This is a genomic window from Streptomyces sp. NBC_00009 (assembly GCF_045040855.1).
GTDB classification, from domain to species: domain Bacteria; phylum Actinomycetota; class Actinomycetes; order Streptomycetales; family Streptomycetaceae; genus Streptomyces; species Streptomyces aureus.
This window is the reverse complement of sequence record NZ_CP108312.1, coordinates 2866998-2923907: the sequence shown is the minus strand read 5'-3', so window position 1 is coordinate 2923907 and position 56910 is coordinate 2866998. Positions and strand designations below refer to the sequence as shown.

General features: G+C 70.6%; 49 protein-coding genes (2 of these 49 running past the window's edge). 30 read left to right on the top strand and 19 right to left on the bottom strand.

Translation table 11 applies throughout. From position 1 onward, the window contains the following. Positions 1–13, bottom strand: partial view of an acyl-CoA carboxylase epsilon subunit gene (locus OHA58_RS12940; RefSeq protein WP_116510641.1) — the 5' portion only. 197 nt of this gene lie to the left of the window's left edge; only the first 13 of its 210 coding nucleotides appear in the window; it begins with the start codon at positions 11–13; the stop codon falls past the left edge of the window. Between the two features lie 47 nt (positions 14–60). Beyond that, a complete protein-coding gene (locus OHA58_RS12935) occupies positions 61–1668 on the bottom strand; it encodes an acyl-CoA carboxylase subunit beta (RefSeq protein WP_405478837.1) in 1608 nt (535 codons plus the stop codon). Positions 1669–1885: 217 nt separating this feature from the next. On the opposite strand from OHA58_RS12935, the gene OHA58_RS12930 reads away from it, so the two are divergent. The 5 genes from OHA58_RS12930 to hutH all read left to right on the top strand — a co-directional run bounded on the left by OHA58_RS12930 (position 1886) and on the right by hutH (position 8101). Beyond that, complete coding sequence (locus tag OHA58_RS12930) at positions 1886–2767, top strand: biotin--[acetyl-CoA-carboxylase] ligase (RefSeq protein ID WP_405478836.1); 882 nt, start codon at positions 1886–1888, stop codon at positions 2765–2767. 570 nt (positions 2768–3337) lie between these two features. Then, positions 3338–4450, top strand: a complete 1113-nt coding sequence (locus tag OHA58_RS12925; RefSeq protein WP_405478835.1) for an adenylate/guanylate cyclase domain-containing protein — start codon at positions 3338–3340, stop codon at positions 4448–4450. 39 nt (positions 4451–4489) lie between these two features. Next, positions 4490–5281 carry an enoyl-CoA hydratase/isomerase family protein gene (locus tag OHA58_RS12920; protein ID WP_405478834.1) on the top strand — a complete coding sequence of 264 codons (792 nt, stop codon included), beginning with the start codon at positions 4490–4492 and terminating at the stop codon, positions 5279–5281. A gap of 65 nt (positions 5282–5346) precedes the next feature. After that, positions 5347–6498: a diguanylate cyclase domain-containing protein gene (locus OHA58_RS12915; protein ID WP_405478833.1), complete on the top strand. Its 1152-nt coding sequence runs from the start codon at positions 5347–5349 to the stop codon at positions 6496–6498. A 64-nt stretch (positions 6499–6562) separates the two neighbouring features. Further along, positions 6563–8101, top strand: a complete 1539-nt coding sequence (hutH, locus tag OHA58_RS12910) for a histidine ammonia-lyase (protein WP_405484937.1) — start codon at positions 6563–6565, stop codon at positions 8099–8101. 56 nt (positions 8102–8157) lie between these two features. On the opposite strand, the gene OHA58_RS12905 is transcribed toward hutH, so the two are convergent. Beyond that, positions 8158–8442: a hypothetical protein gene (locus OHA58_RS12905; protein ID WP_405478832.1), complete on the bottom strand. Its 285-nt coding sequence runs from the start codon at positions 8440–8442 to the stop codon at positions 8158–8160. A gap of 109 nt (positions 8443–8551) precedes the next feature. On the opposite strand from OHA58_RS12905, the gene OHA58_RS12900 reads away from it, so the two are divergent. The 6 genes from OHA58_RS12900 (at position 8552) to OHA58_RS12875 (ending at position 17171) form a co-directional block, all read left to right on the top strand. Next, complete coding sequence (locus OHA58_RS12900; RefSeq protein WP_405478831.1) at positions 8552–8896, top strand: hypothetical protein; 345 nt, start codon at positions 8552–8554, stop codon at positions 8894–8896. A 313-nt stretch (positions 8897–9209) separates the two neighbouring features. Beyond that, positions 9210–10466 (top strand): Ig-like domain-containing protein, encoded by a 1257-nt coding sequence (locus OHA58_RS12895; protein WP_405478830.1) that lies wholly within the window; start codon positions 9210–9212, stop codon positions 10464–10466. A gap of 140 nt (positions 10467–10606) precedes the next feature. After that, a complete protein-coding gene (locus tag OHA58_RS12890) occupies positions 10607–12064 on the top strand; it encodes an ABC transporter permease (protein ID WP_405478829.1) in 1458 nt (485 codons plus the stop codon). 50 nt (positions 12065–12114) lie between these two features. Continuing rightward, positions 12115–12801, top strand: coding sequence for an ABC transporter ATP-binding protein (locus OHA58_RS12885; protein ID WP_356289540.1), 687 nt, complete (start codon positions 12115–12117; stop codon positions 12799–12801). Positions 12802–12952: 151 nt separating this feature from the next. Beyond that, positions 12953–16255, top strand: a complete 3303-nt coding sequence (locus OHA58_RS12880; RefSeq protein WP_405478828.1) for a S8 family peptidase — start codon at positions 12953–12955, stop codon at positions 16253–16255. Between the two features lie 145 nt (positions 16256–16400). Next, on the top strand, positions 16401–17171 hold the full coding sequence (locus tag OHA58_RS12875) for a group II truncated hemoglobin (RefSeq protein WP_405478827.1): 771 nt from the start codon (positions 16401–16403) through the stop codon (positions 17169–17171). Positions 17172–17373: 202 nt separating this feature from the next. On the opposite strand, the gene OHA58_RS12870 is transcribed toward OHA58_RS12875, so the two are convergent. Continuing rightward, positions 17374–18297: a helix-turn-helix domain-containing protein gene (locus OHA58_RS12870; protein ID WP_405478826.1), complete on the bottom strand. Its 924-nt coding sequence runs from the start codon at positions 18295–18297 to the stop codon at positions 17374–17376. 148 nt (positions 18298–18445) lie between these two features. On the opposite strand from OHA58_RS12870, the gene OHA58_RS12865 reads away from it, so the two are divergent. The 4 genes from OHA58_RS12865 (at position 18446) to OHA58_RS12850 (ending at position 21557) form a co-directional block, all read left to right on the top strand. After that, positions 18446–19486: an NAD(P)-dependent alcohol dehydrogenase gene (locus OHA58_RS12865; protein WP_405484936.1), complete on the top strand. Its 1041-nt coding sequence runs from the start codon at positions 18446–18448 to the stop codon at positions 19484–19486. Positions 19487–19610: 124 nt separating this feature from the next. Beyond that, positions 19611–19967, top strand: coding sequence for a DUF1330 domain-containing protein (locus OHA58_RS12860; RefSeq protein ID WP_405478825.1), 357 nt, complete (start codon positions 19611–19613; stop codon positions 19965–19967). Positions 19968–20049: 82 nt separating this feature from the next. Beyond that, positions 20050–20457: a helix-turn-helix domain-containing protein gene (locus OHA58_RS12855; protein ID WP_405478824.1), complete on the top strand. Its 408-nt coding sequence runs from the start codon at positions 20050–20052 to the stop codon at positions 20455–20457. Positions 20458–20618: 161 nt separating this feature from the next. Beyond that, positions 20619–21557, top strand: coding sequence for a hypothetical protein (locus tag OHA58_RS12850; RefSeq protein ID WP_405478823.1), 939 nt, complete (start codon positions 20619–20621; stop codon positions 21555–21557). A 37-nt stretch (positions 21558–21594) separates the two neighbouring features. Here OHA58_RS12850 and OHA58_RS12845 read toward each other — a convergent pair whose 3' ends face one another. Then, positions 21595–22032, bottom strand: a complete 438-nt coding sequence (locus tag OHA58_RS12845; protein WP_405478822.1) for a hypothetical protein — start codon at positions 22030–22032, stop codon at positions 21595–21597. A 273-nt stretch (positions 22033–22305) separates the two neighbouring features. On the opposite strand from OHA58_RS12845, the gene msrA reads away from it, so the two are divergent. Continuing rightward, entirely contained in the window at positions 22306–22818 is a 513-nt protein-coding gene (gene msrA, locus OHA58_RS12840) for a peptide-methionine (S)-S-oxide reductase MsrA (RefSeq protein ID WP_405478821.1), read from the top strand. 62 nt (positions 22819–22880) lie between these two features. Here the strand turns inward: msrA and OHA58_RS12835 are convergent, their stop codons facing one another. Further along, positions 22881–23990: a hypothetical protein gene (locus OHA58_RS12835; protein ID WP_405478820.1), complete on the bottom strand. Its 1110-nt coding sequence runs from the start codon at positions 23988–23990 to the stop codon at positions 22881–22883. Positions 23991–24081: 91 nt separating this feature from the next. On the opposite strand from OHA58_RS12835, the gene OHA58_RS12830 reads away from it, so the two are divergent. Further along, entirely contained in the window at positions 24082–25254 is a 1173-nt protein-coding gene (locus OHA58_RS12830; RefSeq protein ID WP_405478819.1) for a cystathionine gamma-synthase, read from the top strand. 33 nt (positions 25255–25287) lie between these two features. Here OHA58_RS12830 and OHA58_RS12825 read toward each other — a convergent pair whose 3' ends face one another. The 3 genes from OHA58_RS12825 to OHA58_RS12815 all read right to left on the bottom strand — a co-directional run bounded on the left by OHA58_RS12825 (position 25288) and on the right by OHA58_RS12815 (position 26657). Further along, positions 25288–25539 carry a hypothetical protein gene (locus OHA58_RS12825; protein WP_405478818.1) on the bottom strand — a complete coding sequence of 84 codons (252 nt, stop codon included), beginning with the start codon at positions 25537–25539 and terminating at the stop codon, positions 25288–25290. Then, positions 25536–26030 (bottom strand): sigma factor-like helix-turn-helix DNA-binding protein, encoded by a 495-nt coding sequence (locus tag OHA58_RS12820; RefSeq protein ID WP_405478817.1) that lies wholly within the window; start codon positions 26028–26030, stop codon positions 25536–25538. Before OHA58_RS12820 ends, OHA58_RS12825 begins: the two co-directional genes overlap by 4 nt. Before the next feature lie 105 nt (positions 26031–26135). Next, positions 26136–26657, bottom strand: a complete 522-nt coding sequence (locus tag OHA58_RS12815; RefSeq protein WP_227296965.1) for a MarR family winged helix-turn-helix transcriptional regulator — start codon at positions 26655–26657, stop codon at positions 26136–26138. Positions 26658–26803: 146 nt separating this feature from the next. On the opposite strand from OHA58_RS12815, the gene ilvA reads away from it, so the two are divergent. The 3 genes from ilvA (at position 26804) to OHA58_RS12800 (ending at position 30069) form a co-directional block, all read left to right on the top strand. Beyond that, positions 26804–28033 carry a threonine ammonia-lyase gene (ilvA, locus tag OHA58_RS12810; RefSeq protein WP_405478816.1) on the top strand — a complete coding sequence of 410 codons (1230 nt, stop codon included), beginning with the start codon at positions 26804–26806 and terminating at the stop codon, positions 28031–28033. 183 nt (positions 28034–28216) lie between these two features. Continuing rightward, positions 28217–29230, top strand: a complete 1014-nt coding sequence (locus OHA58_RS12805; protein ID WP_405478815.1) for an ATP-binding cassette domain-containing protein — start codon at positions 28217–28219, stop codon at positions 29228–29230. Continuing rightward, positions 29227–30069 (top strand): ABC transporter permease, encoded by an 843-nt coding sequence (locus tag OHA58_RS12800; protein WP_405478814.1) that lies wholly within the window; start codon positions 29227–29229, stop codon positions 30067–30069. The genes OHA58_RS12805 and OHA58_RS12800 overlap by 4 nt, the downstream gene beginning before the upstream one ends. A 103-nt stretch (positions 30070–30172) precedes the next feature. Here the strand turns inward: OHA58_RS12800 and greA are convergent, their stop codons facing one another. After that, positions 30173–30670 carry a transcription elongation factor GreA gene (greA, locus tag OHA58_RS12795; RefSeq protein ID WP_405478813.1) on the bottom strand — a complete coding sequence of 166 codons (498 nt, stop codon included), beginning with the start codon at positions 30668–30670 and terminating at the stop codon, positions 30173–30175. Positions 30671–30879: 209 nt separating this feature from the next. Further along, positions 30880–31284 (bottom strand): DUF4307 domain-containing protein, encoded by a 405-nt coding sequence (locus tag OHA58_RS12790; protein WP_405478812.1) that lies wholly within the window; start codon positions 31282–31284, stop codon positions 30880–30882. A 151-nt stretch (positions 31285–31435) separates the two neighbouring features. Between OHA58_RS12790 and mca the strand changes: the two genes are divergently transcribed. Both mca and OHA58_RS12780 read left to right on the top strand, forming a co-directional pair. Further along, positions 31436–32317 carry a mycothiol conjugate amidase Mca gene (mca, locus tag OHA58_RS12785; protein ID WP_405478811.1) on the top strand — a complete coding sequence of 294 codons (882 nt, stop codon included), beginning with the start codon at positions 31436–31438 and terminating at the stop codon, positions 32315–32317. Next, entirely contained in the window at positions 32310–32564 is a 255-nt protein-coding gene (locus OHA58_RS12780; protein WP_405478810.1) for a hypothetical protein, read from the top strand. Before mca ends, OHA58_RS12780 begins: the two co-directional genes overlap by 8 nt. A 116-nt stretch (positions 32565–32680) precedes the next feature. On the opposite strand, the gene OHA58_RS12775 is transcribed toward OHA58_RS12780, so the two are convergent. Further along, on the bottom strand, positions 32681–35884 hold the full coding sequence (locus tag OHA58_RS12775; RefSeq protein WP_405478809.1) for a tetratricopeptide repeat protein: 3204 nt from the start codon (positions 35882–35884) through the stop codon (positions 32681–32683). A 119-nt stretch (positions 35885–36003) separates the two neighbouring features. Here OHA58_RS12775 and OHA58_RS12770 point away from each other — a divergent pair, with 119 nt between their 5' ends. Then, the gene (locus tag OHA58_RS12770; RefSeq protein WP_405478808.1) at positions 36004–38022 is read left to right on the top strand and encodes a thioredoxin domain-containing protein; all 2019 of its coding nucleotides are present in this window, start codon (positions 36004–36006) and stop codon (positions 38020–38022) included. Between the two features lie 55 nt (positions 38023–38077). On the opposite strand, the gene OHA58_RS12765 is transcribed toward OHA58_RS12770, so the two are convergent. The 3 genes from OHA58_RS12765 to OHA58_RS12755 all read right to left on the bottom strand — a co-directional run bounded on the left by OHA58_RS12765 (position 38078) and on the right by OHA58_RS12755 (position 41079). Beyond that, positions 38078–38704, bottom strand: a complete 627-nt coding sequence (locus OHA58_RS12765; protein WP_405478807.1) for a TetR/AcrR family transcriptional regulator — start codon at positions 38702–38704, stop codon at positions 38078–38080. Further along, positions 38701–40257: a DHA2 family efflux MFS transporter permease subunit gene (locus OHA58_RS12760; protein ID WP_405478806.1), complete on the bottom strand. Its 1557-nt coding sequence runs from the start codon at positions 40255–40257 to the stop codon at positions 38701–38703. Before OHA58_RS12760 ends, OHA58_RS12765 begins: the two co-directional genes overlap by 4 nt. Positions 40258–40398: 141 nt before the next feature. Further along, positions 40399–41079 carry a hemolysin III family protein gene (locus OHA58_RS12755; protein ID WP_405478805.1) on the bottom strand — a complete coding sequence of 227 codons (681 nt, stop codon included), beginning with the start codon at positions 41077–41079 and terminating at the stop codon, positions 40399–40401. Between the two features lie 240 nt (positions 41080–41319). Between OHA58_RS12755 and OHA58_RS12750 the strand changes: the two genes are divergently transcribed. The 3 genes from OHA58_RS12750 (at position 41320) to OHA58_RS12740 (ending at position 45880) form a co-directional block, all read left to right on the top strand. After that, positions 41320–43191 (top strand): phosphoenolpyruvate carboxykinase (GTP), encoded by a 1872-nt coding sequence (locus OHA58_RS12750; protein WP_405478804.1) that lies wholly within the window; start codon positions 41320–41322, stop codon positions 43189–43191. Between the two features lie 43 nt (positions 43192–43234). After that, positions 43235–43396, top strand: a complete 162-nt coding sequence (locus tag OHA58_RS12745; RefSeq protein ID WP_405478803.1) for a hypothetical protein — start codon at positions 43235–43237, stop codon at positions 43394–43396. Positions 43397–43903: 507 nt separating this feature from the next. Beyond that, positions 43904–45880 carry a calcium-binding protein gene (locus OHA58_RS12740; RefSeq protein WP_405478802.1) on the top strand — a complete coding sequence of 659 codons (1977 nt, stop codon included), beginning with the start codon at positions 43904–43906 and terminating at the stop codon, positions 45878–45880. A 172-nt stretch (positions 45881–46052) separates the two neighbouring features. Here OHA58_RS12740 and OHA58_RS12735 read toward each other — a convergent pair whose 3' ends face one another. Continuing rightward, positions 46053–46466, bottom strand: coding sequence for a hypothetical protein (locus tag OHA58_RS12735; RefSeq protein WP_405478801.1), 414 nt, complete (start codon positions 46464–46466; stop codon positions 46053–46055). 93 nt (positions 46467–46559) lie between these two features. Beyond that, positions 46560–47771: a pyridoxal phosphate-dependent aminotransferase gene (locus tag OHA58_RS12730; RefSeq protein ID WP_405478800.1), complete on the bottom strand. Its 1212-nt coding sequence runs from the start codon at positions 47769–47771 to the stop codon at positions 46560–46562. A gap of 135 nt (positions 47772–47906) precedes the next feature. On the opposite strand from OHA58_RS12730, the gene OHA58_RS12725 reads away from it, so the two are divergent. From OHA58_RS12725 to OHA58_RS12715, 3 genes are all read left to right on the top strand, one after another. Then, positions 47907–48596, top strand: a complete 690-nt coding sequence (locus tag OHA58_RS12725; protein WP_405478799.1) for a hypothetical protein — start codon at positions 47907–47909, stop codon at positions 48594–48596. Next, positions 48593–50719, top strand: a complete 2127-nt coding sequence (locus OHA58_RS12720) for a bifunctional polysaccharide deacetylase/glycosyltransferase family 2 protein (RefSeq protein WP_405478798.1) — start codon at positions 48593–48595, stop codon at positions 50717–50719. Before OHA58_RS12725 ends, OHA58_RS12720 begins: the two co-directional genes overlap by 4 nt. 137 nt (positions 50720–50856) lie before the next feature. Beyond that, complete coding sequence (locus OHA58_RS12715) at positions 50857–53496, top strand: WD40/YVTN/BNR-like repeat-containing protein (RefSeq protein ID WP_405478797.1); 2640 nt, start codon at positions 50857–50859, stop codon at positions 53494–53496. Positions 53497–53526: 30 nt separating this feature from the next. Here the strand turns inward: OHA58_RS12715 and OHA58_RS12710 are convergent, their stop codons facing one another. Both OHA58_RS12710 and OHA58_RS12705 read right to left on the bottom strand, forming a co-directional pair. Next, a complete protein-coding gene (locus tag OHA58_RS12710; protein WP_405478796.1) occupies positions 53527–55122 on the bottom strand; it encodes an amidohydrolase family protein in 1596 nt (531 codons plus the stop codon). 205 nt (positions 55123–55327) lie between these two features. Beyond that, complete coding sequence (locus OHA58_RS12705; RefSeq protein WP_405478795.1) at positions 55328–56626, bottom strand: amino acid deaminase; 1299 nt, start codon at positions 56624–56626, stop codon at positions 55328–55330. A 150-nt stretch (positions 56627–56776) separates the two neighbouring features. Between OHA58_RS12705 and OHA58_RS12700 the strand changes: the two genes are divergently transcribed. Next, positions 56777–56910 carry the 5' end (the start) of a sugar kinase gene (locus OHA58_RS12700; RefSeq protein WP_405478794.1) on the top strand. It continues 925 nt past the right edge of the window, so the window shows 134 of its 1059 coding nt (coding positions 1–134); its start codon is at positions 56777–56779; the stop codon falls past the right edge of the window.

The following is a 56910-nucleotide window of genomic DNA, read 5'->3' as shown; positions in this document are numbered from 1 at the left end:
CCTTGATCATCATTGGTCGGGTCCTTTCGGCGGCTCGTTCTCGGCGGCTCGGTCCTGTGGCTAGAGCGGGATGTTGCCGTGCTTCTTGGGCGGGAGGTTTTCGCGTTTGGTGCGGAGCTGGCGCAGGCCTCGGACGATGTGGGCGCGGGTGTCGGAGGGCATGATCACGGCGTCGATGTAGCCGCGTTCGGCTGCGGTGTAGGGGTTGAGGAGGGTGTCCTCGTACTCCTGGATGAGGCGGGTGCGGGTGGCTTCCTGCTCGGTTGCGGGGGCGGCGGCGATGGTGCGGCGGTGCAGGATGTTGACCGCTCCCTGGGCGCCCATGACTGCGATCTGTGAGGTGGGCCAGGCCAGGTTGAGGTCGGCGCCCAGGTGTTTGGAGCCCATCACGTCGTAGGCGCCGCCGAAGGCCTTGCGGGTGATGACCGTGATCAGGGGGACGGTCGCTTCTGCGTAGGCGTAGATGAGTTTGGCGCCGCGGCGGATGATGCCGGTGTGTTCCTGGTCCACGCCCGGCAGGAAGCCGGGGACGTCGACGAAGGTGAGGACGGGGACGTTGAACGCGTCGCAGGTCCGCACGAAGCGGGCGGCTTTCTCGGAGGCGTCGATGTCGAGGCAGCCGGCGAACTGCATGGGCTGGTTGGCGACGATGCCGACCGGGCGGCCCTCGACGCGGCCGAAGCCGGTGAGGATGTTCGGCGCGAACAGCGACTGCGTCTCGAAGAATTCCGCGTCGTCCAGGACGTGCTCGATCACGGTGTGCATGTCGTAGGGCTGGTTCGCGCTGTCGGGGACGAGGGTGTCGAGTTCGTCGTCCTGCGGGGTGCGGGCCAGGTCCGCTTCCTCGGGGAAGTCCGGGGGCTCGGACAGGTTGTTCGAGGGGAGGTAGGACAGGAGGGTTTTGACGTATTCGATGGCGTCTTTTTCGTCGCCGGCCATGTGGTGCGCGACGCCGGAGTTGGTGTTGTGGGTGCGGGCGCCGCCGAGTGCTTCGAAGCCGACGTCCTCGCCGGTGACGGTCTTGATGACGTCGGGGCCGGTGATGAACATGTGGGAGGTCTGGTCGACCATGATCGTGAAGTCGGTGATGGCGGGGGAGTAGACCGCGCCGCCCGCGCAGGGGCCGACCACGAGGCTGATCTGGGGGATGACGCCGGAGGCGTGGGTGTTGCGGCGGAAGATCTCGCCGTACATGCCGAGCGCCATGACGCCTTCCTGGATGCGGGCGCCGCCGGAGTCGTTGATGCCGATGACGGGGCAGCCCGTTTTGAGGGCGAAGTCCATCACCTTGATGATTTTCTGGCCGTAGACCTCGCCGAGGGCTCCGCCGAAGACGGTGAAGTCCTGGGAGAAGACGGCTACCGGGCGTCCTTCGACGGTGCCGTAGCCGGTGACCACTCCGTCGCCGTAGGGCTTGTTCTCGTCCAGGCCGAACGCGGTGGAGCGGTGGCGGGCGAATTCGTCGAGTTCTACGAACGAGCCTTCGTCCAGGAGCAGTTCGATGCGCTCACGCGCCGTCAGTTTGCCCTTCGCGTGCTGCTTCTCCACCGCGCGTGCGGAGCCGGCGTGCGTGGCCTCGTCGATCCGGCGCTGCAGGTCCGCGAGCTTTCCCGCGGTCGTGTGGATGTCGATGGCGCTGGACACGTTGGGCTCTTCCGGAACGGACATCGGGATGCGGCTCCCTGGCTGCTCAATGGGGACGTGAGGACGGGGCGGGGCGATGGGGCGCGGCGGTGCGGTGCGGCGATGCGGCGATGCGGTGTGGCGGTGCGGTGCGGCGGGGTTCGGGGCTGGTTGAGGCCTGGCCCCGTTGCTACTGGCTCGTAGCGTAGTGGCGTGGATACCGTTCGGCAGTGCGGCGTTTACCACACCTAGGGTGGGTTGCATGACGCCCCGAAATGCTTCAGACGATCCTTCCGACGCGAACGACGGTCAGCAGTGGTCGGACCTGGACCGGCCGCCGCTGAACGCCGCCGCCCTGCGGCGCGCCCTCGTACGCGGAGGGCTTTGGTCCTCCGTCGACGTTGTTCCCGCCACCGGGTCCACCAACTCCGATCTCGTTGCCCTCGCCTTGAGCGGCAAGGCCGAGGAAGGGGCCGTCCTCGTCGCCGAGTCGCAGAGCGCCGGGCGCGGGCGGCTCGACCGGCAGTGGACCGCTCCTGCGCGGTCCGGGCTCTTCTTCTCCGTCTTCCTCAAGCCCGGCGCCGAAGTGCCCGTGGAGCGGTGGGGGTGGCTGCCCCTGCTCACCGGGGTGGCCGTCGCCACGGGCCTCGCGCGGGCCGCCGGCGTCGACACCGCCCTCAAGTGGCCCAACGACCTGCTGGTGAATGTGGGTGGCGAGGAGCGCAAGGCCGGGGGCATCCTCGCCGAGCGCGCCGGGGACGGTGTGGTCGTCGGGATCGGGCTCAACGTTTCGCTGCGCGCCGACGAGCTGCCTGTGCCGGGGGCCGGGTCGCTTGTCCTGGCCGGGGCCGCTTCCACTGACCGGGATCCGCTGCTGCGGGCCGTTCTCCGGTCGCTGGAGGAGCGGTTCGTCGAGTGGCGGGCCGCGGGTGGGGATCCTGCGGTGTCGCGGCTTCAGGAGACCTATGCGGCGGGGTGCGCGACACTCGGGCGGAATGTACGGGCCGAGCTTCCTGGGGGGCTGGAGCTTGTGGGGGAGGCGGTTGCCGTGGACGGGGACGGGCGGCTTGTCATCGCCTCTGAGGACGGTGTGCAGCAGCCTGTGGGGGCGGGGGACATCGTTCATCTGCGGGCGGGGGGCTGACGGGGTTCCGGTGCGGGCCGGGGGTAGCGCTGGGGTTCGTTTTCCGGTGCGCCGTCGTTCGTTGCGCCGGCGTGTCTTTCGGATGCGCCGCCGTTTCGCTCGGTTCGCTTTCGGGTGCGGGCTCGGTGCGGGCTGCTCGGGTTCGTTTTCGGGTGCGGGCTCGGTGCGGGCTGCTCAGGTTCGTTTTCGGGTGCGGGGCCGCGGGGGCATGTACGTGCTCGCTGTTCTATGGGCTGCCGTCAGCTAGTTAATTGCCTGTACGTGGTGCTGGTGGCTGCGCGCGCACATGCCCCCGCGTCCCCTCCTGTCTCGTACGCGGCTGATCGCCGGTGGGGCTCGCTGCCTTCCGGGCCGCGTCTCGTGCGCGGCCGGTCGTTCGGTGGGGCCGGCCCTTCCCCGTCGCCGGACGTTGTTTCGTACGTGGCTGATCGTTGGTGGGGTTTTCGTTTCGGTTTGTACTTGGCTGGGGGTTCGGGACTCGTGTGTGCTGTGGGAGTGAGCTGCGGCACACCTGCCGTAAAGTTGAGGCCGGTCGATACATGACCGTGGCAGATCGGAAGGGCAGCAGGCGTGACCGTCGACGACTCGGGCTCCGGCGCGGGCACCCCAACCGACATCGGGTCTGTCGAGGAAGGTGCCGGCGGTGAGGATCCGCTTGCCCTCCGTCTCGAGCAGCTCATTCTTGGCGCGGAGCGGCGGTACACGCCTTTCCAGGCCGCGCGCAGCGCCGGTGTTTCCATGGAGCTCGCCTCCCGGTTCTGGCGGGCCATGGGGTTTGCCGACATCGGGCAGGCCAGGGCGCTGACCGAGGCCGATGTGCTCGCCCTGCGGCGGCTTGCCGGTCTGGTCGAGGCCGGGCTGCTCAGCGAGGCCATGGCCGTGCAGGTCGCCCGGTCCACGGGGCAGACCACCGCCCGGCTTGCCGAGTGGCAGATCGATTCCTTCTTGGAGGGGCTTACTGAGCCTCCCGAGCCCGGGATGACCCGTACCGAAGTCACGTATCCCCTGATGGAGCTGCTCCTGCCCGAGCTGGAGGAGTTTCTGGTCTATGTGTGGCGGCGGCAGCTGGCCGCGGCCACCGGGCGTGTGGTGCAGGCCGCCGATGACGAGGAGATGGTCGATCGGCGGCTGGCTGTTGGGTTTGCCGATCTTGTCGGGTTCACGCGGCTCACCCGGCGTATGGAGGAAGAGGAGCTCGGCGAGCTTGTCGAGGCTTTTGAGACGACTGCTGCCGATCTTGTTGCCGCCAACGGCGGGCGGTTGATCAAGACCCTGGGTGACGAGGTGCTGTACGCCGCCGATGACTCGGGGACCGCGGCCGAGATCGCCCTGCGGCTCATCGAGACCATGGCCAATGACGAGACCATGCCCGAGGTGCGCGTCGGCATGGCCTTCGGGACCGTCACGACCCGGATGGGCGATGTCTTCGGGACGACCGTGAATCTCGCCAGCCGGCTCACGTCGATAGCTCCCCGGGATGCCGTGCTCGTCGACGGCGCGTTTGCCGAGGAGCTGCAGCGGGCCGGTGAGGCGCCCGCTTCCGAGGCCGAGGCTGCCGCCCTTGCCGAGAAGGAGGGCGAGGACGCGCCCTCGTACCGCTTTGCCCTTCAGCCCATGTGGCAGCGGCCCGTGCGTGGGCTCGGTGTCGTCGAGCCCTGGCTTCTGACACGGCGGCCGCTCTAGGATTCTGCCGTTGTTAACTGTCGTTAACCGGGAGGGTCTGTGAGCGAGCGGTTCGGAGAGTTCGTCGAGGTGCGGCGGCACGGCTTTGTCGCCGAGCTCGTTCTCGATCGGCCCAAGGCCATGAACGCCGTGTCCAGTGCCATGGCCGTGAGTGTCGGGGAGGCTTGTGCCTCGCTTGCGGGCGATGGTGGCGCGAGGGTTGTTGTTGTTTCTTCTTCCGCCTCTCGTGCTTTTTGTGTCGGGGCCGATCTGAAGGAGCGGAACTCCTTTTCCGATGCCGAGCTTCTTCGGCAGCGGCCTGTGACTCGGGGGGCCTACGGGGGCGTGCTTGAGCTTCCTATGCCTGTCATCGCCGCTGTGCACGGGTTCGCCCTCGGCGGCGGGTTCGAGCTTGCTCTCGCCTGCGATCTCATCGTGGCCGACGAGACCGCCGTCGTGGGGCTGCCCGAAGTGTCTGTGGGGGTGATTCCCGGTGGCGGCGGTACGCAGCTGCTGCCCCGGCGTGTGGGGGCTGCGAGAGCTGCTGAGCTGATCTTCTCCGCGCGGCGTGTGGAGGCCCGGGAGGCCCTGGAGATGGGGCTTGTCGATCAGGTGGTGGGGGTGGGTGATGACCGTGAGGCTGCGCTTGAGCTCGCCGGTCGCATTGCCGCCAATTCGCCTGTGGGGCTTCGGGCCGCCAAGCGTGCGCTGAGGGTGGGATACGGGCTCGATCTGCGCGCCGGGCTCGAGGTCGAGGACGCCGCCTGGCGGTCCGTCGCCTTCTCCGGCGATCGGGCCGAGGGCGTCGCCGCCTTCAATGAGAAGCGGGCGCCTCAGTGGCCCGGTGAATGACTATTCCTGGCCTCGTATGGGTCTTGAATGTATCGAATTGGGTTTTTCTTTCCTAATCTTGGCCTATGGGAGAGGAAGTCCGGTTGCGGGCCGTGGTCGCGATGGCGCAGGGGATGGCCGCGGCGCAGTCTCCGCGTGAGTCCTGGCGGGCCGCCGCCCTCGGGGCCTGTCGCGCCCTGTCCGGCACCTTCGCGGCTCTGTCCGTGTGGGAGCGGGAGCGCGGGCGGCTGCGCGTCCTGGTGAACGTGGGGGAGCGCGCCGAGGGGGAAGTCGAGTTCCCCGAGGACGAGGCCTATCCCGTTCACCAGTTCCCCGAGATCACCGAGTTCCTGCACGAGCAGTGGGTGGGCGGGGGTGCTCCGCGCGCCTGGGTCGAGACCGCCGCCGGGACCGTGGAAGGCGGCGGCTACTGCCATCAGCGCGTCGCCGCCCTGCGCCGGCGCGGACGCGGTTGCTGTGTCGTCGCGCCGATCGTGCTCCATGGGCGCGCCTGGGGCGAGTTGTACGTCGCCCGGCCCGAGGGCGACGAGGTCTTCGGCACGCAGGATGCCGCCTTCGCCACCGTGCTTGCGGCTGTTGCCGCCGCGGGCATCGCTCAGACCGAGCGGCTCGAGGAGGCGCGGCGGCTCGCCTTCACCGACGCCCTGACCGGGCTCGCGAACCGGCGTGCCGTCGACATGCGCCTTGATGAGGCCATCGAGAGGCATCACGTCGGGGGCGATGTGGTTTCTCTTGTCGTTTGTGATCTGAACGGGCTCAAGCGCGTCAACGACTCGTTGGGGCACGCGGTCGGGGACCGGTTGCTGGAGCGGTTCGGGTCCGTTCTCTCGTTGTGCGGCGCGATGTTGCCGGGGACGCTGGCCGCGCGGCTGGGGGGTGACGAGTTCTGTCTTGTGACGGTGGGGCCCGGCGCCGATGACGTGGTGCGGGCGGGCGAGGAACTGTGTTTGCGGGCCTCCGAGTTGGAGCTGGGGGACGGGGTTGCCTGTGGGATCGCTTCTACCGGTGACCCGATCGGCGAGGTGCTCAGTGCGCGGCGGCTCTTCCGGCTCGCCGATGCCGCCCAGTACCGGGCCAAGGCGCTGCGGGCCGTGAAACCCGTTGTCGCCGGGAGGGATGGGCCCGACGATCCCGTCGTGCGCCTTGCCGACTCGCCGCCGCCCGCCGCCGGCGACAGTGAGCGGCGCCGGCTCCGGGGACGGGACACGGGGGCGTAAGGGGCCCATCCCGAACTCGGTCGTGACATTGGGCTCTTCACCTCGTACGCTCCTGAATATGGATATGCACACTGTGGTGGTGGGGACGTCCGGCGTCAGCGCGGCAGATGTCGTCGCCGTGGCGCGGGCGAATGCCCGGATCGAGCTCTCCGAAGAGGCGGTGGCCGCCCTTGCCTCGGCCCGCGCGATCGTGGACGCGCTGGCCGCGAAGCCCGAGCCCGTGTACGGGGTCTCCACCGGGTTCGGCGCGCTCGCCACCCGGCACATCAGCCAGGAGCTGCGGGCTCAGCTGCAGCGGAACATCGTCCGCTCGCATGCGGCGGGAATGGGACCGCGCGTCGAGCGGGAAGTCGTGCGCGCGCTCATGTTCCTGCGGCTGAAGACCGTCTGCTCCGGGCGCACCGGTGTGCGGCCCGAGGTCGCGCAGACCATGGCCGACGTGCTCAACGCCGGGATCACGCCCGTCGTGCACGAGTACGGGTCCCTCGGGTGCTCCGGCGACCTCGCGCCGCTCAGCCACTGCGCCCTGACGCTGATGGGCGAAGGCGACGCCGAGGGGCCCGACGGTGTCGTCGCGCCCGCCGGCGAGCTGCTCGCCGCCCACGGCATCGCGCCCGTCGAGCTGCGCGAGAAGGAGGGCCTCGCCCTTCTGAACGGCACCGACGGCATGCTGGGCATGCTCGTCATGGCGCTCGCCGATCTCGAGAACCTGTACAAGTCCGCCGACATCACTGCCGCCTTGTCGCTCGAGGCGCTCCTCGGCACCGAGAAGGTCCTCGCGCCCGAGCTGCACGCCATCCGGCCGCACCCCGGCCAGGGCGCCAGCGCCGCCAACATGCTGGCCGTGCTGAAGGGTTCGGAGCTCACCGGGCACCACCAGGACGACGCGCCGCGCGTGCAGGACGCGTACTCCGTGCGCTGCGCCCCGCAGGTCGCCGGGGCCGGGCGGGACACCATGGCCCACGCGCGGCTCGTCGCCGAGCGCGAGCTGGCGTCCGCCGTGGACAACCCCGTCGTGCTGCCGGACGGGCGTGTGGAGTCGAACGGCAACTTCCATGGCGCGCCCGTGGCTTACGTGCTCGACTTCCTCGCCATCGCCGCCGCCGACCTCGGGTCCATCGCCGAGCGGCGCACCGACCGCCTGCTCGACAAGAACCGGTCCCACGGTCTGCCGCCGTTCCTCGCCGACGACGCGGGCGTCGACTCCGGCCTGATGATCGCCCAGTACACGCAGGCCGCCCTGGTCAGCGAGATGAAGCGGCTCGCCGTGCCTGCCTCCGCGGACTCCATCCCGTCCTCCGCCATGCAGGAGGACCACGTGTCCATGGGCTGGTCCGCCGCCCGCAAGCTGCGTACCGCGATCGACAACCTGACGCGGATCGTCGCCGTCGAGCTGTACGCGGCCACGCGCGGCATCGAGCTGCGGGAGGGCCTCACGCCCGGTCCCGCCTCGCGCGCCGTGATCGATGCCGTACGGGCCGCGGGAGTTCAGGGTCCCGGCCCCGACCGGTTCCTCGCACCCGACCTCGCGGCCGCCGACGCCTTCGTGCGCGGCGGGCACCTCGTCACTGCCGTGGAGCCCGTCACGGGGCCGCTGGCCTAGCGGTTACGGAAACACGGGCGGGCCGCACCCTCGGGGTGCGGCCCGCCCTTCGTTGCTCAGAAGGCCGACTCGCGGCTCTTCCTGGCCGAGTACGTCAGGAAGCCCGCGCCGATCCCGAGGAACGCCGAGCCGCCGATCACGTACGGCGTCGTGTCGACCGTTCCCGTGTCGGCCAGGCGCAGTTGGTCCTCGGACCGCGCGTGTACCGCTGTCGCGGTCTGCTGCTGATCTGCCTCCGCTGTCTTCTCGGGCGTCGCGGTGGCGGACGGAACGAACCACAGAGCAGCCAGGAGTGTCCCGGCGGCAGTGGCGGTGAGCAGCGATCGTCGTGCGACGGACACGGAATCGATCCCCCTTGTGGAGCTGGCGAATTGGCCGTGTGAGGCGATGTTAGTGAAAGGTGCGGGTCACAGGAAAGTCACGGGTGGGGTGAGGCATACGCTCCGTCGTATGAGCACCTCTGAGACATCACGATTTGTTCGGCTCCGCGTGGAATTGGTCCTGGAGATCGAGGACTCCGCCGCCATCACGGGGGCCGCGTTGCAGCGCATCGCCGAGGACGACGACATGGTGGCCGACGAGCGGGTCCATGCCGAGGCCGCCGTCAACGAGGACGAGGCGGAGGCACTCGCCTATCTCGTCGACCCGTTCGACCTGGTCAGCGAGGTGCCCGGGGCGGAGCTCGTGCAGGCCTCCTGGTCCAGCGAACAGGTCGACTACGATCCCGATTCGCCCGAATGGGACCTCGACGTGGATGATGACGACTCAGGCGACGCTCTCGACGCGGACGACTAGGGCCTTTCGTTCGGATCGGGCGGATCAGGGAGCGGGGCCAGGTCGGACCGCGCGGACTCGGGACCCCGGGTGGCAACCGCCGACCGGGGTTTCCTCGTCCCACAGGGGGTACCAGCAGGGTTCCGTTACCACTGGTGCATGCCTGGTCACGGGAGTTCCGACGTGTCATCCCCCACATCGGGGACGGAAAAGGAACGGGACGAACCGGTCATGGCGTTACATGGGCTATTGGGGATCTCCGCCTTGCGGGGATCGGGGCCTGCAGGGCCTTCCGGGTTGTTGGGGGAATTGGCGACGATGGAGGATGCGTGTGATGACGGACAGTAAGCGGCGCAAGGGCCTGATGGCCGCGTCCGCTCTGGTCGGAGGAGTGCTGGTGCTCTCCGCGTGCAGCGGAGGCGGCAGCGCGGCGAGCGGTGCCGAGGGCGGCGGCAAGAATTCGCCGCAGGCCCAGGTCGACGAGGCCGCCGCCAAGAAGACGTCGGAGGCGCTGATCAAGATCGCGCCGAAGGACGGCTCCGACAACGCCGGCATCAACAACGCCGCCGCCGTCACCGTGAGCAAGGGTTCGCTCACGAACGTGACGATGACGACCGCCGAGGGCGCGGCGGTCCAGGGGCAGATATCCGCTGACAAGAAGAGCTGGAAGCCCGCAGGCCAGCTCCAGCGCGCCACCGTCTACAAGATCGCCGCCGAGGCCAAGGACTCCAGCGGCCGCGCGGCCCACGAGAACGCCTCGTTCACCACGGTCTCGCAGGCCAACAGTTTCATCGGCAACTTCACGCCCGAGGACGGCTCCACCGTCGGCGTCGGCATGCCGGTCTCGATCAACTTCGACAAGGCGATCACGAACAAGGCCGATGTCCAGAAGGGCATCACCGTCAACTCCAGCAGCGGCCAGGAGGTCGTCGGCCACTGGTTCGGCAACCAGCGCCTCGACCTGCGCCCCCAGGACTACTGGACGGGCGGCTCCACGGTCACGCTGAAGCTGAACCTCGACGGCGTCGAGGGTGCGAACGGCGTCTACGGCGTGCAGCAGAAGACGGTCACCTTCAAGGTCGGCCGCAACCAGGTCTCCACCGTCGACGCGGAGACCAAGACCATGACGGTCACGCGGGACGGCAAGGTCGTCAAGACCATCCCGATCTCCGCGGGCTCGCCGGAGAACAAGACGTACCAGGGCCAGATGGTGATCTCCGAGAAGTTCAAGGAGACCCGCATGGACGGCTCGACGGTCGGCTTCAAGGGCACCGACGGCAAGGGCGAGTACGACATCAAGGACGTGCCGCACGCGATGCGTCTGTCGAACTCCGGCACCTTCATCCACGGCAACTACTGGGGCGCCAAGTCGATCTTCGGTGGCGCCAACACGAGCCACGGCTGCGTCGGCCTGTCCGACGCCAAGGGTGCCGACGACCCGAGCACCCCGGGCGCCTGGTTCTACGACAACTCCATGGTCGGTGACGTCGTCGTCGTGAAGAACACCGGCGACAAGACCATCCAGCCGGACAACGGCCTAAATGGCTGGAACCTGGACTGGGCGCAGTGGAAGGCCGGTTCGGCCGTCTGACGGTCCTCGGCCCGACAGTCCTCGCGGAAGGCCCGCACCCCGGCGACGGGGTGCGGGCCTTCGGGCGTTTCCGGAGAGTTCTCATCGGTCTCTTATCCCGGGCTTATCCGATCATCACGGTGTGTCCCTAGCTTCACGGCATGTTCTTCACCTACCTGAGGCGCGAACTGCGCCGCCGCAGAAAGGCGGCCCTCGTCGTCGCCTCCGGGCTCGCGCTCGGCATCGCGCTGGTCATCGTGGTCAACTCCGTGTCCTCCGGCATGAACCAGGCCCAGGACAAGGTCCTCCAGTCCCTGTACGGCCTCGGCACCGACATGACCGTCACCAAGGCCGCCGAAGCGCCCAAGAGCGGGGAGACCGGGCGGCCGCGGTTCGAGTTCGGCGCCAAGGACGACGGCGAGGAGCAGAGCAGCGACCGCGTCATGGTGCAGGGCTTCCAGACCCTCGCCTCGTCGACCGTCACCAAGGTCGCCGGCCAGAAGGGCGTCGCCGACGCCGTGGGCGGCCTCAGCCTCCAGGTGATGAAGGTCAGCGGCGAGTTCAAGCGCGGCCAGTTCAAGCAGGACCAGAGCGGCGGCACCACCCGCCAGAGCGGTCCGGGCGGCTCCGGCGGCCAGCCGCAGGGCCAGGTCGAGGGCGGCGGCGCCTCCTTCGACGTCAACTCCTACAGCGTGTACGGCACCGACGTGGCCAAGCAGGGCCTCGGTCCGCTCACCTCCTCCAAGGTCACCAAGGGCCGTACGTTCAAGGCGTCCGAGGCCGACGCCAAGGTCGCCGTCGCCGACACGTCGTACGCCAAGGAGAAGAAGCTCGCCCTCGGCGACACGGTCAAGATCAAGGGCGTCAAGTACAAGCTCATCGGCATCGCTACGCCCGACAGCGGTGACGCGGCCGCCAATCTGTACGTGCCGCTGAAGCAGGCGCAGACCCTCGCCGGCGCCAAGAACAAGATCACCACGGTCTATGTGAAGGCGACCGACTCGCAGCAGATCTCCGCGGTCAAGGCCACCATCCAGAAGAACATCTCCGGGACGACGGTGACCACTTCGGCCGACCTCGCCGACACCGTCTCCGGCTCCCTGTCCACCGCATCCGACCTCGCGGCGAACGTCGGCAAGTGGCTCTCCATCGCCGTGCTCGTCGCCGCGTTCCTCGTCGCGGGGCTGCTCACCTCCTCGGCGGTCTCCCGCCGCGTACGGGAGTTCGGCACGCTCAAGGCGCTCGGCTGGAAGTCCGGACGCGTCACCCGCCAGGTCGTCGGCGAGGCCGTCGTCAACGGGCTCGTCGGCGGCGCCCTCGGCATAGCCGTCGGCCTCGCGGGCGCCTACGCCGTCACCGCGATCAGCCCCACCCTCACCGCCGAACTCGGCTCCGGCGCGGGCGGCGGCGCCAGGGGCGGCGGCATGGCCATGACCGGCCCCGGTATGCGCCAGAGCGCCGGCAAGACCCTCGACATCGCCCTCAGCGCGCCCGTCAGCGCCACCACCATCACGCTCGCCGTCGGCCTCGCCGTCGCCGGAGGCCTGATCGCCGGCGCCTTCGGCGGCTGGCGCGCCTCCCGGCTGCGCCCGGCCGACGCCCTGCGCCGCGTCGAGTAGCCGCACCGCGCGGCCTCCCGAACACCTCTACGTACCGCAGGAGTTGCACCATGTATCAGCTGAGAGGCGTCACCAAGCAGTACCGGCGCGGCAAGGACACCGTCGACGCGCTCGCCGGGGTGGACCTGACCATCGGCGACGGCGACCGGCTCGTCATCCAGGGCCCCACCGGCGGCGGCAAGTCCACCCTCCTCCAGATGCTCGGCGGGCTCGACCGGCCGACCGCGGGCAGCATCGAGCTCGACGGCGTCGACCTGGCGAAGCTCCCGGAGGCGCGGCTCACCAAGTTCCGCGCCGAGTCCATCGGGTTCGTGTTCCAGAGCTTCAACCTGATCCCGACGCTGAACGCCCAGGAGAACGTCGAGACGGCCCTCGTGCCGCTCGGCCTCAAGGCCGCCGACCGACGCGAACGCGCCGCGCAGGCCCTGAACTCGGTCGGCCTCGGCGAACGGCTCGGCCATCTGCCCGGGGAGATGTCCGGCGGCCAGCAGCAGCGCGTCGCCATCGCCCGCGCCCTCGTCAAGAACCCCAAGGTGCTGCTCGCCGACGAGCCCACCGGCAACCTCGACGAGTCCATGCGCGACGAGATCATGGACGTGCTCGAGACCATGTGGAAGGAGCACGGGCTGACCTTCATCATGGTCACCCACGACTCGTCGATCGCCCGCAGGGCGCCGCGGCTCGCCACCATCCGCAAGGGCCGGATCACCATCACCGAAAACTCAAAAGCTGTCTGATTTCAATCACTTCAGTGCACAACCGGTGACCCCCCTGCATCATCTCTCTGCAGGGGGGCCACTCGGGTCTCCCGCCGGTGAACTACCGTCACCAGGGGGAAAGTTGCACAGACAGGCACGAATAACCTCAAAGAGACTGAGCGCCACGACTGTGGCCGCCGCGGCGGCCGTCGTCCTCACCGCGGGTCTGACCGCCCCGGCCGTGGCCGCCGCCCCTGCGGCACACCCCGGCGAGGCCGCGAAGGCCGCGCCCAAGCAGCACATCACGCTCATCACCGGCGACCGCGTCACCCTCGACGCGAAGGGGAAGCCGGTCGGCTACCAGCACGCCAAGGGCCGTGAGCACATCCCCGCGCAGACGCGCACCGTCGGCGGCCACACCCTCGTGGTGCCGGCCGACGCGCAGCGCCTGGTCGCGAGCGGCAAGCTCGACCAGCGGCTCTTCGACGTCACCGAGCTCTCCAAGTCGGCCAACCGCAAGGCCCAGAAGCACGGCCTCAAGGTGATCGTCGGCTACAAGGGCACCGCGACCGCCGCCCGTGCCGACGTGCGCGACGCGGGTGACACGACGGTCCGCAGGACCCTCAAGTCCCTGAACGCGGACGCCGTCACGACGCCCAAGCAGGACGCCACCCGCCTCTGGGACGCCGTCACGACCTCCCAGGGCTCCACCGCCTCCGGCGTCAGCCGCATCTGGCTCGACGGCGTGCGCAAAGCCAGCCTCGACAAGTCGGTCCCGCAGATCGGCGCCCCCACGGCGTGGGCGGCCGGCTACGACGGCAAGGGCGTCAAGATCGCCGTCCTGGACACGGGCGTCGACGCGACCCACCCCGACCTCAAGGGCCAGGTCGTCGGCGAGAAGAACTTCTCCACCTCCGCCGACGCGGTGGACCGTTTCGGCCACGGCACGCACGTCGCGTCCATCGCCGCCGGTACGGGAGCCAAGTCCGGCGGCAAGTTCAAGGGCGTAGCCCCTGGCGCCAAGCTGCTCAACGGCAAGGTCCTCAGCGACGACGGCTACGGCGACGACTCCGGCATCCTCGCCGGCATGGAGTGGGCGGCCGACCAGGGCGCCGACGTCGTCAACCTCAGCCTCGGCGGCGGCGACACCCCCGAGATCGACCCGCTCGAGGCCGAGGTCAACAAGCTGTCCGCCGAGAAGGGCATCCTCTTCGCCATCGCGGCGGGCAACGAAGGCGAGTTCGGCGACTCGACCGTCGGCTCCCCGGGCAGCGCGGACGCCGCCCTGACCGTCGGCGCGGTCGACGGCAACGACAAGCTGGCCGACTTCTCCAGCCGCGGCCCGCGCATCGGCGACGGCGCCGTCAAGCCGGACGTCACCGCCCCCGGCGTCGACATCACGGCCGCCGCCGCCCCGGGCAGCGTCATCGACAAGGAGGTCGGCGAGAACCCCGCCGGTTACCTCACGATCTCCGGTACGTCGATGGCGACCCCGCACGTCGCGGGCGCCGCCGCGATCCTCAAGCAGGAACATCCGGACTGGAAGTCCACCGAGCTCAAGGGCGCCCTCACCGGCTCCACCAAGGGCGGCAAGTACACGCCGTTCGAGCAGGGTTCGGGCCGCATCCAGGTCGACAAGGCCATCAAGCAGACCGTGTTCGCCGAGCCCGTCTCGGTGAGCTTCGGCGTCGCGCAGTGGCCGCACACCGACGATGCCGCGATCACCAAGAAGGTGACGTACAGGAACACCGGCGACAAGGACGTCACCCTCGACCTGACGGCCACCGGCACCAACCCGAAGGGCCAGGCCGCCCCGGCCGGCTTCTTCACGCTCGGTGCGACGAAGGTGACCGTCCCCGCGGGCGGCACCGCCTCCGTGGACCTGACCGCGAACACGAAGCTCGGCGGCACGGTCGACGGCGCGTACTCCGCGTACGTCGTGGCGACGGGCGGCGGCCAGTCCGTGCGCACCGCGGCCGCCGTGCAGCGCGAGGTCGAGTCGTACGACGTGACGCTCAAGCACATCGGGCGCGACGGCAAGGACGCCCAGGGCTACGAGACCTCCCTGGCCGGCATCGGCACGGACGCGTTCTTCGGCGCCTACGACCCGAACTCGGGCACCGTCAAGGTCCGTGTTCCCAAGGGCAGTTACATCCTGAACGAGTACCTGGTGGCCGACCCCGAGGACTTCTCCAAGGGCGCGGACTGGCTGGTGCAGCCGAAGCTGGACGTCACCCGGAACACGACGGTCACGCTCGACGCCCGTACCACCAAGCCCGTGTCCGTGACCGTCCCCGACGCCGCCGCCAAGGGCGTCCTGGCCGCGCCGGAGTTCACGGTCGACACCGCCGACTCCTCGTCCAGCTACGGCTGGCTCCTGGACTCGTACACCAACTTCCGCACCGCCGGCCTCGGCCCGGAGCCGACCGGCATCAAGCTCCAGCAGCAGTGGACCGGTGTGTGGGCGAAGGGCACCGACACCGAGTACGACACCGTCGCAGGCGGCACCGTCAAGAAGCTCGCCACCGGCTACACCAAGAACTACAAGGCGAGCGACCTGGCCACGGTGAAGGTCGGGCTCGGCGGGGCGGCCAAGGACAAGACCGGCTCCGTGGGCGCGCTCGGCATGCTGCCCGTCAGCTCCGGCGGCTGGTCCGTCGCCATCGACCAGAAGCTCCCCGGCACCCGCACCCTGCACCTGTCCACCGCCGACAAGGTGAAGTGGGGTCTGGAGTTCTCGCAGAACGGCCCCGAGGACAGCGACGGCTTCCCGACCGAGGAGGCCTCCTACACGCTGGGCACTCCCCAGTCGTTCCAGGGCGGCAAGGCGTACGAGAAGACGTTCAACACGGGCGTCTTCGGCCCCCGCATCGGCGGCGACTACGGCGTCTACCGCGACGGCAACGAGATCTACGGCAACCTGCCGATGTACGCCGACGGCAAGACCCACGCCGGCTACTCGCAGTACCTCTCCGTGAAGACCACCCTCTACAAGGGCAGCACCAAGGTCGGCGAGAACGACGACCCGCTGGTGGGCGAGAAGCCCTTCAAGGTCACCTCCGGCGACGCCGAGTACAAGCTGTCGACGTCCATCAGGCGCAGCGTCAAGATCGCCGCGGCCTCCACCCGCGTCGACGCCAGCTGGACGTTCCACTCGAAGAAGCCGGCCTCGTCGGCCGAGTCGACCAGGCTGCCGCTGTCCACGGCCCGCTTCAACGCGGCCGTCGGCCTCGACAGCACCGCCCCCGCCGACAAGACCCAGTCGGTCCCCGTCACCGTCCAGGGCGCGGCCGCGGGCAGCAACCTCAAGTCGCTGGCCGTGTACGTCTCCTACGACTACGGCCAGACGTGGAAGAGGCTGGACGTCAAGAACGGCAAGGTCAGTGTGAAGAACCCGGCCAAGGGCAAGGCCGTCTCCTTCCACGCCAAGATCGCCGACAAGAAGGGCAACAAGTCGACGATCTCGATCTACAACGCGTACTACGGCAAGTAGCCGCGGTGGGCGCGGCGCGTGGCGTAGGCGCGCTACGCGCGCAGGCGTAGTGACGGCCATGGCCCGTTACGCCCAGCGCTGACAGCCCAGGTGGCCCGTCCCGACCTCATGGCCGGGGCGGGCCACCCGTGTTGTGATGACTGCCATGACGACGCAGACAGTCGAGTACATCCGCTACCGGATCCCCGAGGCTCAGTCCGCCGAGTTCCTCGCGGCCTACACGCGCGCCGCCGACCGGCTCGCCGCGGCGCCCCAGTGCGTCGACTACGAACTGGCGCGCTGCGAGGAGGACTTCGAGCACTTCATCCTGCGCATCACCTGGACCTCGACCGAGGACCACATCGAGGGCTTCCGCAAGTCCGACCTCTTCCAGGACTTCCTCGCCGAGATCAGGCCGTACGTCGGGAACATCGACGAGATGCGCCACTACAAGCCCACATCGGTGCGCGGCACCGGCGCGTCCGTCCCGAGCCTGTACGACTGGGCCGGCGGCGCCGACGCCTTCGCGCGGCTCACCGACGTCTTCTACGCCAAGGTCCTCAAGGACGACCTCCTCGGCCCCCTGTTCGCGGACCTCCCGCCCGAGCACGCCGGGCACGTCGCCCTGTGGATCGGCGAGGTCTTCGGCGGCCCCGCCACCTACTCCGAACAGCAGGGCGGCCACAGCCACATGGTCGCCAAGCACGTCGGCAAGCACATCACGGAGCCGCAGCGCCGCCGCTGGGTCAATCTGATCCAGGACGCGGCGGACGAGGCGGGCCTGCCGTCCGACGCCGAGTTCCGCTCGGCGTTCAGCGCCTACGTCGAGTGGGGCACCCGGCTCGCCGTGTACTTCTCCGGACCCGACGCGGCCCGGCCCGCAGAACAGCCCGTACCGCTGTGGAACTGGGGGGCGGCGCCGCCCTACCAGCCCTAGGGCCTCTCGTTTGGATCAGGCCGGGCTCGCGGGGTCTGGCACGCGCATCTGCGGCGTTGTCGTCAATCACCGACGCTCCGCGTCGCCTCAATCCTCCGCCTTGCAGCTGCACGCTCCCCCAAGCTCTCGGCTTCGCTCGAGCAGGGGGGACCCCCATGACCCCGCTCCCTGATCCGGCCTGATCCAAACGAGAGGCCCTAGCTCAGTCCTGGGTGCGGCTCTGTCCCTGGCCCGCCCGGACCGCGTCCGTGCCCCAGCTCGCGAGGAGGCGCAGCGCATCGGCCGACGGGGAGCCCGGCTCCGCGTGGTACATGACCAGGAACTGCTCCTCGTCGTCCGGCAGGTGCAGCGTCTCGTATGCGAGCGAGAGATCACCGACGAGCGGATGCCGCATCCGCTTCACGCCGTGGCTCTTCTCCCGGACGTCGTGTGTCGCCCACAGCCGCCTGAACTCCTCACTCTTGACGGAGAGTTCACCGACGAGCGCCGACAGCTCCGGGTCGTCCGGGTGGCAGCCCGCGTACAGCCGCAGATAGCTGACCATGTCCGAGGCCTTGGAGTCCCACTCCACGAACAGGTCGCGGTAGGCGGGGGACAGGAAGACGAGCCGCGCCCAGTTCCGCTCGCGCGGCGGCAGCTCGCCCCAGTCACCGAACAGCGCCGCCGCCATCCGGTTCCACGCGAGGATCTCCGAGCGCGGCCCGCCGATGTACGCCGGGACGCCGTCCAGCGTGTCCAGGAGCTGACTCAGCGCGACCCGCACCTGCTGCTGCCCGCGCGAGGCCCGCTTCTTCTTGTGCTGCTTCGGCTTGGCCAGATGCGTCAGATGCGCGTGCTCCGCGTCCGTGAGGCGCAGGGCGCGCGCGATCGCGTCGAGCACCTCCGCCGACACGTTCCGCCCGTTGCCCTGCTCCAGGCGCGTGTAGTACGCCACCGACACGCCGGCCAGCTGCGCCAGCTCCTCGCGGCGCAGGCCCGGCACGCGCCGGTGCCTGCCGAAGTCCGGCAGCCCCACGTCCTGTGGCTTCAGCCGGGCCCGCCGGGTGCGCAGGAACTCGCTCAGCTCGGCACGCCGGTCCAGCGGCTCGCCGGCGGCCGGGGCGGCGCGGGTCCCGTCATCGTCCATGTCTCCAGTATCGCCGGGCAGCCACAGTCGTACGAAGGTGTTCCTGACCCCGCCAGTAGTAGGACCAGTGGGCGTACGCAAAGCGGGGCAAGGCCGTGAGCTCGGCATACGCCTCCGGCTGGGGCAGGCTGGACGCATGACCACAGAGATCACCACCGTCAGCGCCTACGCCGCACCCTCCGCCAAGGCCCCGCTGGAGCGGACCACCATTCCGCGCCGCCCGGTCGGTGAGTTCGACGTCCTGATCGACATCAAGTTCGCCGGCATCTGCCACTCCGACATTCACCAGGCCCGCGACGGCTGGGGCGAGGGCATCTTCCCGATGGTGCCCGGCCACGAGATCGCCGGCATCGTCACCGAGGTCGGCTCCGGCGTGACGAAGTTCGCCGTCGGCGACCGCGTCGGCGTCGGCTGCATGGTCGACTCCTGCCGCGAGTGCGACAACTGCAAGGCGGGCCTGGAGCAGTACTGCGCCAAGGGCAACGTCGGCACGTACAACGCCCTCGACAAGAACGGCGAGCCCACCTACGGCGGCTACTCCACCCACATCGTCGTCGACGAGAACTACACCGTCGGCATCCCCGAGGGCCTCGCCCTCGACGAGGCCGCACCGCTGCTGTGCGCGGGCATCACCACGTACTCCCCGCTCAAGCACTGGAACGCGGGCCCCGGCAAGAAGGTCGCCGTCCTCGGCATGGGCGGCCTCGGCCACATGGGCGTCAAGATCGCGCACGCGCTCGGCGCCGAGGTGACCGTCCTGTCGCAGTCCCTGCGCAAGCAGGAGGACGGCCTCAAGCTGGGCGCCGACCACTACTACGCGACCAGCGACCCGAAGACCTTCGAGGAGCTGGCCGGTACCTTCGACATCATCCTGTCGACGGTCTCCGCCCCGCTCGACTTCGGCGCGTTCCTCTCGCTCCTGAAGACGGACGGCGCCCTGGTGAACGTGGGCGCCCCCGAGGAGCCCATCTCCCTCAACCTGTTCTCCGTGATCGCGGGCCGCAAGTCCCTCTCCGGCTCCGGCATCGGCGGCATCCAGGAGACCCAGGAGATGCTCGACTTCTGCGCCGAGCACGGCCTCGGCGCCGAGATCGAGCTGATCGAGGCGAGCCAGATCAACGAGGCGTACGAGCGCGTGCTCGCGAGCGACGTGCGGTACCGCTTCGTGATCGACACGGCGACGATCTGACGCTCGCCGTTGCCCGTCGCATTACCCAGGGCATCACCCGGGGCATTACCTGAGGCGTAATCGACGGCCCGTCCGTCCCCCGGCAGGATCGAGTCATCGAACCGATCCTGCCGGGGAGGACCTCATGACCGCCTACGCCATCGCCGCTCTGCGCAACACCACCGTGCCGAACGAAGAGGTCTTCGACTACATGGAGCGCATCCAGTCGACCCTCGACCCGTTCGGCGGCCGCTTCCTCGTGCACGGCGCCCAGTTGGAGGACATCGAGGGGTCGTGGCCGGGGGGCGTCGTCGTCATCTCGTTCCCTGACAAGGCCGCGGCCCACGGCTGGTACGACTCCGACGCCTACCAGGAGCTCATCCCGCTGCGGACACGGAACCTGGACGGCGAGGTGATCTTCGTGGAGGGGGTTCCGGAGGGCTACGACCCGTCGAGTACGGCTGCGCGGATGCGGGCCGAGGTGGCGCGGGGGCGCGTGTGACGCGGGCCGGGTGTGACGCCCACCGTTATGCCGGGGGCAGAACGGTGGGCCGCACTGCGTGCGCCGCTCCTACGCTGAGCCCGTGAGCAGCCACGCGTCGAACCACGCCCGCGTCATCCCCCTGCGCCCGGACCTGCGCGCGGACCCGCGCCCCGCCCCGGCGGAGCCTGCCGGGCCCCCGTCCAAGGAGCCGCTCTGGCGCGACATCGTGGGGGACGTCCTGCGCCGTGAGCGCCTCGCCCAGGAACGCACGCTGAAGGACGTCGCCGACGCCGCCCGAATCTCCCTGCCGTACCTCTCCGAGATCGAGCGCGGCCTCAAGGAGGCGTCGTCGGAGGTCCTGGCGGCCGCCGCCCACGCCCTGGGCCTCGGCCTCGCCGACGTCCTGGCCCTCGGTCAGTCCGAACTGCTCCGCCTCGCCACTCCGGCCTCACGGCCTGCCGTCCGCCGGGTGCCCCCGCGCCAGGGCGAGGTACGCCTCGCGGCGTGAGAACACCGTTCCCGACATCGTTCCGGACATCGTTCCGGACACCGTGAGCACAGCCCGTTGTCAGTGGTCGCACCTACGCTGCGAGAGCGGCTGTGTGACGGCTGCCGGACGCAGGGGTTCATGACGTTCGGGCGGGACGGGGAGCGGGGGCGGGGAGCGCGATGCTGGTTGCGGTCATGGGGGCCGTCGGGGGAATCGTGGCGGCGGCCGTCGGCGCGGTCATCGCGGCGTGGGCGACGCTGCGGGCGCGGCGGAAGCAGGACGGGGCGATCAGCTTCGTCGACGTCACGGTGAAGGACGCCGAGGCGGTGCTCGCGGAGCCGGACGCGGACGTGCGTGTACTGGGCGAACTGGTCCCCCAGCGCCCGGTCCTGGACATCGCCGTGCGCAACGACGGCGACCTGGACGGCATCGTGCGACGCGTGCAGGTGGACGTGCAGGGCCTGCTCCACGTCCCACCGATCGAGCCGCCGGTCGTCCTCGTCCTGCCCGGGGCGACGATCACCGCACCCCTGCCGGCGCAGCAGCGAAGCATGGGTCCGAGCGCCGCGTACGCCGTCAACTTCCCGCTCAGGGAAGGGAGTTACCGCCACTCCGTCAGTCAGCTGATCCCCGCGGGCACCGTGGACAGATTCGCCGTGTCCCTGGTGGCGACGGAGGCGGAGCGGGGCAGGGACTTCTACGGGGTGAGCCTGTCCCTCGACTGCGGCAGGACGAAGAAGGGCCGGGCAAGCGCGGCATGGGAATCCGTCCGGGTGCTGGCCTACGGGCCTCCGGCCTGGGAAAGCCCCGACGAGATCAGGGAACGCCTGTCCCGGATGGCCGACCGCGTGCGCGAACTGGCCCCGTCCGGCGGCGAGAGCGTCGGCGTGCTCTTCAACTCCACGGTCCACCCCGCCCGCACGGCGATGGACGACTACATCACGGTCTACGAGAACAAGCTCAAGGTCCTGACCACGGCGCTCGGCGAGTGCCTGAAGTACGCCGCGGACGACACCCGGATACGGACCTGGCTGACGGAACTGGAGCGCGCCACCGAGGAGATCGAACCCCTGCGCCACCACGCGACGGCACTGCGCGCCTCGGGCGGCCACACCTGACCCCGCACGCCCGCCGATGCGGCGAGCGCCACCCCGCCTACCCCTGCATCGCCCGCCGCGCGCCGGCCTCGGTCGGATACTCGCGGACGGTGAGCGCGGCGACGCTCCAGCCCACGCAGAACGCGGCGAACGCCGGCATGACAGGAGCCGCGATCACCACGAGGCCACGGCCGAGGACGGCCAGACCGGTGGAGCGCCGGACGGAAGCACGCCGCGCGGCACGCGCCCGCCCGGGACCGGGCGGGTCCAGCAGGTCCCTGCGGTGCGCCCGCCGCTGCACGATCCAACCCCAGACGGCGCCCACACAGGCCGCGACGACCTGTGCCACGTCCCACACGGTGCGCACGAGCCTGATGATGACCGCCGGACCAGCGGTGGAGTTGATCCATGCTGCGATCAGAAGAGCGCCGGCCAGGACGCCCCACCACTGGTCCAGTCCGCCGAATCGCCCGCTCTTTGCCCCCGAAGTCGCCATGAGGCAAATCGTGGCAACCGGGAGGTGCTGTCATGCGGCTCAGGAGAACCTTGACCGGAAGCGATCACCTAACGGCTGACAGGTGACACCTGCTCGGCGGCGTTGTTCTGCGGCTTCGCAGCCGTCACCTCGCAGCGCGATCGCAGGGAGGGCCCGACGGGCGCGGAATCGGCTGGGACCCTCGTGCGTTGAGGGCAGTGGGCGTGGGATGCGGTGGTGTGTGAGCCGGGAGTCCGCCCGAATGACCGGAGTGACAGATATTGGAGGGCCGTAATGGCTGCGCAGACGCAGAAGGCCGTGCTGGCCGGCGGGTGTTTCTGGGGGATGGAGGAGCTGATCCGCCGGCTTCCGGGCGTGACGGCGACCCGGGTCGGATACACGGGCGGAGACGTACCGAACGCGACGTACCGAAACCACGGCACGCACGCCGAGGCCATCGAGATCCTTTTCGACCCCGAGAAGACCGACTTCCGCGCGATCCTGGAGTTCTTCTTCCAGATCCACGACCCGAGCACCAAGAACCGCCAGGGCAACGACATCGGGCTCAGCTACCGCTCGGCGATCTACTACGTGGACGACGAGCAGAAGCGGATCGCCGAGGACACCATCGCGGATGTGGACGCCTCCGGACTGTGGCCCGGCAAGGCCGTCACCGAGGTGGAGCCGGTCGGCCCCTTCTGGCAGGCCGAGCCCGAGCACCAGGACTACCTGCAGCGATACCCGGACGGCTACACCTGCCACTTCCCGCGCCCGGGATGGCGTCTGCCCGCCCGCACGGAGGGCTGACGGCGAGGCTCGGGCCCGGCCGAGATCTACGCGGCATTCCCGCCCGGTTCGACCGGCAGGCGCTAGTGGCGCAGCGTCGCCGGGCTCCCGCCGTTCGCCTCGTAGCCCGCGACCGCCAGCGCCCGGAACACCGCGTAGTCCGCCGCAGGGTCCGAGCCCGTCGTCCAGGGGAGCGCGCCGACGTGGCCGTCGACGTGGAGCAGCTGCTCCATCGCCTCGGCCCAGCGCTCGCAGCGGACCAGGAAGAACACCAGGAGGTGGCGGACGTGGGCGAGCATCGGGTCGTCCGGGCGGGCGGCCTGGACGGCGAAGAGCGCGCCGTGGATCGACTTGGTGACGACCTCGCTCCGGTAGAAGCTGCGCACCAGATTGACGTCGGGCAGGTGCTCGTAGACCGCGAAGAGGGGGAGCGCGGCGAGGAGCGAGCCGCGCGGGGCGCGCGCGGCGGCGGCCTCGGCGAAGGCGAAGGCGAGCTCGCGCGAGCCGTGCCACTTCTCGCACCAGTACCGCAGGCCCGCGAGGTGGGCGCCCATGTGGCCCGGCGCCGTGTCGAGGATCTTGAGCCAGAGCTGCTCGAAGTCGTGCTGGGAGTACCCGAGACCGCGGGCCACGGCGAGATGCGTGATGTGGGGGACCGGGTCGCCGGGGGCCAGGAGCGCCGCGTCCTCGCAGGCCGACCTGGCCTCCTCCAGGATGATCCGCCGCTCGTCGGCCTGGGCCTCACCGCCCGCGTTCCGCCAGGCCTGCTGGACCAGGAACTCCGCGAACACCTGTGCCCCGCCCGGGTCCTTGGGGTCCTGGGCACGCCACGCGTGGAGCCATCCGGCTCCGAGCCGCGGGGTCTGCGCCAGCTCCAGGGCGGCGGCGCCGGCGATCGCCTGCACGCGCTCCCAGCGCTGCTCGCTCTCCTTGCCCGTGCCGGCGAGGAGCTGCTTGGCGGCGGTGAAGTCCTGGTTGCGCTGGACCACCGACATCACGTTCAACAGGTCCTGGTCGGGGCCCGGGAGCCGCACGTCCAGGTCCTCCTGGCGCATGAAGCCGTACTCCGCCGGGTCCGCGGCGTCCGGCGAACCGGGCGCGACCTGGCGTATCCCGCCGCGCCTGCGCAGCAGGTACGGGCCGAGCACCGCCCCCAACATGACCACTGCCATCAGGACCCAGAGAATTCCCATGCGTACAAGCGAACCAGAAGGGTCGGACAATTGGCGAACCAGGCCCGGTAGGGCCGCCGCGCGGCCCGTGTGCGCACTACGCTCTGGCCGCATGAGCGACACGCACAACAGCCAGCACGCCCACGGCGGTCACGGGTTCGAGACCGTGGCCATTCACGCGGGCAACACGGCCGACCCCCTGACGGGCGCCGTGGTCCCCCCGATCTACCAGGTCTCCACGTACAAGCAGGATGGCGTGGGCGGGCTGCGCGGCGGCTACGAGTACAGCCGCAGCGCCAACCCGACCCGGACCGCCCTCGAAGAGAACCTCGCCGCCCTCGAAGGCGGCCGCCGCGGCCTCGCGTTCGCCTCCGGGCTCGCCGCCGAGGACTGCCTCCTGCGGACGCTGCTCGCGCCCGGCGATCACGTCGTCATCCCGAACGACGCGTACGGCGGCACGTTCCGTCTGTTCGCGAAGGTCGTCTCGCGGTGGGGCGTGGAGTGGTCGGTCGCCGACACCAGCGACCCGGCGTCCGTGCGCGCGGCGCTCACGCCGAAGACCAAGGTCATCTGGGTCGAGACGCCGTCCAACCCGCTGCTCGGGATCACCGACATCGCCGCCGTCGCGCAGGTCGCGCGGGAGGCGGGGGCGGGGCTCGTCGTCGACAACACCTTCGCGAGCCCGTACCTCCAGCAGCCGCTGGCGCTCGGCGCGGACGTCGTCGTGCACTCCCTGACCAAGTACATGGGCGGTCACTCGGACGTCGTCGGGGGCGCGCTGATCGTCGCCGACCCGGCGCTCGGCGACGAGCTGGCGTACCACCAGAACGCGATGGGCGCCGTCGCCGGGCCGATGGACGCCTGGCTCGTGCTGCGCGGCATCAAGACGCTGCCCGTGCGCATGGACCGGCACAGCGAGAACGCGACGAAGGTCGCCGACATGCTGTCCCGGCACGCGCGCGTGACGCGTGTTCTGTACCCGGGCCTTCCGGAGCACCCCGGTCACGAGGTCGCGGCCAAGCAGATGAAGGCGTTCGGCGGCATGGTGTCGTTCCAGGTCGAGGGCGGCGAGGAGGCCGCCGTGGCGGTCTGCGACCGGGCGAAGCTGTTCACCCTGGGCGAGTCCCTGGGCGGTGTGGAGTCCCTGATCGAGCACCCGGGACGCATGACGCACGCCTCGGTCGCGGGCTCGGCGCTCGAAGTGCCCAGCGACCTCGTACGCCTCTCCGTGGGCATCGAGTCGGCCGACGACCTGCTCGCCGACCTCCAGCAGGCGCTCGGCTGATCCCGCGCAGGGCCTCCTGAAGGAGGCGCGCGGTCACCAGCCCGTGAGTGGTGGAGTCGTCCCAGACGGCGGCTCCACCCAGGGCCTGGCCAGCAGGGCCCACACGAAGAAGGCGGTCATCGCCAGGGACAGCGCCAGCCACATCAGGCGGCGCAGCACCCTCCTGCGACGCAGGATCCGCCCGCCCCGGCGCACCGCCTCGGCGTGGATCTCGGGCGGCAGCGCTCCCTGGGCGGCCTCCAGGACCGCGCGGACCTCGCGTTCCCTGCGGGCCTGTGCGTTCATGACGGCACCTCCTCCAGGGCCGCCGCGTCCCCGAGGGGGGCCGGGGCGGGCCCGCGCGGCGGGTGCAGGACGAGCGCCATGGCGCGCGCGTGGATGGCGTGCACGCGCTCCATGGGGAGCCCGAGCAGCGCCGCCACCTGCTCCTCGCCGACCCCTTCGTACAGGCGCAGCACCAGGATCAGCCGCTCCTGCGGGCCCAGGTGACGCAGCACGCCGCCGTACCCGCGGTGCCGGTGCCAGGCCGCGCGGGCGAAGCGCAGGGCGAGCTCCTTGCGGGCACGGTCGTAGGGGTCCTCGCCGCGCAGCCGGTCCCAGGAGGCGTAGGTCTGCGCGAGCGCCGACGTGAGCAGTTTCCGCGCGCGCGGGTTGTCGTCGGCCGGTTCCGTGGTGAGCAGGGTCGCGGCATGGAGCAGCCGCCCTGCCGCGCCCGCGACGAACGCCTCGAACTCCCGGGCCCGGCGGGCGTCCTGGAACGCGCGCCGTTCTCGCACCGCACCTCCAGCCGGGCCGCTCGGCGGCCGGTCGCCGGACGGGACGGGCCCCGGCCGCATGCGACAGGGGCCCGGTCTCATATGAGGGCAGGTGCGGGCCCGGGGTCAAGAGCCGGGAGCGGCTTCCCCGGACGGGGCGGGCTGGCCCGTCTGCCGCGCGGACAGCGCGGTGTTGAAGCGCGTGAGGAGCGCACAGAACTGTTCGCGCTCCTGCGGGGTCCACTCCTGCGTCAACTCGGCCATCAGGGACCGCCTGGACGTGCGTACCTCGTCGAGCCGGGCGAGGCCGCGCGGCGAGAGCTGGAGGACGACCGCGCGCCCGTCCTCCGGGTGGGACGTCCGCTTGACGAGGCCCGTGTCGACGAGCGGCGCGACCTGACGCGTCACCGTCGACGAGTCGATGCCCATGCTCGCGGCGAGCGCCTTGACGCCCATCGGGCCTTCCTTGTCCAGGCGGTTGAGCAGCAGATACGCGGCTCGGTCCATCGAGTTGCGCACCTGCCCGACCCCGCCGAGCCGGGTCTGTTCGGCACGGCGGGCGAAGACCGCCACCTGGTGCTGCAGGGTTTCGAGGAGGCCGGTGTCGCCGGCGGTCGTCATGTCCATCGTTTCCGGTGGTGTGGGCATGGCCGGGGGCTCACTTCATGCGAGGGGTGGTGGGTTGGGGGACAGGGTACGCGGCCGGACGGCGGGCCGTACCGACGCTGCACAATCCAGTCTCGGACCGTGGTCACGCCAGGAGCCGTACGGCGTGAGCTGCGAGACTTGCCGTCATGAGCTACAGCACGGCTGACTCCTTGCCGACGGTGACCCTGGACGATGTGCGCGGCGCGCAGAAGATGCTCTCGGGGGTCGCGCGGATGACGGCGATGGAGGGCAGCCGGTACCTCTCGGGGCTGGTCGGGGCGCCGGTGCACCTCAAGTGCGAGAACCTCCAGCGGACCGGCTCCTTCAAGCTGCGCGGCGCGTATGTCAGGATCGCGGGCCTGCTTCCCGAGGAGCGCGCCGCGGGCGTGGTCGCCGCGAGTGCCGGAAACCATGCGCAGGGTGTAGCGCACGCCTCTTCTCTCCTCGGCGTACGCTCCACGGTCTTCATGCCGGTCGGCGCGCCCCTGCCGAAGGTCGCGGCGACCCGGGACTACGGCGCGGAGGTGCGGCTGCACGGGCAGGTCGTCGACGAGACGCTGGCGGCGGCGCAGGAGTACGCGCACGAGACGGGTGCCGTGTTCATCCACCCCTTCGACCACCCGGACATCATCGCCGGGCAGGGCACGGTCGGCCTCGAGATCCTGGAGCAGTGCCCCGAGGTGCGCACGATCGTCGTCGGCATGGGCGGCGGCGGGCTCGCCGCGGGCATCGCGGTGGCGGTCAAGGCGCTGCGTCCCGATGTGAAGGTGATCGGTGTGCAGGCGGCGGGCGCGGCGGCGTACCCGCCCTCGCTCGAGGCCGGGCGGCCGGTGTCGATCCCGTATCCGGCGACGATGGCCGACGGCATCAAGGTGGGGCGCCCCGGTGACGTGCCGTTCCAGCTGGTCGAGGAGCTGGTCGACGAGGTCCGTACGGTCTCGGAGGACGAGCTGTCGAGCGCGCTGCTGCTCTGCCTGGAGCGGGCCAAGCTGGTCGTCGAACCGGCTGGGGCGAGCCCTGTCGCGGCGCTGCTGAGCGACCCGCACTCCTTCGAGGGCCCGGTCGTGGCGCTCCTGTCGGGCGGCAACGTCGACCCGCTCCTGATGCAGCGGATCCTGCGCCACGGCATGGCTGCCGCCGGGCGCTATCTGTCGCTGCGGCTGCGTCTTACGGACCGTCCCGGCGCCCTGGCGACGCTTCTCGGTGTGCTGTCCGTGGTCGACGCCAACGTCCTCGACGTGAGCCACGTGCGCACGGATCCCCGGCTCGGTCTCACGGAGGCCGAGGTCGAGCTGCACCTGGAGACGAAGGGCCCGGTGCACTGTGCCGAGGTCGGCGCGGCGCTGCGGGACGCGGGTTACCTCGTCATCGACTGACCGGCCGGCCGCGGAATCACCGGCCCGCCGGCAGATTACGGAAAACCGGTTGATGAGACGCGATGTATCGCGATACCTTGTGGTCCACGTCACTACTCCGTCGGGCGTGCCCAGACGGGCATACCTAAGATTTTGCCGAGCAAGGCAACCAAAAGGTCACCCACAACCCATGGGGGAAGCCACATGCCAGGCGCCATCTATGCCGAAGGTCTGGTGAAGACCTTCGGCGACGTCAGGGCTCTGGACGGCGTTGATCTCGATGTCCCGGAGGGCACGGTCCTCGGCCTGCTCGGTCCGAACGGGGCGGGGAAGACCACTGCCGTGCGCTGTCTGACGACGCTGCTCACGCCGGACAGCGGCAAGGCCGTCGTCGCGGGCATCGACGTTCTCAAGCATCCGAACGAGGTGCGGCGCTCGATCGGCCTCTCCGGTCAGTTCGCCGCGGTCGACGAGTATCTGACGGGTCGTGAAAACCTGCAGATGGTCGGCCAGTTGTACCAGATGAAGGCCAAGGAGGCGAAGGCGCGGGCGTCCGAGCTGCTCGAGCGGTTCAACCTCACGGACGCCGCCGACCGGACCTCGAAGACGTACTCCGGAGGCATGCGCCGCCGGCTCGACCTGGCCGCCGCGCTCGTCGTCTCGCCGCCCGTGATGTTCATGGACGAGCCCACGACGGGACTCGACCCGCGCAACAGGCTGCAGCTGTGGGAGGTCATCCAGGAGCTGGTCGCCGGCGGCACGACCCTGCTGCTGACCACCCAGTACCTCGAAGAGGCCGACCACCTGGCGCACGACATCTGCGTGATCGACCACGGCCGCGTCATCGCGCGCGGCACCTCCGACCAGCTCAAGGCCCAGACCGGCGGCGAGCGCGTCGAGCTCGTGGTGCACGAGCGGGAGCACATGACGCCCGCCGCCGAGATCCTCGCCGGGTTCGGCAAGGGCGAGACCACCGTCGAGCAGCACACCCGCAAGCTCACCGTCCCCGTCACCGGCGGCGCCAAGCTCCTCGCCGAGGTCATCAGGGAGCTGGACACCCGCGGCATCGAGATCGACGACATCGGTCTGCGCCGGCCCACCCTCGACGACGTCTTCATCTCCCTGACCGGCCACGTGGCCGAGGAGAAGGAGGACGAGAACGGCTCGGGGGCGGGCGCCGCCAAGCAGTCCAAGCGCAAGAAGGAGGCCGACAAGTGAGCGCCGTCACCCAGCCCCTCACCCCCCGCCCCGCGGGCGGCCCCGTGCAGTCCGTCCGGGACTCCCTCGTCGTCGCCAAGCGCAATCTGATCCGGATGACGCGGATCCCCGAGGTCGTCATCTTCGGGCTGATCCAGCCGATCATGTTCGTGGTGCTGTTCAGCTTCGTGTTCGGCGGCTCGATGAACATCGGGGGCACCACCGACCCCGCGGTCTACCGCGAGTTCCTGATGGCCGGCATCTTCGCCCAGACCGTCACGTTCGCCACGGCGGGCGCCGGAGCGGGCATCGCCGACGACATGCACAAGGGGCTCATCGACCGCTTCAGGTCGCTGCCGATGTCCCGCGGCGCCGTCCTCACCGGACGCACCCTCGCGGACCTCGTGCAGACGGCCCTGACCCTGCTCGTCCTCGCGATCGTCGCGCTCCTGGTGGGCTGGCGCATCCACGAGGGCCTCCCGAAGGCCCTCGGCGCCTTCGGCCTGCTGCTCCTCCTCGGTTACGCGTTCACGTGGATCGGCGCCCTCATCGGCCTGTCCGTACGCACCCCTGAGGCGGCCACGTCGGGCGGGCTGGTCTGGCTCTTCCCGGTGACGTTCATCTCGAACGCGTTCGTGGACTCCAGCCAGATGACGCCCTGGCTGCGCCACATCGCCGACTGGAACCCGTTCAGCGCCACGGTGCAGGCCTGCCGCGTGCTGTTCGGCAACCCGGGCGTCTCGACGTCCGAAGCCTGGCCCATGCAGCACTCCGTGTGGGCCTCGCTGATCTGGTCCGTCCTGATCATCGTCGCCTTCCGGACGCTCTCGGTCCGCAAGTACCGCAACGCGACGGCCTGACGGCGACGGCCCGACCGAGGCAGCCCGACCGATACGGCTCGGCACGCGAACATGCGAAGGCCCCCGGCGCAGCACGCGCCGGGGGCCTTCGCCATGGGTCGGATCAGCCGCTGTAGGGCTTCGCCGCGAGGATCTTCACCGAGGCGAGCTTGCCGTTCGGCAGCTCGTACTGGGCGTCCTCGCCGATCTTCTTGCCGTTCACGCCGGAGCCCAGCGGGGACTGCGGCGAGTACGTCTCGATTTCGGCGCTCGCGTACTCGCGCGAGGCGAGCAGGAACGTCATGGTGTCGTCCTCGTCGCCGTCGAAGGCGATCGTGACGACCATGCCGGGTGCGGCGACGTCGGCCGCGGCCGGCGCCTCGCCGACCTTGGCCTTCTCCAGGAGCTGGGTCAGCTGGCGGATGCGGAGCTCCTGCTTGCCCTGCTCCTCCTTGGCCGCGTGGTACCCGCCGTTCTCGCGCAGGTCGCCCTCCTCGCGTGCCGCCGCGATCTTCACGGTGATCTCGGCGCGCGCGGGACCAGACAGGTACTCCAGCTCGTCCTTGAGCTTGGTGTACGCCTCCTGCGTGAGCCAGGTGACGTCTTCGCTGGTCTGGGTCACAGGTGCTCCTCGTAGGTACTGGGAATACAAAGCATCGCCCTACCCAGAAGCATGTGCTCTCACGGGAGGGCGAAACCACGAGCCTAACAATTCAGGCGCCGAAGGGGGAGGACATATGCCATCAAGAATTCGTCGACGCAGGTCAGGCGTCGAAACCCGTACGGCCGGCGGTGCGGCGGCGGTGTGGCCGAGGTGCGGCCACCGTGCGGTCAGCCCGCGTGGCAGCCGAGCAGCTCCGCGCTGGTGCCGCGGGCCGTGGTGCGCAGCGTCACGACCTTGTCGATCCGGCTGTCGCGCTGGTCGAAGCGGAAGTCCGCGCGGCCCACCTCGGCGCCGTCGGTGGACAGCGAACGGATGGTGCAGTAACCCTTCGCGTCGGTGTCCTTACGGACCTCGAGGTGCACCTTGACCGCCTCGTCGGAGGCCTTGAAGGTGATGACCTCGGCGCTGATCTTCGTGCCGAACACGTAGTGGTAGCCGAACCAGCCGATCAGGACGACGAGCAGGGCGCCGAGCACGGCGCCGACGATCTTCAGGGTGCGGTCCGCGCGTTCGTCGGCGGAGCGGGAACGGCCGTAGCGGCCGTCGGGGAGCTGCTCACTCACCGCACTCATGATCGATCCTCTCGCGCGGGGCGGTCGAGGACCGGCCCCTGACAGACTGCCGGAATTTTCCGCCCCCCGGTTCCGTCACTATAGAAGCCGCCCATTGCGCTGTATGACCGAGGGCGCCTTATTCACCGAGTCATTCACTGAGGATCTTGTCTTGACTGAGCAGCTGCGACTGATGGCCGTTCACGCCCACCCCGACGACGAGTCGTCGAAGGGCGCGGCCACCATGGCCAAGTACGTGTCCGAGGGGGTGGCCGTCCTTGTCGTGACCTGCACGGGCGGGGAACGCGGCTCCATCCTCAACCCGAAGCTTCAGGGGGACACGTACATCGAGGAGAACATCCACGAGGTACGCAAGAAGGAGATGGACGAGGCGCGCGCGATCCTGGGCGTCGACCAGGAGTGGCTGGGCTTCGTCGACTCGGGCCTGCCCGAGGGCGACCCGCTGCCCCCGCTGCCCGAGGGCTGCTTCGCGCTCGAGGACGTCGACAAGGCGGCGGGTGAGCTGGTCAGGCAGATCCGTTCGTTCCGCCCGCAGGTCGTCACGACGTACGACGAGAACGGCGGCTACCCGCACCCCGACCACATCATGACCCACAAGATCTCGATGGTGGCGTTCGAGGGCGCGGCGGACACCGAGAAGTACCCGGAGTCCGAGTTCGGCCCGGCCTACCAGCCGCAGAAGCTCTACTACAACCAGGGCTTCAACCGGCCGCGCACCGAGGCGCTGCACCAGGCGATGCTGGACCGCGGCCTGGAGTCGCCGTACGCGGAGTGGCTCAAGCGGTGGGACGAGTTCGAGCGGGTCGAGCGGACGCTGACCACGCACATCCCGTGCGCCGACTTCTATGAGATCCGCGACAAGGCGCTGATCGCGCACGCCACGCAGATCGACCCCGACGGTGGCTGGTTCCGCGTCCCGATGGACGTCCAGCGGGCGGTGTGGCCGACCGAGGAGTACGAGCTCGCGAAGTCTCTCGTCGATACCTCCCTCCCCGAGGACGACCTCTTTGCGGGCATCCGCGACAATGCCTGACATGAGCGCAAGCGCAAGCCTGGCAATGACGCATCTCGTCCCCCTCGCCAAGGAGGTCGACGAGAACAAGGTGACCCCGGGCGTCCTCGGTTTCATCGTCTTCGCGGTGATGGCCGTCGCCGTCTGGGGCCTGATGAAGTCGATGAACCGCCACATGGGCAAGGTCGACTTCAAGGAGAAGCCAGACGTCGCCGCGGACTCCGCGACCGGCTCCGGCGCCTCCCCGGCCTCGCCCGCCAAGGGCTGACGCCCAGCTGGACGGAACGCGCTCGGCACGGCGATGAGCCGCGCCGAGTGCCTTCGTGCTGCGCCCCCGGCGCTCAGGCGCCCCCGGCACCCACTCGCCCCAACGCCCGCGAGCCCTCAGCGCCCCGCGCTCACCTCCACACCCATCACGTCCCGGGCGTGCCGCTTCGGGACCATGCCGAGGCGCCAGGCCTGCCAGCCCGCCTCGAGGTCCGCGCCGCGCTCCAGGAGGAGCTGGTAGGCCTCCACGTAGTCGTCGAGCTTGCCGTCCCGGCCGGCGTGGGTGGTGCGGGCGAGCTGGGACAGCTCCTCCTGCGCCACGGCCGTGCCGATCTCCGAACCGCCCGGTGACGCGTACGGCAGCAGCGTGCAGCGCAGGAAGTTCGCCCAGTCCTCGCCGCGGCGGTCGCCGTACGACGCGAACAGCGCCGCCGCCTCTTCGCACAGGGTCAGGGCCTGGGCCGCGCGCCCGTTGCCCGCGTCCACCACCGCCAGTTCCAGGCAGGTCCACCCCTCGCCGTGCGCGACGCCGATGCGCTGGAAGTCGGCGCGGGCGTCGACCAGGAGCTGACGCGCGAAGCCGGAGTTACGCAGCGAGCCGGTCTGTGCGGCGCGCTGGTCACGCGTGACGCGGGCCGAGTGATGGCGGGCGCAGGCGAGCCCGTACACGTCGCGCATCCGCGAGAACATCGTGCGGGAGCGCTCCAGCTCGCGTACCGCCTGGTCGAGGTTGCCGCTCTCCTCCAGGGCCTGGCCCAGGTAGTAGAGCGTCCAGGCCTCGCCGCGCGCGTCCTCGTTGTCGCGGTGGCGCGAGGTGGCCTGGCGCAGTCCGTCGACGGCCGCCGACGCGTCGCCGTCCACCAGGCGCGCCCGCGCCAGCTGGGTGAGCGCCCATGCCTCGCCCCGGCTGTCGCGCGTACGGCTGTACAGGTCGAGGGCGGTGCGCAGCTCGCGCTCCGCGCCCGGTACGTCGCCCATCCGCAGGCACAGCTGCCCCAGCTGGAAGTGCGCCCACGCCTCGCCGTGCACGGACTCGTTCTCGCGGTGCAGGGCCAGCGCCGCGGTCAGCAGGTCGAGCGCCTCCTTCACATGGGCCCGGTCGCGCTCCACCGCGGCGAGCGCGTGCAGCGTCCAGCCCCGGTCGCCCGACGTCTCGTCCGTGATCTGCAGGTCGAGGGCCTCGCGGAGCTTCGCCGCCGCCTCCTTGAGCTGGCCCTGGTGGTGCAGCGTGATGCCCAGCGAGCACAGGGCGCGCGCCGCGCCCGCGTTGTGGTGCGCCTCGAAGTACAGGTCCACCACGGACGCCAGCGTCGTACGCGCCTTGTCGAGCTCGCCGAGCTGGCGCGCGGCGATACCCGTGCGCCACTGGACCGAGCGCACGAGAAGCCCCTGGTCGACGGCCTGGGTGAGCTCGCTGATCTCGCCGAGGCGGTAGAGGTCGCCGCGCAGCAGGCAGTAGTCGCACAGGGCGCCGAGCAGATTGAGCACGGCCGCCTGGTCGACGCCCTCAGCGCCCCGCAGCGTCGCCGTGATGAAGCTGGACTCGTCGTCGAGCCAGCGCAGCGCGGCGTCCAGCGAGGTGAAGCCGTGCGGGCCGATCTGGCCGGCACGCGTCGACATCTTGCCGTCGACGAGCCGGATCACCGAGTCCGCGAGCTCCGCGTAGTTCTGGATGAGGCGTTCCTGCGCGGCCGTCCGCTCGCCCGGCTCCTCCTCGTCGAGGAGACGGGCCTGCGCGAAGGAGCGGACGAGGTCGTGCAGCCGGTACCGGCTGCCCCGCACGTGGTCGATCAGCCCCGCCCGTGACAGCGCCGTCAGATGGCGGGTGGCCTCAGACTCGTCCGTCGAGAGGAGCGCGGCCGCCGCGGCCGCGCCGAGCGAGGCCCGCCCGGCGAGCGCGAGCCGGCGCAGCAGCCGCCGGGCCGCATCGGACTGGTCGGTGTAGCGCAGCCACAGCACCCGCTCGACCGGCTCCACGGGCCCGTACGCACCCAGGTCGGACGCCAGTGCGCGGGTCGTGCGCGGCCCGATCGCGGAGCCCGCGATGCGCAGCGCCAGCGGCAGACCGCCGCACAACTCCCTTACGGTGTCGGACGATTCGGAGTCGTAGGGCCCCGACGCGTCCTCCGCGGACTCACGAAGGAGTTCCTCCGAGCCCGCCGCGTCCAGCGCGTCCACCGGCACCTGGTGCACCCACGCCGGGACGTCCGCGGGCAGGTCGAGCGGCTTGCGCGCCGTCACAAGGACGAGGCTGTCGGACCGCTCGGGGATCAGCGTGCGCACCTGCTCCGCGTCGCTCGCGTCGTCCAGGACGATCGTGACCGGAAGCCCCGTCAGATGCTGGTGGTACAGCTCGCTCAGGCGGCGCACCTGCTGCTCCTGCGAGGAACGCTCCCGGAAGAGCAGCTGCTCGCGCGGCGCGCCGAGCCGGTTCAGCAGATGGAGCAGCGCGTCCCGCGTCGACAACGGGGCCTCGGGCGCGTCGCCCCGCAGGTCCACCACGCACGCGCCGCGGAACTGGTCGCGCAGCTCGTGCGCCGCCCGCACCGCGAGCGTCGTACGGCCCGAGCCCGGCGCGCCGTGCAGCACGACGACGGTGGGCCGGGTCTCGGTGCTCGCGCGGGCCGCGTGCACCCACTGCGCGATCCGTTGCATCTGCGCCCTACGGCCGGCGAACGGGCCCTCCATCTCCGGCAGTTGACCGAAGGACTGCTCCAGGACATTGCGCCGCCTGGCCGCCGCGCTCTTGTCGGTACGGCGCAGCTGCGGCGTCGGCTTCTTCGCGCCGGTCCCCGCGGTGGCGGCGAGGACGCGCTGCTGGTCGAGGAACGGCCGGATCCCCCGCACGTCGAGCGCCGTCAGCCACTGCAGTCTCAGCTGTTCGGGCCCGCCGGGCTGGCTCCTCGCCCCGGCGCGGCGGCTCGCGGCGGGCACATGGGAGGCCGTCACCTTCGCGACGGTCGTGGCGGCGCCCACCACGGCGACGGCCGCGCCCGCCCCGACCGCGGTCCCCACCCCCGTACCGAGCACCAGGTCGGCCAGACAGGCGCCGACCGCGGCAACGGACGTGACCAGCAAGGGAGTCGACCCGCGCTCCTGGGCGAAGCGCTGCCCGAACGACATCTGCCCGGCCTCGGCCTCGTCCAGGGCATGGGTGAACTGCGTGTACTCCTCGGCGGCGGTCTCCGCCATGGCGTCGAGCGCACCACGCGCACGCGACAGCAGTACCCCGCCGTCCGTGCGCCCACCCGAACGCCGTACTTCCTCCTCCACGGCCCGGGCCAACAGCCCCTCGGCTTCCGCCCGATGGCTGTCTCGCATCTCAGGTCCCCCTCCGGCGGCAACGATTCCGCGTCAAGTGTGCTGCGTATGGGGTCACGGCGCGAGGGGCCCGGGATCAAAGGGCTGATCGATGACCTACGTGCGCGAGGATGGGGCGCATGCCGAACCGACTGGCCCATGAGACGTCCCCCTACCTCCTCCAGCACGCCGACAACCCCGTCGACTGGTGGCCGTGGTCGGCCGACGCCTTCGAGGAGGCGCGGCGGCGCGGGGTCCCGGTGCTGCTCAGTGTCGGGTACTCCAGTTGCCACTGGTGCCACGTCATGGCGCACGAGTCCTTCGAGGACGAGGCGACCGCCGCCCTCATGAACGACCGCTTCGTCAACATCAAGGTCGACCGGGAGGAGCGCCCCGACGTCGACGCCGTCTACATGGAGGCCGTGCAGGCCGCCACCGGACAGGGCGGCTGGCCCATGACCGTGTTCCTCACGCCCGAGGCCGAGCCGTTCTACTTCGGCACCTACTTCCCGCCCGAGCCCCGGCACGGAATGGCGTCCTTCCCGCAGATCCTGGAAGGCGTGGCGCAGGCGTGGGCGGAGCGCAAGGACGAGGTCGCCGAGGTCGCCGCGAAGATCGTGGGCGATCTGGCCGGACGCGAGATGCCGTACGGGGACACGCAGGTCCCCGGGGAGGGCGAGCTCGCGCAGGCGCTGCTCGGCCTGACCCGCGAGTACGACGCGGCGAACGGCGGGTTCGGAGGCGCACCCAAGTTCCCGCCGTCGATGGTGATCGAGTTCCTGCTGCGCCACTACGCCCGCACCGGCGCCGAGGGCGCGCTCCAGATGGCCGACGACACCTGCGAACGGATGGCGCGCGGCGGGATCTACGACCAGCTCGGCGGCGGCTTCGCGCGCTACTCCGTCGACCGCGAGTGGGTCGTGCCCCACTTCGAGAAGATGCTCTATGACAACGCGCTGCTGTGCCGCGCGTACGCGCATCTGTGGCGGGCCACCGGTTCGGAGACGGCCAGGCGGGTCGCGCTGGAGACCGCGGACTTCATGGTGCGGGAGCTGCGGACGAACGAGGGCGGGTTCGCGTCCGCGCTGGACGCGGACAGCGAGGACGCCGAGGGGCGCCATGTCGAGGGCGCGTACTACGTGTGGACGCCCGAGCAGCTGCGCGAGGTGCTCGGGGACGCGGACGCCGAGCTGGCCGCCCAGTACTTCGGCGTGACGCAGCAGGGCACCTTCGAGGAGGGCGCATCGGTCCTCCAACTTCCGCAGCAGAAAGCCGAGTTCGACGCCGCACGGATCGAGGACGTGCGGCGCAGGCTGCTCGCGGCGCGCGCCGAGCGGCCGGCACCCGGGCGGGACGACAAGATCGTCGCCGCGTGGAACGGCCTGGCGATCGCCGCGCTCGCGGAGACCGGCGCGTACTTCGACCGGCCGGACCTGGTGCAGGCAGCGCTCGCCGCCGCCGATCTGCTCGTACGGCTCCACATGGACGCACGGGCGCGCATCGCCCGTACCAGCAAGGACGGCCGGGCCGGCGCGAACGCCGGGGTCCTCGAGGACTACGCGGATGTCGCCGAGGGCTTCCTCACGCTGGCGTCCGTGACCGGCGAGGGGGTCTGGCTGGAGTTCGCCGGGTTCCTCCTCGACCACGTCCTCGACCAGTTCACCGACGCGGAGTCCGGCGCGCTGTACGACACGGCGGCCGACGCGGAGCAGCTGATCCGCAGGCCGCAGGACCCGACCGACAACGCCACGCCCTCGGGCTGGAGCGCGGCGTCCGGCGCGCTGCTCTCGTACGCGGCGCAGACCGGTTCGGAGCCCCACCGCACCGCCGCCGAGCGGGCGTTGGGCGTCGTGCGTGCGCTCGGGCCGCGCGCGCCGCGCTTCATCGGGCACGGGCTCGCGGTCGCGGAGGCGCTGCTCGACGGGCCGAAGGAGGTCGCCGTCGTCGGCGAGATCGGCGGTGAACTCCACCGCACGGCGCTGCTCGGCACGGCGCCCGGCGCGGTCGTCGCGGCGGGCCGGCCGGGCTCCGGCGAACTGCCGTTGCTGGCGGACCGGCCGCTCGTCGACGGCCGCCCGGCCGCGTACGTGTGCCGCAACTTCACCTGTGACGCCCCCGTCACCGACGCCCAGCAGCTCGCGGTGAAGCTGCAGGACTGAAGCGAGCCGGACGCCGTCGGACCCCGCGAGCCCGGCCTGATCCGAACGAGAGGCGCTAGAGGCCGTTCCTGAACGTCTCCAGCGTGCGGTCCATCAGGTCGCGCAGCTCTTCCCGGTGGCCGTGCTCGGCCCAGTACAGGGTGGTCTCCATGAGCGCGCCGACCAGCGCCATCGCGTAGACGCGGACCTCGAGGCCGTCGGCGTCGCGGCCGGTGCGCTCGCCGATCACCCGGCACAGCAGCTGCCCGGTGACGGACATGGACTCCATCATCCGGGAGCGCACCGCGGGCACCTCGACCTGGAGCCTGGTCCGCAGCCGTGATACCTCGGGATCGTCGTCGAACCCGAGGTGCACGGCCTGCGCGATCACGTGTTTCAGCGAGTCGATGATCGACTCGCCCGAGGGCCGCGCCCGCAGCTCGGCCTCCAGGACCGCGTCGTACTCGTCCGTGAGGACGATGTCCTCCTTGGTCGGGAAGTACCGGAACACGGTGGACGGCGACACCTCGGCGGCCTCGGCGATCTGCTCGACCGTCGTCGCGTCGTACCCCTGCTCGGTGATCAGGCGGTACGTCGCGTCCCTGATCGCGACCCGGGTCTTGAGCTTCTTGCGTTCGCGTAGGCCCATCCCGGGGCGGTCGGCGGCGGGGGTGGAACGTGCGGAGGCGGCCATGGGGCTCATTCTCGGGCATCACCGGGGGCCGGGGCCACGCCGGCGGACGGCGCGGTACGGGGGAGCAGGGCGGCCGCGAGCAGGGCGGTGACCAGCGACGCGACTCCCACGACGAGCAGCACCACGTTCATCCCGTGGAGGTACGCGGTGTTCGCCGACGAGGCGAGGGCGTGGTCCCCGAGCTTCGTGGCCACCGCGTGGGCGGCCATCACGGAGTCCTGGGCGGTGTCCGCGGCGGGACCGGGCAGGCCGGCGGTGTCGAGGCGGCTGCCGTAGGCCCCGGCGAGGAGCGCGCCGAGCAGGGCGATACCGAGCGCGCCGCCCACCTGCCGCACCGTCATCAGGAGGCCCGAGCCGCTGCCCGCCCGGTCCGCGGGCAGCGCCGACAGTGCGGCGCCCATCGCGGGGACGAGCGCGAAGGAGAAACCGACCCCGGCGATGCCCAGCCACAGCGCGGTGAACCCGTACCCGGAGTCGGCGGTGGTGCGGCTGCCGAGGAACGCGGCGAAGGCCAGGACCGTGAGCGCCGCGCTGATCACCGCAGGCGGCCCGAACCTGGTGACCAAGGGCTGCGCGCACTTCGCGGCCACCAGCATCCCGGCCATCATCGGCAGCAGCCGTACGCCGGTGCCGAGCGCGTCGTTGCCGAGGACGGCCTGGAGGTACTGCGGCAGCACGAACATCAGGCCCGACAGGACGAACATGCCGAGGGTGGCCGCGAGCGTGTTGAGCAGGAAGCCGCGGCGGGCCAGCAGGGTGAGGTCGAGGAGCGGCCGCTCGCTGCGCCGCTCGCGCAGGACGAGGGCGGTGACCAGGGCGACGGAGGCCGCGAACAGGACCAGCACCACCGGATCGGTCCAGCCGCGGTGCGGCGCCTCGATGATCGCGTAGATCAGGGCGCCGAGGCCGGCTGCGGTGAGTGCGGTGGAGACGGCGTCGACCCGCGGTGAGGCGGGGTCGCAGGTCTCCGGCAGCAGGAACAGGCAGGCCGTGATGCCGATGGCGACCATCGGGACGTTGACCAGGAAGACCGAGCCCCACCAGAAGTGGTCGAGGAGCCAGCCGCCGAGGATCGGGCCGAGCGGCATGCCGACCGCCGAGGCCGCGGAGATGATGCCGACGGCCTTGGTGCGCTCGTCGGGGGCGAAGAGTGAGGGCAGCACGGACAGGGCGAGGGGCATGACGAGCGCGGCGCCGACACCCATCAGCGCGCGGGCGCCGATCACCCAGCCGACGTCGCCCGCGAGCGCCCCCACGAGCGAGCCCGCGAGGAAGACGCCGAGTCCGGCGATGAGCATCCGGCGCCGCCCGAACCGGTCGCCGAGCAGCCCGGCCGGAAGCATCAGGGCGGCGAAGACGACGACGTACGAGTCCGCCATCCACTGCTGCTGACCGGTGTCCGCGCCGAGGTCGGCGGCCATGGTCGGCAGCGCCACGTTGAGGATCGTCATGTCGAAGCCGAGCACGAGCATGCTCGCGACCAGGGCGCCGAGCGCCCACCAGCGGCGCGGGTCGCGCTGCGCGCTGTCCTGCGGTGAGTCCTGCTTGGTGACAGTAGCCATGAAATGAGAGTAACTCTCAAAAGGTGGACACTGTCAATCTATGGATCCGGACACAAGGGCCCTGGGCCCGGGCGCAAGGGTCCGGGCACAAAAAAATGGCCGCGGCTCGGAAGCCGCGGCCAGGAGGGGTGAAGGGCGAGGTCAGGCGTGCTGGTACGCCACCAGTGAGATGCCGACGTAGTGCACGACGAACGCCGCGAGCGTGAGCGAGTGGAAGACCTCGTGGAAGCCGAACCAGCGCGGCGACGGGTTCGGGCGCTTGATCCCGTAGATCACGCCGCCCGCGCTGTAGAGCAGCCCGCCGACGACCACGCAGACGAGGACGGCCACGCCGCCCGCGTGCAGGAAGTCGGGCAGGAAGAAGACGGCCGCCCAGCCCATCGCGATGTAGCACGGGGTGTAGAGCCAGCGCGGGGCGCCGACCCAGAAGACGCGGAAGACGATGCCGGCCGTGGCCGCGGCCCAGATGCCCCACATCAGCCACTGGCCCTTGGCCTCGGGGAGCAGCAGCATCGTGAGCGGGGTGTAGGTGCCCGCGATGATCAGGAAGATGTTCGCGTGGTCGAGCCGGCGCAGTACGCCGTCGGCGCGCGGGCCCCAGTTGCCCCGGTGGTAGAGCGCGCTCACGCCGAAGAGCAGGCAGGCTGTCAGGACGTAGATCCCGCAGGCGATCCGGCCGCGGGTCGAGTCCGCGAGGGCGGTCAGCACCAGGCCGGAGATGACGACCGCGGGGAACATTCCCGCGTGCAGCCAGCCGCGCAGCCGTGGTTTCACCGGAACGGACTCTGTCGCGGTCACTTCGGATGGCGTGGCGGCAGTCATGACCCGCATCGTACCTACGGGGCCGTAAGTGACGAATACGAGTGACGATCAGTGACGCAAACGAGTGGTGATCCTCACGTCGCTCAGGTGTGGGGCCCTCTGGACATATGCGCGCCCGCGTCGGATGATCATATGAGTGCGGTCGGCACCGGATGAGCGCCAGAGGGATCAACACGTGAAGCATCCGGGTCGCAGCCCCCAAGGGGCAACAACACAAAAACCCCTCATTTAGGAGCAATCGTGGCGCGCGACATCGCGGCTCCCGTTTCTTTGGGCACTGTCCCCACCAAGCACCAGGAACTGATCTCGTGGGTCAACGAGATCGCCGAACTGACGCAGCCGGCCCGTGTGGTCTGGTGCGACGGGTCCGAGGCCGAGTACGAGCGCCTCGCCGAGGAACTGGTCGACAAGGGAACGTTCAAGAAGCTCGACCCGATCAAGCGCCCGAACTCGTACTACGCCGCCTCCGACCCGACCGACGTCGCACGCGTCGAGGACCGGACGTTCATCTGCTCCGAGAAGGAGCAGGACGCCGGCCCCACCAACCACTGGAAAGCCCCCGCGGAGATGCGCGCCATCTTTACGGGAGAAGGAAACAGTTTCCAGGGCGACGACGGCGAGGGCGGCAACGGCGGCATCTTCCGCGGCTCGATGAAGGGCCGGACGATGTACGTCGTCCCGTTCTGCATGGGCCCGCTCGGCTCGGAGCTCTCCGCCATCGGCGTCGAGATCACCGACTCCGCGTACGTCGCCGTCTCCATGCGCACCATGACGCGCATGGGGCAGCCCGTCCTGGACGAGCTCGGCACCGACGGCTTCTTCGTGAAGGCCGTCCACACCCTGGGCGCGCCGCTGGAGGAGGGCCAGCAGGACGTGCCGTGGCCCTGCAACCCCACGAAGTACATCTCGCACTTCCCGGAGACCCGTGAGATCTGGTCCTACGGCTCCGGCTACGGCGGCAACGCCCTGCTCGGCAAGAAGTGCTACGCCCTGCGCATCGCGTCCGTCATGGCGCGCGACGAGGGCTGGCTCGCCGAGCACATGCTCATCCTCAAGCTGACCCCGCCGCAGGGTGAGTCGAAGTACGTCGCCGCGGCCTTCCCGAGCGCCTGCGGCAAGACCAACCTCGCCATGCTGGAGCCCACGATCTCCGGCTGGACCGTCGAGACCATCGGTGACGACATCGCCTGGATGCGGTTCGGCGAGGACGGCCGCCTCTACGCGATCAACCCCGAGGCCGGCTTCTTCGGTGTCGCGCCCGGCACCGGCGAGCACACCAACGCCAACGCCATGAAGACGCTGTGGGGCAACTCCGTCTTCACGAACGTCGCGCTCACCGACGACAACGACATCTGGTGGGAGGGCATGACGGAGGAGACTCCCGCCCACCTCACCGACTGGAAGGGCAACGACTGGACCCCCGAGTCCGGCGTCCCTGCGGCCCACCCGAACGCGCGCTTCACCACCCCCGCCTCGCAGTGCCCGATCATCGCGCCGGAGTGGGAGGACCCGAAGGGCGTGCCGATCTCGGCGATCCTCTTCGGCGGCCGCCGCGCCTCCGCCGTACCGCTGGTGACCGAGTCCTTCGACTGGAACCACGGCGTGTTCCTCGGCGCGAACGTCGCCTCCGAGAAGACCGCCGCCGCCGAGGGCAAGGTCGGCGAGCTGCGCCGCGACCCCTTCGCGATGCTCCCGTTTTGCGGCTACAACATGGGCGACTACATGGCCCACTGGGTCGACGTGGCCAAGGACAAGGACCAGTCCAAGCTGCCGAAGATCTACTACGTGAACTGGTTCCGCAAGAACGACGCGGGCAAGTTCGTGTGGCCCGGCTTCGGCGAGAACAGCCGTGTCCTGAAGTGGATCGTCGAGCGCCTTGAGGGCAAGGCCGAGGGCGTCGAGTCGCCGATCGGCATCCTGCCGACGCGTGACTCCCTCGACACGGACGGCCTCGAACTGGCCGACTCCGACCTCGACTTCCTGCTGACGGTCGACAAGGAGGTGTGGCGCGACGAGGCCTCCCTGGTCCCCGAGCACCTCAACACCTTCGGCGACCACACGCCGAAGGAGCTGTGGGACGAGTACCGGGCCCTGGTGAAGCGCCTGGGCTGACGCCCCTCGGAGCAGTGCATGTGACAGGGCCCCACACAACGGCGTGTGGGGCCCTGTCACGTGCCTCGCCGTCCGTTCGTCGGGCCTCGCGCTCAGCCCGGACGGCTCCCGGCTGTATGTCGGTGAGCGGGACAGCGCCGAGACGTACGACACCTCGAACTACGCGCTCACCGCGACCACTTACGCCTACGAGGAGACCTGCTGATACAGGCAGCCGACCGGCGGACGCCACGACGCCCCTGGAGTTCGCCTTCGAGGGCCCGCTCGACGGCTCGCGGGTTGTGCCGCGCGGTCTGGACCGGTCGCAGGACGGCTTGCGCCTCTTCGCCGTGACCAGCCGCGGCGAACACGAACGGCGGCACCGAGTGCTGGCTGCACATCATCCAGCCGCCGGCCGCGCAGTACGACTCCCGGTTCACGGGCGGGCTCACCAGCACGCCGAGCCAGGCCGTCGTCGGGGAGCCCGTGGGGGTCCGGCGCGCGCCGGGCGCCGGATCCCTCACCCACGTGGGTACTTTGCTGCACCCGGTGAGCGCAAGACCGCTCGTGGCGGGCGGGCTTGTGTGTGAGGGGCGGGAGGCTGTCGCCCATGTTCACGCCTCAGGTGCGATCGGTCGCACCTCGTTCGAGATCGCTCACCCGTCCTGCGCGATCAGGGTGGCGCCGAAGCCCCGCACGGGGCCACCGGTCCCTCACGGCCCGGGCCGGGACCGTGGCAGCCACTGTCCTCGCACTCGTCCTGGCCCTGTCCGGCGCGGCGGTCGCCGCCCCCGGCGACCTGGACCCCGGCTTCGGCAGCGGCGGCAGGGTCCTCACCGATCTCGGCGGCACCGACTACGCCAACGACGTGGCGGCGCAGTCCGACGGCAAGATCGTCTCCGTCGGCGCTTCCGTCGACAACTCCGGCGTGGAGAGCGACTTCGCGCTGACCCGCCACAACGCCGATGGCACCCCGGACACCAGCTTCGGCGGCGACGGCAAGGTGACGACCGCGATCAACAACATGATCCCGTCCGACGAGCTCCAGTGGAGCGAGGCCCACGCCGTGGCGCTGCAGTCCGACGGCAAGATCGTGGTGGCGGGCGGCAGTTGGCGAGGGTACGAGAACTGCTGCTGGTTCGTGGTGGCCCGGTACAACGGCGACGGCTCGCTGGACACGAGTTTCGGCGGCGGCGACGGCAGGGTGTTCACCGACTTCGGTCAACCCGAAGAGGCCATGGATGTCGCTGTTGAGCCCGTCACCGGCAAGATCGTCGCCGCCGGCTATGTCGGTGGCCAGGCCGCGGTGGCCCGCTACAACCCCGACGGCACCCCGGACACGACCTTCAGTGGTGACGGCATGGTGACCACCAATCCGGCAGGGCCGTCCCCGCAGGAAGGCGGCGACGCGCGGGCCCTGGTCCTGCAACCCGACGGAAAGATCGTCGTCGGGGGCGAGGTCGGGACGACCCGCTTCGACTTCGCGCTGATCCGCTACAACCACGACGGCAGCCTCGACACCGGGTTCGGCAGCAACGGCATCCAGCGCACCGACTTCGGAGACTACGACTCCGCGGAGTCGCTGGCGGTCCAGTCCGACGGCAAGATCGTCGCGGCCGGCGCGAGCGGCGGCCGGTTCGCATTGGCCCGCTACACCGCCAACGGCACCCCGGACACCAGCTTCCACGGCAACGGCCTGGTGGTCACCCCCGGTGGCGGCGCCGAGGACTTGAAGCTGCAGAGCGACGGGCGGATCGTCGTCGCGGGCGGCAACGGGCCCGGCGGCGACTTCGCGGTCCTGCGCTACAACACCGACGGCAGCCTGGACAGTGGCTTCGGCGCCGGCGGCAAGACGATCACGGACTTCGGCGGCGCCGACATCGCGCACGGCGTGGCGCTCCAGCCCGGCGGAGCGATCGTCGCCGCCGGCCAGGGCGGGCCGAACACCGACTTCGCCCTGGCCCGCTACCAGGGTGGCGGCGGCGCCCCTCCGCCCGCGCTCACCGCCGACCTCTCGGTCACCAAGACGGGGCCGTCCTCCGTCACCCTGGGCGACCGGGCCACTTACACCGTGCGCGTGACCAACGCCGGCACCTCCACCGCGTCCGCCACCGGAGTCGCACTGAGCGACACGCTCTCCGGAGCCGGTGCGACCCTGGTGTCGGCCACGACCGCGCAGGGCAGCTGCACCACCACCGCCACCAGTGCCACCTGCTCCCTGAACACGCTGGCCCCGGGCGCGAGCGCCACGGTCACGGTGGTCGCCGAACCCCGGACCACCGGCACGCTCAGGAACACCGCCACGGCCCGTGCCAATGAGACCGACTCTGCGACGGGCAACAACACGGCCACGGCGACGAGCACCGTCAGCAACTCCCGGGGCTGCACCATCGTCGGCACCAGCGGGGCCGACACTCTCAGCGGCACGTCGGGCCGCGACGTGATCTGCGGCCTGGGAGGCAACGACACCATCAGCGCGAGCGGCGGCTCCGACCTCGTCTACGGCGACTACGGCAACGACAACATCGACGGCGGCTCCGGCGACGACACCCTGTACGGCGGCGCCGGAAACGACACCGTGTACGGCAACTACGGCTACGACCGGATCGTCACCACCGACAGCGTGTCCGGCAACGACACGGCCAACGGTGGCCCCAACTACGACAACTGCAGCACCGACCCGGGTGACACGCGCATCAGTTGCCCCTGAGCGTCAGCCCAGTGGAGTTCGGCCGGCTTCCCGGGTGCGGGGGGCCGGCCTTTCCCTTGCTCCCGTCCCGGGATCGGCGGGGTTGTCGGCCGGAACCGATGCAGTGGGGCGCCCGGTCCGCGCGTCGCGAGGATGCACGCGGACCGGGGCCGTTCGAGGGAACCTGCAGGGGTCAGCGGGCCGTGCTGAGGTGCTTCGGCTCGGCCGGCGCGACGGTGTGGGCGTCCATGCGCTCGGCCGCGAGGATGGCGACGGAGGTGTCCGCCCGGGAGGCGGCGACGACGAGGGCGCGGCCCGCGAGCGCGTGGGCCCGCGAGTGCAGAGCCTCGGGCGCGCAGACCGCGGACGGCGTCGCCCGCAGGGGCGTGCATCCGCCGCGGAGCCGGGCCACCTGTGCGGCGAGGCGCTCGGCCGCCGTGTCCAGGTCGGTGGACGGGGTCAGGGCGCGCAGCTCGTCCGTGACGGCGAGCAGGGCGGCCAGGTGCCCCGCGAGCTGGATGTCGAGCTCCTCCTCGCGGGAGCGGTGCGGGAAGTCACCCGGGTCGGCCATGGCATGGACCGACTTGGTGCGGATCGGCTCGTACATGGGATGGCCTCCAGGCGGGTAGCTTGAAGACCATCCTAGCTTAGATTCAGTCTAAAGTTGAGTCTTGTCCCTGAGAGGGAGCTCGGGCGGTCCTCAGGGCTGGCCGTAGCCGTCCAGGAAGCGGCCGATACGGGTCACGGCCTCCGTGAGCTGGCCGACCGTCGGCAGCGTGACCACCCGGAAGTGATCCGGCTCCGGCCAGTTGAACCCCGTACCGTGCACGACCATGATCTTCTCGGCGCGCAGCAGGTCGAGGACCATCTGCCGGTCGTCCTTGACCTTGAACACCTTCGGGTCGAGCCGCGGGAAGAGGTACAGCGCGCCCTTCGGCTTCACACACGTCACGCCCGGGATCTGCGTCAGCAGCTCGTACGCGGTGTCCCGCTGCTCCTTCAGGCGGCCGCCCGGCAGCACCAGGTCGTTGATCGTCTGGCGTCCGCTGAGCGCCGCGACGACGCCGTGCTGGCCCGGCATGTTCGCGCACAGTCGCATGTTCGCCAGGATCGTGAGGCCCTCGATGTACGAGTCGGCGTGCGCGCGCGGCCCGGAGATCGCCATCCAGCCCACGCGGTAACCGGCCACCCGGTACGCCTTCGACATGCCGTTGAAGGTGAGGGTCAGCAGGTCGGGGGCGATGGCGGCGGTCGGCGTGTGCGTCGCGCCGTCGTAGAGGATCTTGTCGTAGATCTCGTCCGAGCAGACCAGGAGGTTGTGGCGGCGGGCGATGTCGGTCAGGCCGCGCAGCATGTCGTCGCTGTAGACGGCACCCGTCGGGTTGTTCGGGTTGATGATCACGATCGCCTTGGTGCGGTCGGTGACCTTCCGCTCCACGTCGGCGAGATCGGGCATCCAGTCGGACTGCTCGTCGCAGCGGTAGTGCACGGCCGTGCCGCCGGAGAGGGAGACCGCTGCCGTCCACAGGGGGTAGTCCGGCGCCGGGACGAGGACCTCGTCCCCGTCGTCGAGGAGCCCCTGCATCGCCATGACGATCAGCTCGGAGACGCCGTTGCCGATGAAGACGTTCTCGACGTCCGTCTCCACGCCCAGGGTCTGGTAGTGCATCATCACCGCGCGGCGGGCCGCGAGCAGGCCCTTCGCGTCCCCGTAGCCGTGCGCGTCGCCGAGGTTGCGGAGCATGTCCTCGAGGATCTCGGGCGGGCACTCGAAACCGAACGCGGCCGGGTTGCCGGTGTTGAGCTTGAGGATGCGGTGGCCTGCTGCCTCCAGACGCATCGCCTCCTCGAGCACCGGGCCCCGGATCTCGTAACAGACGTTGGAGAGCTTGGTCGACTGGATCACCTGCATATCCGTGAGCTTACGGCCGGGTATCGCGGGGCGCTCCGTGTTTTCGGCCACGTGAGGCAAACCGGGCGGGTCGCTTTGGTCCGTTATCGGCGTTGGCTACGCATGGAGTCCGCAGACTCTCTACAATCCGCCCCCATGTCCTGGCAGCACCCTCAGAACGGCGACGACGGGCCGCGGATCTACGGCGTGTACGACGCGGAGGCCACGACGGGCGTGTACGAGCAGTACGCGGATCCGGCCGCGGCGCACGGCTGGTACGAGGAACAACCGCCCCCCGCGCCCGGTCCCGTGTACGCAGACGCGCCCGACGACCTCATATCCACGGCGCCCATCGCCACCGTCGGCGATCCCGACGCGGACGAGGACAGCGCGATCTTCGTCGACGGCTCCGGGCGAAGACGGCGGCACATGCGGCGCGCCGCCTTCGGGATCGGCGCGGGCTGCGTCGTGTTCCTCGGTGTCGTGATCGCCGGGCTGTTCGGCTCCGGCCCGTCCGGCGGACCGCTGCCCTGGGGCCACAAGGACGACACGAAGGCGCCTCGCGCGGAGCACTCGCCGTCCTCGTCGCCCACCGCGCGCCCCGGCACCCCCGTACAGCCCGAGGAACCCACGGCCACCGGCCCGTCCTCCTCCGAGAGCCCCAGGTCCACCAAGGGCGACGGCGAACCGTCGGACAAGACCACGTCGGAACCCGCAACGAACTCGGCGCCCACGACCACGGCACCCACGACCACGGCGCCCTCCGCCACCGCGCCGGCCAAGGGGAACGCCACGGACAACCCGGGGCGTGGTCACGGCACGGGATCGACCAAGGGACCCAGGTGACCCGAGCCGCCCGGCAGGCCCCCTCCCCCCGCCGCTCCGCCGGCCCCAGCCGACGCAAGCAGCGCGAACCCCGCGCCCACTGGGTGCTGCTCCTGCTGACCCTCGTGGTTGCCGCCACCGCGCTGCTGTTCGGCGGCTACGGGCGGCACGAGATAGCCGCCACGGACCCGCCGTCCGGGGCCTGCGAGAAGGCGCCCGCCAACCTCTTCACGGGCGGGCCCGTCATCAGCATGGACCCCAAGACCGGCGGCGTCTCCGCCTCCCGGATGCCCGCGGGCACGGTCGCCCTCACCTATGACGGCGGGCCCGACCCGGCCTGGACCCCGCGCCTGCTCGACGTCCTGAAGAAGCACCACGCCAAGGCCACCTTCTTCCTCACCGGCACCGACGCGGCCGCCCACCCCGACCTCGTACGCCGCATCCGCGACGAGGGCCACCAGATCGGCTCGCACACCTACAGCGACGCCGACCTCGCCGGGCTCTCCGCCCCGCGCACCGGCCTCGAACTCGCCCTCACCCAGAACGTCCTCGCCGGCAGCGCGGGCGTCGGCACCCATCTGCTGCGCCTACCGCACACCTCCACCACCGCGAAGCTCTGCGACGACCAGTGGCAGGCCGCGCGCGACGCGATCGTCGACGGCTATGTCGTGGTCGCCGCGGATGGCCCCGGGCGCGGCCTCAAGGACGGCGCCGTGCGCCAGTTCACCGGCTCCGCGGCTGCCGTGCGCGACACCGAGCGGATCTTCGCGAGCCCACTGGGCGACGTACGGTTCACGACCGTCGGCGAGGGCCTCGGGCTGAGCGGCGCCACCTACCCCGTGTCCACGTTCGCCGAGGTGCGCGGCACCGCCGTCGTCTGGGCGCAGGCCGCCTCACGCGCCTTCGTCGGTGCGATGACCTGGCTGATGGTCGCCGCCGGAGTGATCACCGTGGCCCGTCTTGTGCTCCTGCTGACCGTCGCGCGCGTGCATGTGCGCCGGGTCAGGAAGAAGCGGCGCAGGGGCCACCGACCGCCGCCCGTCACGGAGCCGGTCACCGTGATCGTCCCCGCCTACAACGAGGAGGCGGGTATCGAGGCGACCCTGCGGTCCCTGCTCGCCTCCACGCACGCGTACGTCCAGATCATCGTCGTCGACGACGGGTCGAGCGACCGCACCTTCGAGATCGCCGAGTCGGTGCACGCGTGGGACCCGCGCGTGATGGTCGTCCGGCAGGAGAACGCGGGCAAGGCCGCCGCCCTCAACACCGGCCTGTCCTGGGCCCAGTTCGACCTCGTCGTGATGATCGACGGCGACACGGTCTTCGAGCCGGACGCCATCGCGCGCCTCATCCAGCCGTTCGCCGACCCGCGCGTCGGCGCCGTCAGCGGCAACACCAAGGTCGGCAACCGGCACGGCGTCCTCGGCCGCTGGCAGCACCTCGAATACGTCATCGGCTTCAACCTCGACCGTCGCATGTTCGACGTCCTCGAGTGCATGCCGACCGTGCCCGGCGCGATCGGCGCCTTCCGCCGCGAGGCGCTCGCCGGCGTCGGCGGCGTCAGCGAGGACACCCTCGCCGAGGACACCGACCTCACCATGGCGCTGTGCCGGGCCGGCTGGCGCGTCGTGTACGAGGAGTCTGCGATCGCCTGGACCGAGGTGCCCGCGAGCGTGCAGCAGCTGTGGAAGCAGCGCTACCGCTGGTGCTACGGCACGCTCCAGGCGATGTGGAAGCACCGCAGGGCCCCCGTCGAGGGCGGGCAGGCGGGCAAGTTCGGCCGCCGCGGCCTGATGTATCTGCTCGTCTTCCAGATGCTCCTGCCGCTCCTCGCGCCGCTCGTCGACGTGTTCGCGCTGTACGGGCTGCTGTTCCAGGACGCGGGGCAGGCGGGCGCCGTCTGGCTCGGCTTCACCGCCGTCCAGGTCTTCGGCGCCGTGTACGCGCTGCGGCTCGACAAGGAGAGGTTCGAGCCGCTGTGGACGCTGCCGCTGCAGATCTTCGTCTACCGCCAGCTCATGTACCTCGTCGTCGTGCACTCGGTGGTCACCGCCCTGCTCGGCAACCGGCTGCGCTGGCAGCGGATGCAGCGCACCGGGACGGCGACCCAGACCCTCGAAACACCAGCCCGCCAGCCCGCCTGACACATGTTCGTCAAAGTCCTTGCAAACCCCAGGAGTTGATCCGAAGCGCAGGAGTACGTTTCCGGCGCTCGGCAGCAGGAGATCCAGCGTGGCCGTGTGGGGCGGCCACCGCTCCGTGCCGAAGAACCGGAGACACCATGCACGGGTTTTCCGACGGGCACAGATCGGGCAGGGGGGCCAGAACGGCCCTCGCCCTCTGCGCGGCGGTACTCCTGGTCGCGGGGACGGGATCCGTCGCCGCGTACGGGGAGGACGACGAGGGGCACGGCCGCCACGAGGTGGCGGGCGACGAGTCCCATGAGCTGATGGAGTCCATCGACTCGTTCAACGAGCCGCGGCTCTCACCCAGCGGCCAGGTAGCGGCGGGCGCCTACGCCGACGCCTGGAAACACATCACGAACATGCCGGTGAAGACCGGCACATGGGGCGAGGTCACCACGTCCCCGTACAACGAGGACGCGCTCCACTACCGCGACCACTCCGCCTCCAACTCCGGTGGCGGAGCGGGCCATTCGGCGGGCCGCATCGCCGCGCTCGCCACCGATCCGACCCACCAGGGCGTCGTCTACGCGGGCGCGGCCGGCGGCGGCGTGTTCCGCTCCACGGACGACGGCGCGACCTGGACGCCGATCGCCGACCACCTGCCCGCCCTGTCCGTGGGCGCGCTCGCCACCGCGCCCGACGGCTCCCTGTGGCTGGCCACCGGCGAGGCGACCACCGCGTCCGACAACTACCTCGGCAGCGGCGTCTACCGGCTCGCCGACCCCGTGCACGGCACTTTCGCCGAGAGCGACAAGGTCGGAGGCACGCAGCTCGACAACTCCTCCATTCACAATGTCACCTTCGACACCGCGGCCGGGTACGTCTTCGCGGCCTCCTCGCACGGACTGTTCCGGCGCCCGCTGTCGGCCGCGCAGTCCTCGGCCTGGACGAAGGTCCTCGCGCCCTGCGCGGGCGTCGGCGTGAGCGGCACCGGCTGCGGAGTCTCCGCCGAGTACGCGGACATCGCCAACGACATCGCCGTACAGCCCGGCAGCGACGGCAGGAAACTCCTCGCGAACGTCGCCTGGCGCAGCGGGGCCGACTACAACGGCTTCTACTACTCCGAGGACGCCGGCACCACCTGGAAGCGCGCCAACCCGACGGGCGCGATCAACCCCGCCGAGATAGGCAACGCGTCCTTCGCGTACGCTGCCGACGGCAGCAAGCTCTACGTCTCCATGGAGTCCCCCAAACTCCTCAACAAGGCGTCGGGCGCGGGCGTCTACTCGGTCCTCGCGGGCGTGTACGTCAGCCGGAGCGGCAACGCGAGCGGCTCCTTCAAGCAGATCGCGAACGCCGCCCAGCTCTCCGCGAGCGGCTCCGCGATGAAGATCAACGAGATCGGTTCCGGCTACCAGCCGGGATCCCAGGCCTGGTACGACCAGATCGTCGCCGTCGACCCGGCCGACCCGGACCACGTCTATCTCGGCCTTGAGGAGATGTTCGAGACACGGGACGGCGGCGCCAACTGGCACGCGGTGGGCCGGTACTGGAACTTCGGCCTGTCCTGCTTCTCGTACGACCAGGACAGCAACACCTGTGACGGCGACGTCATGCACTCCGACCAGCACGCCATCGCCTTCTCCCGGTGGAAGGGCGGCACACCGCAGGTCTACGTCGGCAACGACGGCGGCGCCTACGCCCGGTCCACCGCGCAGAAGACGCCCGGCTGGCGCAACCTCAACGAGTCCGGCACCCTGCGCAACCTGCAGTACTACTCGGTGGGTGCGGGCCGCATGACGGACGGCAGCGGCGACGCGGTCTGGGGCGGCCTCCAGGACAACGGCGTCTCGCTGCTCGCGCCGAAGGGATCGACGTACCAGGGACAGCAGCTGAACCCCGACGGGCAGATGGTCTCCCCGTTCGGCGGCGACGGCGGCGACCAGCTCGTCAACCCGGCCAACGGCTGCGAGACGGTCGGCGAGTACACCAACCTGGCCCTCCAGATCACCCGCAACTGCGGCTACACGGCGAGCGACGACGGTGAAGAGGACGCCATCACCGACATCGCGCCCGAGGACCCGCTCGCCCGCTTCATCGCGCCGTTCTCCGCGGACGACGAGGACTCCGGCTACTGGGTCGCGGGCGGCGAGTACATCTGGGGCAACACCAAGACCTGGGCCACCGAGGACGGGGACGACTGGACGCAGCTGTACGACACGGGCGCGGGCCACTCCACGACCGCCGTCGCCAGCCGTGACCGGGTCGTGTGGGGCGCCTGGTGCGGCTCCTGCAACCCGGGCGCCGCATTCGGCCGGGGCATCGTCACCAACTACGGCGGCACCTGGCACCAGGTGTCCCTGCCCGCCGACTTCCCCAACCGCTACATCTCCGACGTCGCCATCGATCCCTCCGACGCGTCGGGCGGCACGGTCTACGCCGTCGTCAACGGCTTCTCACGGCACTGGAACGAGGGCGCGGGCGCCGGCTACGGCCATGTCTGGCGCACCACCGACGGCGGAGCGACCTGGCACGACGTCAGCGGTGACCCCGCCGCCACGGACTCCTTCCCGGACGCGCCCGCGAACTCCCTGCTGATCACGCCGTCGGGCACCCTCGCCGTCGCCACGGACCTCGGCGTGTTCACCGCCGCCCGCGGCTCCGACGGCCACTGGCAGCGCCTCGGCGCCGGCCTGCCGACCGCCCCGGCCGTCTATCTGACGCCGAGCCCGGACGGCCGCCAGATGTACGTGGCGACGCACGGAAGGGGGATCTGGAAGACCCCGATGCCGTAGCCGGGGGAGGGGCGGCCGGTGCGCGGGACCTCACACGGTCCGGCGTACCGACCGCCCCGCGAGCACGTCCGTGCGGCGCCCGTCCTCCATCACGAACTTCCCGTCGATCAGGACGTGCGGGATGCCCACGGGGAGCGTGCGCGGCGCCTCGAACGTGGAGCCCGCCGCGACCGTCTCCGGGTCGAAGAGGACCAGGTCGGCGCGGTAGCCCTCGCGGACCAGGCCGCGGTCGGCCAGGCGCAGCCGCGCCGCGGGACGTGACGTGAGGTGAGCGACCGTCTCCTCCAGCGACATGATGCCGAGCTCGCGCGCGTAGCGGCCCAGGTAGTGCGGGAACGTGCCGTACGCGCGCGGGTGCGGCTTGAAGCCCTGGAGGATCCCGTCGCTGCCGCCCGTGTGCACCGGGTGCTGCATGATCGCCCGGACGTTCTCCTCGTGGCCGACGTGCTGGAGGATCGTCGAGCCCAGCTTGTCGTTGATGAGCAGACGGCGCGCGGTCACCCACGGCGCCTCGCCGCGCATGTGGGCCGACTCCTGGACCGTCTTGCCGACGCAGGACGCGAGCCCCGGGTCGGACACGCCGGAGATCTCGATGGCGTCCCACTCGATGGGCACACCGTGGCAGCCGTCCGCCCCGATGACCTCCATGTGGTGGCGGATCTTCTCGGCGGTCGCGTCGTCCTGCAGCCGCTTCATGATCTCGTCGGGGCCGCCCTCGCTCGCCCAGCTCGGCAGCATCGCGACGAGCGTCGTGCTGCCCGGCGTGTACGGGTACGTGTCGAGCGAGATGTCGGCGCCGCCGGCGAGCGCCGCGTCGAGCAGGGAGATCAGCTCGGGCGCCTTGCCCTTGTTCACCCCGAAGTTCATGGTGGCGTGCGCGAGATGGAGCGGACAGCCCGCCTCGCGGGTGAGCTCCACCATCTCCCGGTACGCGTCGAGCGCCCCGGCGCCGTACGAGCGGTGGTGCGGGCAGTAGTAGCCGTCGTACGAGGCCACGACCCGGCACAGCTCGGTGAGTTCGGCGTCCTTCGCGTACATGCCGGGCGTGTAGGTGAGGCCGGACGACATGCCGACGGCGCCCTGCTCCATGCCCTCGGCGACGAGCTGCCGCATGCGGCCGAGCTCCTCGGGCGTCGCGTCGCGGTCGTCCCAGCCCACCGCGTACATCCGCACGGTGCCCTGCGGGATCAGGTACGCGGCGTTGACCGCGATGCCGCGGTCGAGGCGGTCCAGGTACTCGCCGACCGTGCGCCAGTCGAAGTCGATGTCCGACCCGTCACCGTTCCAGCCGGTGATCGCCCGGCGCACCTCGGCGAGCGTGCGGTCGTCGACCGGCGCGTACGAGAGGCCGTCCTGGCCGAGGACCTCGAGCGTGACGCCCTGCGCGGCCTTCGCGCTGTGGTCCGGGTCGCGCAGCAGCGCGAGGTCGCTGTGCGCGTGCATGTCGATGAAGCCGGGGGCTACCGCCAGGCCGGCCGCGTCGAGGTTGCGGCGCCCGGCGGGGCGGGCGCCGGCGCCCTCGCGGTGAATCGTGGTGATCCGGCCGTCCTGGACGCCGACGTCGGCGCGATAGGAGGCACCTCCGGTGCCGTCGATGACGTTCGCTCCGCGGATGACCAGGTCCATGTGGGGGTGCCTCTCTGTGGTGCGGGTGTTCGGGTGCGGGTGCGTTGTGGCTGGTCGCGCAGTTCCCCGCGCCCCTTGAAGGCATGCGCTGCGCGCAGCCTTCCCCGATGAGATGCCGCACGAAGTGCGCATCTCAGGGGCGCGGGGAACTGCGCGACCAGCCCCCACCGGAGCCGCAGAAGACCACCGCCCCGATGCCCTTCGCCTAGAAGAACGTGCGGACGTAGTCCACAACCGTGCCGTCCGCCTCGACGAGAGGAATCAGCTGCCACTTGTCGAAGGACGTGCACGGGTGCGACAGGCCCATGCCGAGCCAGTCGCCCACTGCCAGGTCCTCGCCCCCGTCCGTGCGCACCCAGCCGTGCTGGTCGGAAAGCCCCGTCACCGTCACGCCGGTGGCCTCGCGCACCTCGCCCGTACGGGCGTCCCGTACGACCTGCGCCTCGGGCAGATCAAGGTCGTACGCCGCGTCGCGCTTGCCCGCGTTCGTGAAGGCCTGCTCCGGCGTCGGGCGCGAGACGACCTGAGCCCACAGCCGGAACGCCGGGTGCAGCGCGCCCTCCTCGGGGACCCGGTTGAACGGCGTGAGGTGCTTGTAGTGGCCGTCGTCGTGCGACACGTACGCGCCCGAGCGCAGCAACTTGCATACAGGAGCCGAGAGTTCGGGCAGTTCGGCGAACACGTCCGCCACCGCGTCGAACCAGGCGCTGCCGCCCGCGCTGACCACGATCTCGTCCAGGTCCGCGAAGCGGCTCGCCTTGTCGAAGTCGACGAGCAGCGCGGTGAGCCGGCGCAGCCACGCCCCGACGGTCTCGGGCGACGCGTCGGGCACCTCGCCCTCGTACCCGGCGACGCCGACCAGGCGCAGCGTGTCCGCCGCGGCGACGGCGTTCGCGATGTCGAAGCACTCGGCCTCGGTCCGCACGCCCGTGCGCGCGCCCTCGCCCGCGCCCAGCTCCACGACCAGGTCGACCGGCCGCGTGGCTCCGGCCTCGGCGAGGGCGGCGTCCATCAGCTCGACGGCGCGCACCGAGTCGACGTAACAGATGAAGCGGAAGTCGGGGTCGCTGTCGAGTTCGCCCGCGAGCCAGCGCAGGGCGGCCGGGTCGACGAGTTCGTTCGCGAGGAAGATCCGCTGGATGCCGAAGGCGCGGGCGACCCGCACCTGGTGCGGGACGGCGAGGGTGATGCCCCACGCGCCGTGCTCGATCTGGCGGTGGAAGAGCTGTGGCGCCATCGAGGTCTTGCCGTGCGGCGCGAAGGCCAGGCCGTGGCGAGTGGCGTATGTCTCCATGAGCGCGAGATTGTGCTCGAGGCGCTCGGCGGACAGTGCGAGGACCGGGGTGGTGAAGCCGCCGGTGAAGAGGTTGCGGCGCTCGGCCGCGAGCTCGCCGACGGTCAGGCCTTCCGCGTCCGGGGGCAGCCCCTTGAAGCGGTGGTCGACCCGCTCGAGATCCAGATCCCTGAGACGGGCTACGGCGTTGACGGCACTGTCGGCGGCCATGGAGCCTCCTCGTAAGAAGGCCGTTGCAAATTATGCAACGGTCATTGCGTATGTCGCTTACTGCTGTCTAACATCCGAGCCAACGCCGGGTCAACGGAGCCGTTGATCCCCCCGGCCTGAGCCCAGATCCCACGAGGAGCCCGAACCACCGTGACCGCCACCGGACCCGCCGCCCCCGCGCACCACGCACCCGTGGATGTCGTCACGCTCGGCGAGTCCATGGTCACCTTCGTGCCCTCCGTACCCGGGCGCCTCGCCGACGTACCGTCCTTCGACCGCGGTAT

What these genes read in the sequence shown, in the direction of transcription:
- OHA58_RS12935 (WP_405478837.1), bottom strand. Translation starts at nt 1,668, where the DNA reads ATGTCCGTTCCGGAAGAGCCCAACGTGTCCAGCGCCATCGACATCCAC.
- OHA58_RS12930 (WP_405478836.1), top strand. Translation starts at nt 1,886, where the DNA reads ATGACGCCCCGAAATGCTTCAGACGATCCTTCCGACGCGAACGACGGT.
- OHA58_RS12915 (WP_405478833.1), top strand. Translation starts at nt 5,347, where the DNA reads ATGGGAGAGGAAGTCCGGTTGCGGGCCGTGGTCGCGATGGCGCAGGGG.
- hutH (WP_405484937.1), top strand. Translation starts at nt 6,563, where the DNA reads ATGCACACTGTGGTGGTGGGGACGTCCGGCGTCAGCGCGGCAGATGTC.
- OHA58_RS12900 (WP_405478831.1), top strand. Translation starts at nt 8,552, where the DNA reads ATGAGCACCTCTGAGACATCACGATTTGTTCGGCTCCGCGTGGAATTG.
- OHA58_RS12895 (WP_405478830.1), top strand. Translation starts at nt 9,210, where the DNA reads ATGACGGACAGTAAGCGGCGCAAGGGCCTGATGGCCGCGTCCGCTCTG.
- OHA58_RS12890 (WP_405478829.1), top strand. Translation starts at nt 10,607, where the DNA reads ATGTTCTTCACCTACCTGAGGCGCGAACTGCGCCGCCGCAGAAAGGCG.
- OHA58_RS12885 (WP_356289540.1), top strand. Translation starts at nt 12,115, where the DNA reads ATGTATCAGCTGAGAGGCGTCACCAAGCAGTACCGGCGCGGCAAGGAC.
- OHA58_RS12875 (WP_405478827.1), top strand. Translation starts at nt 16,401, where the DNA reads ATGACGACGCAGACAGTCGAGTACATCCGCTACCGGATCCCCGAGGCT.
- OHA58_RS12870 (WP_405478826.1), bottom strand. Translation starts at nt 18,297, where the DNA reads ATGGACGATGACGGGACCCGCGCCGCCCCGGCCGCCGGCGAGCCGCTG.
- OHA58_RS12860 (WP_405478825.1), top strand. Translation starts at nt 19,611, where the DNA reads ATGACCGCCTACGCCATCGCCGCTCTGCGCAACACCACCGTGCCGAAC.
- OHA58_RS12850 (WP_405478823.1), top strand. Translation starts at nt 20,619, where the DNA reads ATGCTGGTTGCGGTCATGGGGGCCGTCGGGGGAATCGTGGCGGCGGCC.
- OHA58_RS12845 (WP_405478822.1), bottom strand. Translation starts at nt 22,032, where the DNA reads ATGGCGACTTCGGGGGCAAAGAGCGGGCGATTCGGCGGACTGGACCAG.
- msrA (WP_405478821.1), top strand. Translation starts at nt 22,306, where the DNA reads ATGGCTGCGCAGACGCAGAAGGCCGTGCTGGCCGGCGGGTGTTTCTGG.
- OHA58_RS12835 (WP_405478820.1), bottom strand. Translation starts at nt 23,990, where the DNA reads ATGGGAATTCTCTGGGTCCTGATGGCAGTGGTCATGTTGGGGGCGGTG.
- OHA58_RS12830 (WP_405478819.1), top strand. Translation starts at nt 24,082, where the DNA reads ATGAGCGACACGCACAACAGCCAGCACGCCCACGGCGGTCACGGGTTC.
- OHA58_RS12825 (WP_405478818.1), bottom strand. Translation starts at nt 25,539, where the DNA reads ATGAACGCACAGGCCCGCAGGGAACGCGAGGTCCGCGCGGTCCTGGAG.
- OHA58_RS12815 (WP_227296965.1), bottom strand. Translation starts at nt 26,657, where the DNA reads ATGCCCACACCACCGGAAACGATGGACATGACGACCGCCGGCGACACC.
- ilvA (WP_405478816.1), top strand. Translation starts at nt 26,804, where the DNA reads ATGAGCTACAGCACGGCTGACTCCTTGCCGACGGTGACCCTGGACGAT.
- OHA58_RS12805 (WP_405478815.1), top strand. Translation starts at nt 28,217, where the DNA reads ATGCCAGGCGCCATCTATGCCGAAGGTCTGGTGAAGACCTTCGGCGAC.
- OHA58_RS12790 (WP_405478812.1), bottom strand. Translation starts at nt 31,284, where the DNA reads ATGAGTGCGGTGAGTGAGCAGCTCCCCGACGGCCGCTACGGCCGTTCC.
- OHA58_RS12780 (WP_405478810.1), top strand. Translation starts at nt 32,310, where the DNA reads ATGCCTGACATGAGCGCAAGCGCAAGCCTGGCAATGACGCATCTCGTC.
- OHA58_RS12775 (WP_405478809.1), bottom strand. Translation starts at nt 35,884, where the DNA reads ATGCGAGACAGCCATCGGGCGGAAGCCGAGGGGCTGTTGGCCCGGGCC.
- OHA58_RS12770 (WP_405478808.1), top strand. Translation starts at nt 36,004, where the DNA reads ATGCCGAACCGACTGGCCCATGAGACGTCCCCCTACCTCCTCCAGCAC.
- OHA58_RS12765 (WP_405478807.1), bottom strand. Translation starts at nt 38,704, where the DNA reads ATGAGCCCCATGGCCGCCTCCGCACGTTCCACCCCCGCCGCCGACCGC.
- OHA58_RS12760 (WP_405478806.1), bottom strand. Translation starts at nt 40,257, where the DNA reads ATGGCTACTGTCACCAAGCAGGACTCACCGCAGGACAGCGCGCAGCGC.
- OHA58_RS12755 (WP_405478805.1), bottom strand. Translation starts at nt 41,079, where the DNA reads ATGACTGCCGCCACGCCATCCGAAGTGACCGCGACAGAGTCCGTTCCG.
- OHA58_RS12735 (WP_405478801.1), bottom strand. Translation starts at nt 46,466, where the DNA reads ATGTACGAGCCGATCCGCACCAAGTCGGTCCATGCCATGGCCGACCCG.
- OHA58_RS12730 (WP_405478800.1), bottom strand. Translation starts at nt 47,771, where the DNA reads ATGCAGGTGATCCAGTCGACCAAGCTCTCCAACGTCTGTTACGAGATC.
- OHA58_RS12725 (WP_405478799.1), top strand. Translation starts at nt 47,907, where the DNA reads ATGTCCTGGCAGCACCCTCAGAACGGCGACGACGGGCCGCGGATCTAC.
- OHA58_RS12715 (WP_405478797.1), top strand. Translation starts at nt 50,857, where the DNA reads ATGCACGGGTTTTCCGACGGGCACAGATCGGGCAGGGGGGCCAGAACG.
- OHA58_RS12710 (WP_405478796.1), bottom strand. Translation starts at nt 55,122, where the DNA reads ATGGACCTGGTCATCCGCGGAGCGAACGTCATCGACGGCACCGGAGGT.
- OHA58_RS12705 (WP_405478795.1), bottom strand. Translation starts at nt 56,626, where the DNA reads ATGGCCGCCGACAGTGCCGTCAACGCCGTAGCCCGTCTCAGGGATCTG.